Here is a 56,269-nt window from a genome sequence, read left to right as displayed (position 1 = left end):
CACAGCGCGCCGCGGAAGATCGTGGGCAACGGGATCGTGTCGCCGACCACGCCCTTGACCACATACACGTTCAGGCCCACGGGCGGCGTGATCATGCCGATTTCGAGGTATTTGACCACGATCACTCCGGCCCAGATCGGATCGATCCCGGCCGACTTGAAGATCGGATAGATGACGGGAAGCGTCAGCAGCATCAGGCCCAGCGGCTCGAGGAAACACCCGAGCACCAGGTAGATGACCGACAGGCCCACGATCAGCATCAGCGGGTCGACGCCCAGACCCGAGATCTGCTGGGCGATGAAGGCGGGCACGCCCGCGAACGCGAGGAAGCGGGTCAGCAGCAGGGCGCCGATGGCCACGAAGAAGATCGAGGACGTGGAGACAAGCGTCTCGAGGAAACTGTCGCGCAGCGCGGTCCAGCCCAGGCTCCGTCGTGCCAGCGCCACCACGATCGCGAAGGCCGCGCCGAGCGCCGCCGCCTCGGTCGCGGTGGCGAGCCCGGAATAGATCGAGCCGACGACGCCCAGGACCAGCAGTGGAACGGGCCAGACGTCGGCCAGCGCGCGCAGCTTCTCGGCCATCGTCGCCTCGAATGCGATCGGCGGCGCCAGCGAGGGGCGGGCTCGGCAGCGCAGGAGGATCAGGCCAGCATAGATCAGCGCCGTCAGAATGCCCGGCACGATCCCGGCGAGCAGGAGCGCGGCGATCGAGGTCTCGGTGAACCAGCCGTAGAGAACGAACAGGATCGACGGCGGGATCAGCGCCCCCAGCGTGCCGGCCGCTGCGACCGAGCCCGACGCGAGCGCGGGATCGTAGCCCGCCTTCAGCATCTGGGGGATCGCGATCCGCCCCATTGCCGCGCAGGTGGCGAGCGAGGAGCCGGAGGCCGCGGCGAAACCTGCCGACGCGAAGTTGGAGGCGACCGCCAGCCCGCCCGGCAGCTTCGCGAGCCACAGCCGCGCCGCTTCGAAGATGCCGCGGGTCAGGCCGGTATGGAAAGCCACGGCGCCCATCAGGATGAACATCGGCACCGCCGACAGCGTCCAGGAGGCGCCGAACTCCATCGGCAGCGAGCCGAAGATCGCGAGCGTCGCCCGCGGTCCGCGCACCAGCAGCAGGCCGACCAGCGACACGCCGCCCAGCGCCAGCCCGATGGGAGCGCGCAGCGCGAGAAGGATCAGAAGCGCGGGCAGGGCCGCAAGCCCGATTTCGAGATTCGACATGGGGAACCGGAAACTCCGTTCGTGCGGGGCGTCGAAAGGCTCAGAGCGCCCGGTCGGCCGCGTCGGCATGCGAGCCGTCGCGCGCGGCTTCGGGGGCTGCGGCGCCGGGCGGCGTCGGCGGCGGCCGGCCCGTGACGGCATGGATCAGGTCGAGCACGCACTGGATCGCCAGCACCGCGGTCATCAGGCCGAAGGCCGCCGGCAGGATCCAGCGGGAGGGCCAGACCGGCAGATCCATCACGGTGATGTCCTGGAATTCGCCCCGCCGGGTGGCGACGAGCGCCTCCTCCCAGACCAGCCAGGTCAGCAGGCCCATGTAGAGAGCTCCCGCCGCCGCGACCGCGACGTCCATCCCCGCCTTCGCACGCGGCGACAGGCGCATGGTGAAGAGTTCGACCATCAGGTGTTCGCGCCGCGCCTGGACATAGGCGACCGGCATGAAGGCGACCGAGACCATCCAGTACCAGGACACGATCGCGATCGTGCCCGGAACCGGCTGGTTCAGCAGGTATTTGCCCAGGATGTCGGCGACGGTGTTGACCATCATCAGCCCGAGCGCCACGCCCGCCGCGGCCAGCATAACGCGGTTGCACAGGTCGACGGCCCGGGGGACCCAGGCGAGGATGGCGCGGCTCATCGCGACGCGGTCCCGGACCGGAGGAAGCGGACGCGTCGGCTCATCCCGCCGCCCCCGCCTCGTCGGCGATCCGCTCGGCGATCATCCGGCGCAGGATGTGCTTCTGCACCTTGCCGGACGGCGTCTTCGGCAGGGCCTCGACGTAATCCACCCGCTCGGGCCACTTCTGCGGCGCGAGCCCTCGCGCCTTGAGCCAGGCGGCGAACTCGGCCTTGTCAGGCCGTTCCGCGCCCGCGGGCACGATCCACGCGCAGACGCCTTCGCCCAGCCGGGCGTGGGGCATCGAGAAGACCGCCGCCTCGTTCACCGCCGGATGGGCGTGGAGCGCGTCCTCGATCTCCTTGGCCGACAAGTTCTCGCCGCCGCGGATGATCAGGTCCTTCTTGCGGCCGGTGACGACGATCACGCCGTCCGCGGTCATCCGCACCAGGTCGCCGGTACGGAAGAAACCGTCCCGGTCGAAGGCCTCCTCGGTCGCCTTCGGGTCGGTGTAGCCCACGAACATCGCGGGGCCGCGGGCCAGCGCCTCGCCCTCCTCTCCCGGAGGCAGGACGCGTCCGGCCTCGTCGACGACCTTCACCTCATAGTCGTCGACCCGCCCGTCGGTGGAGGCGCAGAGGTCCGGGTCGCCGCGCACGCCCTGCGTGATCAGCGGGCATTCGGTGGAGCCGAAAGCGCGGAAGGTCACGCAGCCGGGGAACGCCTCGTAGGCCTTGGCCACCAGGTCGGAGGGCACAGCGGCGCCGCCGCAGAGGAAGAAGACGAGACTGGGCAGCGTGGTCTTCGCCGCCGCGGCCGCCTGCATCAGCTCGACCAGGAAAGGCGTCGCGCCGAGCATCGCGCTGATGCCGAGCCCGTCGATCAGTTCGACCGCGCGCGTGGCGTCCCAAGCCTCCATCAGCTGGGTGCGCGACCCGAAGTGGTATGCGATGTCGATGCCGAAGCTGAAGCCGGTGACGTGTCCGACGGGGGTGCCGATCAGCACCGACATGTCCGCCGGCAGGTCCCAGGCGCGGAAGGTGTTGGCGAGCGTCCGGCGCGCCTGGTTGTGGGTGTAGATCACGCCCTTGGCCGCCCCCGTCGTGCCGGAGGTGTAGACGAGCGACTTGACGTCGTCCGGGTCGACCGCGGGCAGCGCGCGCTGCGAGGCGCGGCCGCGCGCGATCAGGTCCTCGTAGGCCGAACCCTCGCGCACCGGGATGACGTGGGAAAGCAGCGGCAGGTCGGCCCGGAGGCTCTCGATCATCGCGACGTGGTCGGTGTTGCGATAGCGGCCCGGGGCGAAGACCAGGCGCGTGCGCGCGTCGGCGAGGATCTGCCGAAGCTCCGCCTCCCGGTAGATCGGGACGATGGGATTGACCACGAAGCCGCCCATCGCGCAGGCGAGGTCGATCTCGGCCACCTCGATCCAGTTGGGCATCTGCAGACTGACGGTCTGGCCGGGCTCGATCCCCAGGTCCAGCAGCCCGCGGGCCAGCGCCTCGGCCCGCTCGACCAGCCGGCCGACGGCGAAGTCGCCCTGCTCGGTGCCGAAGAGGATGCGCCCGGGCTCGCGCGCCGCGAGGTCGCGGGCGGAGTCGGCGATCGTGCGGCCGGTCCAGACGCCATCCGCGACGCGGCGCGCGGCGATCTTGGGGTCGATGCGGCTTGGCCAGCCGGACGGAGTGACATGCATGTTCGTCTCCCTTGGCTCAGCGGCCCTGGAACGTCGGCGCGTGGCCGGCCAGAAAGGCGTCGACGGCGGCGCGATGGTCGTCGGTTTCCATCGAAGCGGCCTCATAGGCGAAAGCGAGTTCCAGCACCGGGGCCGCCTGCGCGCGAAGGCCCGCGTTGACCGCGCGTTTCGTCCAGCGGATGGCGGCCAGCGCGCCGCCCGCGAGGCGGTCGGCGAAGGCGTCGACGGCGGCGTCGAGCTCGGCATCCGGCAGGCAGTGGTTGACGAGACCGAGTTCCATCGCTTTCCGCCCGGTCACCACGTCGCCGGTCATCAGATATTCCTTGGCCCGCGCCGGACCGAGCAGGGCGGGCCAGATCACCGCGCCTCCGTCGCCCGCGACCAGGCCCACGCGCACGTGCGGATCGGCGAATTTCGCGGTCTCGGAGGCGAAGATCACGTCGCAGAACAGCGCCAGCGTGGCGCCCAGCCCGATGGCGGGGCCGCGCACCTTGCCGATGATCGGCTTGTCGAGCTCGAGGATCGTGTAGAGGATCCGCCGACCTTCGCTGATCGCCGCCTTCCGCTCGGCCGGCTTCTCGCGCATCGCCTTCATCCACGCGATGTCGCCGCCGCCGCAGAAGGCGTCGCCCTCGCCCGTCAGGACGAGAACGTCGCTGTCTTCGTCGAGATCGGCTTCCTCCAGCGCGCGGATCAGCTCCTGATGCATCAGGCGGCTGACGGCGTTGCGCGCCTGCGGGGCGCTGAGGGCGATAGCCAGCACCCGGCCGCGCCGCGCGAACTTCAGGGTCTCGTAGGTCTCGAAATCCATTCGGGTCTCCCTCGCGTCGTCCGCCCCGCCGGTTCCGGCGCGCGGCTTCAGTCCATCATCTCGGCGTAGCGGGCGACATGCAGGTCCGCGTCGCCCAGCAGGCCGGCGTTCGCCATGATCCGGCGGTAGAGATGGCCGACCTTCAGCTCCTCGGTCATGCCCATGCCGCCGTGGAGCTGGATCGCCTGGCGGCCGACGAAGAGACCCGAGCGGGCGACATGCGCCTTGGTCGCGGCGATGCCCTTCGCGCGCGCGTCGGGCGGGCGACCGAGGGCGGCGAGGCCCTGGAAGATCATCGAGCGGGTCAGCTCCGTCTCCACCAGCATCTCGGCCATGCGGTGCTGGAGTGCCTGGAAATCGCCGATCGGCCGGCCGAACTGCTCCCGCGTCCTGAGGTAGTCGCGGGTCATCCACAGGGCCGCGTCCATCGCGCCCAGGATCTCGGCGCAGAGCGCCAGGCGGGCGTGGTCGCAGCCCAGCTCGATGGCCTCCAGCGCCCCGCCCGCCGGACCGATCAGCGCCTCGGCCGGCAGCCGGACGTCGGCGAGATCCAGGTCGGCGACGGCGCGACGGTCGACCAGCCGGTAGGGATGCAAAGACAGACCCTCGGTCTGCGCCGGCGTCTCGAACAGCGCCACGCCGGCGCGGTCGCCGGGCGCGCCCTCCAGGCGGGCGGCGACGAGGAAGGCGTCGGCGAGCGGGGCGCCGAGGACCAGGCTCTTGGTTCCGGTGAGCCGCCAGCCGTCCCCGTCGCGCTCGGCCCGGGTCTCAACCCAGTCGGGAGCGCCGCGCCCGGCGGTCTCGGTCACCGCGGGAACCAGGCGGCGCTCGCCGGAGACCAGCGCCTCGATGCGCGGCCGCGCGGCCTCGCCCGCCAGCGCCAGCAGGGTCCGCGGCGTCTGGACGGCGAGCGGGATCCAGGGCTCGACGACAAGCGCGCGGCCCACCGCCTCGCCCACGATCGCGGCTTCCGGAGCGCCGCCGCCGAAGCCGCCCTCCGCCTCCGACAGGGCGGCGCCCAGCCAGCCCAGCTCGGCGAAGACGGGCAACATCCCGGGGTCGGCGGACGAATGGGCGCGGACGACCGCGGTCTCGAAACCGTGCTCCGCGTCCATCCAGCGGTGCAGGCTGTCGGCGAGCGCGGTCTGATCGTCGGTCTGCTCGAAGTTCATGCTTCCCCCTTCGCTCACAGGCCCAGGATGGCCTTGGCAACGATGCCGCGCTGGATCTCGTTCGAGCCGCCGTAGATCGAGGCGGCCCTGCGGAAGATCGACCGGGCGGAAGCGCCGGCCGCCTCCTGCGGCGCCAGCGGCGGCCACAGACGGTCGTCCGCGCGCACCTGCGGCTGGTCGGGGTCGAGATGCATGGCGACGCCCATGTCGCCCAGCGCGTCGACGCAGAGATCCGCAACCCGCTGCGTCAGATCGTTGCCCCGCATCTTCAGGACCGAGGCGACCGAGCCGAGCCTCGGGTCCCGCTCTTCCATGTGCAGCACCCGCAGCACGGACCATTCGAGCGCGGTCAGATCGATCTCGAGCTGCGCGATCTTGGCGCGGAACACCGGATCCTCGATCAACGGCCGGCCGCGGGCGACGGCGGTGCGCGCGATGCGCTTCAACTGTTCCAGGTCGCGCCTGGTGTGCGGAGCCTCGGCCGAGGTGGTCCGCTCGTTGGTCAGCAGGAACTTGGCGTAGTCCCAGCCGCGGCCCTCTTCGCCCACGAGATTGGCGACGGGGACCCGCACCCCGTCGAAGAAGAACTGGTTCAGGGTCCAGCCGCCGTCGATGGATTCGATCGGCCGCTGGCTCACCCCCTCGCGCGACGTCTCGATCAGGATCATCGAGATGCCGCGCTGGGGCTTCACATTCGGATCGGTGCGAACCAGCACGATCAGCCAATCCGCATACTGGCCGTCGGTCGTCCAGATCTTGGAGCCGTCGACGACATACTCGTCCCCCTCCCGCCGGGCGCGGGTGCGCAGGCTGGCGAGGTCGGAGCCCGACCCGGGTTCGGAGAAGCCCTGCCCCCACCAGTCTTCGCCCCGGCGGATCCGAGGCAGAAGCTCCGCCTTCTGCGCCTGCGAGCCGAAGGTCCACAGAACCGGCGCCACCATCTCGGTCGCGATGCGGTCGACGGCGGGCGCGCGGGCGTGCTGAAGCTCCTGCGCGAAGATGAACTTGCGCAGGGGCGACCAGGGCCTGCCGCCATGCTCCACCGGCCAGGCGGGAACCGCCAGTCCCGCGTCGTCCAGGATCCTGATCCAGGCCCGGGCGTCGGCCTCGGCGGTGTCGAAGTCGGCGAGACGACGGGCCTTCATCTCCGCCGGCAGCAGGCGATCGATCGTCGCCCGGATCTCGGCGCGGAAGGCGTCGTCGTCGGGCGAGGGCGCGAAGTCCATGGGAAGGCGGCTCCTTGGGTCGTGAACGGGGCGGGCGCGGGCGGGCTCAGTCGAGCGGGACCTTGTCGTAGATCTCGGCCTTGGCGCGGGCGGCGTATTCGGCCCACTGGGCGTCGGTCCACTCGCCGTCGCCGCCGATCTCCTCGTAGATCGCGGTCCACTTCTCGACATTGGCGAACCAGGCGTCGGCGATCGCCTGCGGGTCCTTCACGCCGCGCTCGGCGGCGGAGGCCATCGCCGCCTGAACCTGCGCGCTGAAGGCGGCGTCGAGCGCCGCACGCAGTTCTGCGTCCGCCGGGACTGCCTCCATCCCCTTGTCGGCGAGCGCGATCCGCATCGCCTCGGACGAATCCGACAGCGTCTGACGGGCGCCGCGCGCGAGGTACTCTGCGCCCAGGTCCAGCCAGAGGCGCTTGTCCTCGGCCGAAAGGTCCGCCCACAGCTCGCCGTTGATCGTCAGGAGGCCATATCCGTGCACGGTGCCCATCGGAAAATCGGTCGTCACGGTGTCGGTCACGTCCCAGAACTGCATGCCGCGAAGGCTCGCGGCCCCGGAGGCGGTGCAGTCGACCTGGCCTCGCTGCAGACCCTCGTAGACCTCGGCGAAGGTGATGTTGACCGGCGTGCCGCCCAGGTTCTGGACCATGCGGGCGAGCGCGCCGGTGGCGCGGACCTTCAGACCGCGGAAATCGTCCAGGCTCGCGACGCTGCGGCCGTGGCAGATCAGGCTGAACGGCTCGGTCGACTGGTTCAGCACCACCTGGAAACCGACGCGCTCCATCTCCTCGCGGCATTCGGCGCAGTCGACCAGCAGCGTTTCGGCGGCGGCCGCGGCGGCCACCTGCTGGATCTTGCCGGGCATGTCCCCGACCAGGGCCACGGCCGGAGCGAGCGAGGGCGAGTAGTTGTAGACGATCCCGCCCGCGTCGACCGAGCCCTTCACGATCGCGTCCAGGGTCGAGGCGGCGGAGGCCAGCGCCCCGCCCGCGGTGATCGAGATGCTCTGGGCGCCCCCGCTGCGTTCCGAGAGATCGCGGGCGAACCCGCCCATCACCACCTCGACGTCGGGATGGGTGGACGGCAGGAAGGACGAATACACGACCTCTCCCGCCAGCGCCGGCGCCGCGGTCAGCGCCAGGCAGGCCGCCGCAGCCGATTTTGCGAATAGCTTGGTCACTTCGTCGTCTCCCTGCGTACGCATGACCGCGGCGCGTGCAGCGACCGGCCAGGCCAAGGCTTGTGCGGGCGTCATGCGCGCCGCGTCTCGAATTGCAGGAGCATCCAGTCGCCGTCAGGCCGGTCATCACGACCCGCGCGGCGTCCTCAGCCTCCTCCCTCGGCGCGTGGATTGAACCTTTGTGCGCCTGTTTGCTTGACCCGCACCCTATGAAGGCTTCCGCCCCGACGCCAGAGAAAAATTCGGTATCCCGTCGAATTTCCGGATTTAGGAAAAACTCGTACTGGCCGCTCACGGCTGGGGAGCAATTTTCACCAGCGATGCGGTCCTTGTTCACGCGTCAGTCGCAACGATCGCAGGGCCGACCCAGAACCATGCGGAACGCCGGGCCGCGGAGGAGGCGCGGAGCGACCAAGGCCAGGAGCAGACCTCCAACGCCGCCGAGACGCCGGTCTGCGAAAGGGTCCCGGGCCTCACGCCGTGAAACGAGCGGGACTCGTCGCGCGGGCCCTCCTCTGGGGCGTCGCCGCGACCCAGACGCCAGCCTTGCGGCTGGCGAGGACGTTGCCGCGACGGAGGCCGGGACAGGGCGATCTCGGCGCGGGCTGGAGCCGCATCGCGGGGTCAGACATCCGTTGCGTCCCGACCGCCGAGTTCGTGGAGGCGGCCGACCATGTACGCGTCGATGCGAGCGGCTGTGGGCGTTGCACGGCGGGTCGGACCGCGGTCAGTGCGGCACGGGCGGAACCCGCTCGGGATCGATCTTCAGGTCGATCAGCAGTGGACCGCGTCGGCGGCGAATCGCCTCCGACGCCATCGCGAGATCTTCCGGGCCTCGCACGGTGACGCCCTCGCCGCCGAGCGCGGCGGCGACGGGGGCGAAGTCGGGCCAGTCGAAGAGCGACGCGCCCGGGTCCATGTCCCGGTCACGGAACTGCACGTGCTCGGCGCCATAGCCGCCGTCGTTGCACAGGATCGTCACAAGATCGCAGCCATGACGCACCGCCGAGGCGAACTCTCCCAGGCCGCCCAGCATGAAGCCGCCGTCGCCGATGACCAGGACCGTGGTCCGCCCTTCGGCCGCGACCGCCGCCCCGATCGCCTCCGGCAGGCCCAGGCCGATGGCGCCGAAACCGCAGGCGTATACGAAATCGCGCGGATGGCGGACGTCGAACCAGCGCCAGGCCTCGCCCACGAATCGGCCGGCATCGGTGACCACGACCCGGTCCTCAGGCAAGGCTGCATCCAGCGCGCGCAGCGCCGCACGAAGGTCCACTGCGCCCGCGCGCGGGGGCGGCCCGCCCAGAGGTTCCGGACGCCATGCCGAAAGCGACGCGCCCAGTTCGTCGCTGCGGAACCCCGAGGCGGGGATCTCAGCCGCGTCCAGCCAATGGATGAGAAGGCGCGCGACCTCGGCGGGATCGCCGAGCAGAGCCGCTTCCGGCGCGCGGCGGGCGCCGATCTCGGGCCCGTGCGCGTCGACTTGCACCAGCCGCTTGCCTCTCAGAAGCGCCCCCTGCCCCGTCGTGAACTGATTGAGGCTGGCGCCGAACGCGATCACGCAGTCGGCCCGCCCGATCGCATCCATGGCAGGCGGTGTGGACAGCGTTCCGAAGATGCCGAGGTCGAAGGGCTCGCCACGGAACAGGTTTCGCCCGCGGAGGGTGGTTGCAAGCGGCGCGCCGATTCGTTCCGCAAGCGCGAGCATGGCCTGGCGATGCGCGGCCCCGGTCGCGCCGCGGCCGGCCAGCAGGATCGGCGCGCGAGCGGCGGCGAGGATGCCGACGGCCTTGTCCAGCTCGTCCCCCTCGGCGGGAACGAAGGCTGCGGGAGCGAGATAGTCCGACGCCGGGGCCTGCGGACCCGCATCCTGCCACATGAACTCCGCCGGCATGTTGAGCACGACCGGGCGCCAGTCGCGGCGCGCCACGCGGAACGCCTCCGCCAGATCGGCCTCGACGGTTCCGGGGGTTCGCAGCTGCACGAAGCCTGCGCCGGTCGCCAGCGCCAGCGCACGCTGGTCGATGCCCTGCAGGTGATCGCGCGCCGCGACCGGCGTGTCGCCGGCCAGCAGCACCATCGGGACCCGCGCCTTCACGCCCTCGGCGAGAGCCGTCAGCGCATTGGTCAGGGCCGGGCCGTGGGTCACGGTCGCCATGCCGACCCCGCCCGCGACCTGGGCCCAGCCCAAGGCCATCAGCGTCGCCGCGGCCTCGGAGGCGGCCGACACGTAGCGCCCGTCGAAGCGGCGGACATACGCGTCCACCATGAAAAGGTTCGCATCCCCGATCAAGCCGAACAGCGGCGCGCCGCGCACGGCCAGCGCCTTGGCGATCGCCTCGTGGACTTTCATCTGCCGTTCCTTTCCTCGAGAGCGTCGATGCCGCTAAAATTTCCTATATCCGTAATCACTCCGTCATTATGAATCAATGAGCCTGCATCGCGATTGACAGCCGCGGCAAGGCAGGTCCAGATGGCGCTTCCCCGACCCCAAAGCGGATCCGCGCCCTTGGACGTCTTAGTCGAACCCGATCCTGTCCAGCGGATCGCCCGGGCCACGACGCCGCTGGCGGAGCTTGCGATCGAAGGGCGGACGATTCCGGCCATCGTGACCGCCGCGCTGGTGATCGAGCATTTCTGCGAAACCCGCCCGCGCGCGCGGATGACCGAGATCGCGCGGCGTCTGGAGCTTCCGCCGAGCTCCTGCTTTTCGATCCTCAAGACCCTGGTCGAAGAGCGTATCCTTTCCTTCGACGCGGCGACGAAGACCTATGCGCTCGACTACGGACTGGCTGCGATCGGCCGGAAATACCTGACGCCCGGGGGCGCGTTGCGGGCGGTCGATCCGATCCTCGACGAACTGGCGCGACGGCACGCCGCGACGCTCGTGATCTGGCGCCGTGCCGCGCGCCACATGGTGGTGGTCGACCGTTGGGAGAACAGTTCGCCTTCGCAACTGCACGTCGACGTCGGCGCGCGGCTGCCGCTTCTGGCCGGCGCCATGGGCCGAGCGATGGCTGCGTTCGGCGGCTTGAAGCCTCACGAGATCTCGCGCCACTTCGCCCGCGTCCGGTGGGAAACGCCGATCGCCTTCGACGCATGGCTCGCGGAAGTGGACCTTGTGCGCGAGCGCGGATGGGCAGAAGACAACGGCCGTCTGTCAGCCGGGATCTCGACCGTCTCGGTGGGCGTTCGGGCGCTGGATGGACGGGTCGACGCCGTGCTGAGCGCCACCGCCTTCCATGGCCAGCACGATGCCGAAAGACGCAGCGCCATCGCGGTCGAACTTCTGAAGATCGGCGCATTGCTGGGCGATCTCCGGATCGGGGGCGGGTTCTGAGAGACGGCATGAGGAACACGAGCACGGACGCGATGGATGCGGCTTCCGCGGCGGAGCCGCCGAGAGACAGACGCGAGGGCGGGGTGGCGTCGCTGCGAAAGGCGGCCGCGGTGCTTCGGCTGCTGGGTGGATCGCGCCTGCCACGCCAGATCTCGGATATCGCGCGGGAAACGGGGATGACCCCGAGTTCGTGCCACGATGTCGTTTCGACGCTGGCGCGCATCGGGCTTGTCCAGCCGAGCGCGTCAGGTCGGACCTGGGAGATCGGCGCCCGCTTCACGAAGCTCGCCACGCAGGCTTTGGGCGACCCCGAGCGGCTCGGCCCGGCGCGGCCCGCGCTTATCGCGATCGCGGACCGCTGGAATGCCAACCTGGGGGTCATGCGCGGTTTCGGCCCGACGCGCGCAATCTCGACCTGCATCATCGAAAGCACCGCGGCGATCCGCCTGCGGATGCCGGTCGGCTACGAGCTGCCGCTGTTCGGCGGCGTGGTGGGGCGGATCTTCGCCGCCTGGGGCGACGTCGCAGACCCTGCGGAGCGCCGACTGCGGATCGCGGAGGCTGGGTTCTCCGACAAGGAGGCCCTCATCTCGTTCGAGCGGCGCTGCGCCGAGGACCGGGCGCAGGGCTGGGTTCATGGCGAAGCGCAATGGGTGGCGGGCGTCGGCGTGGTCGCGGCCCCCATGCTGGACCCGCAGGGCGGACTGATCGGCGCAATGTCGCTCGCCATGTTCGGACGCAGCTTCCGCGAGGCGCCTTTGCAAGCCCTGGCGGAGGACGTTCAGGAGGCCGCCGCGCTGGGGGCTCTCCGCCTCGGCCCTGCCGACTGACCGACAGACGCCGACCGCGGGCGCCGCTCCCCGCTCCGCTGCGCATAGGCGGCGCCGAACTGGAGCTTCCAGCGACGCACCGCCTCTTAGGAGACGTCGATGCTCCGCTCGGCAAGCAGGTCCTCGACATCGCGGCAGCTCACGGCGAAACGGAGGTAAAGCCAAACCGCGTGCTGGATGATGGCCGGCGGAGGGCGATGTCGGGCGTAGGAGATGCGGCGCATGCCCGAGCCTAAAGAATCGCGATTCGGGCCGCCATCCAGTTTGCGTGTCAAAGCCGTCTGGACTGCATGCGCCAGCGCCAGCCCCAGCAGCCGGCCGCTGAGGTCATGTCCCTGTACGTGGTGTAGCTGGCGTCCGGCCTGACGGCCTCGGCAGCGCCGAGCTGGTCAGTCACCCTGCGCGGCAGGGAGTGTGACGAGGGGGTCATCGCCGACGGGGGCGAGGATTTCCAGCGTCATGTAGCGGGATCGCTGCACGGCCCATTGCTCGGTCTGCTCCATGAGGATCGCACCGACGAGGCGGCGGATCGCGGCCTCGTTGGGGAAGATCTCGACGACGTCGGTGCGCCGCTTGATCTCGCCGTTCAGGCGCTCGATCGGGTTCGTCGAGTGCAGCTTCGCGCGGTGCTGCGCCGGGAAGGTCATGTAGGCCAGCACGTCCTCCCCCGCGGCGTCCATGAGCGTGGCGAGCTTCGGCAGCTTGGGCCGCATCTGGTAGGCGACGCGCCTCCACTGGACGCTGGCGGCGGCATGGTCGGGCTGGGCGAAGGCGGTGGCGATGAAAGCCGAGACCACGCGCCGGCTGCTCTTGCCGGCGTGGGCGAGGGCGTTCCTCTGGAAATGCACCCCGCATCGCCGCCAGGTCGTGGACAGCCCCCGGGCCGTGGCGGCCGTGATGCCCTCGTGCGCGTCGCTGATCACCAGCTTCACGCCGCTCAGGCCCCGGCGCACGAGGTCGCGCAGGACCTCCGTCCAGACCGGCTCCGCCTCGGACGCGCCGATGTCCATGCCGAGACCCTCGCGCCGGCCGTCCATGTCGACGCCGAGCGCGAGCGTGACCGCGACGGAGACGATGCGCCCGCCCTGGCGCACCTTCAGTCAGGTCGCGTCGATCCAGAGACAGGGCCATTCGCCCTCGATCGGCCGGGTCAGGAAGGCGTCGACGCGCTCGTCGATCTCTTCGCACAGCCGGCTGACCTGGCTCTTCGAGATCCCGGTCCCGCCCATGGCCTGCACGAGGTCGTCCATGGCCCGCGTGGAGACGCCGCTCACGGAGGCCTCCTGGATGACGGCCGTCAGCGCCTTCTCCACGGCCCTGCACGGCTCCAGGAATGATGGAAGCAGGAGCCGGCGCGGAGCTTCGGGATGCGCAGCTCCGCATTCCCGGCGCGGGTCTGCCAGTCTCGATCTCGGTAGCTATTGCGCTGCGCCAGCCGGTCGGCGGACTTCTCGCCGTAGTCGGCGCCCGTCTTCGCGCCGACCTCGAGCTCCATCAGCCGCTCGGTCGCGAAGCCGATCATCTCACGCAGCACGTCCGCGTCCGCGCTCTTCTCCACCAACGCGCGCAGGTCCATCATGGGTTTGGTCATCGGGGTCGTTCCGCGGTTCAGGTTGGCTTAGCAACCCGACCTTGCCGAGGTCCTCGATGACCGCCCCGAGCTACACCACGTCCAGGGACACGACCACGCTGACCGAGGCGGGCGCCGGCGCGCGCGTCCTCTCCTCCAATTTCCGACGAAGGACGGCGGCGTCCCGCTCGTCCAGCCGCTCCAGCTCCGCGGCCTGGCCCGAGGCGGCCGAGCCACCGCCTCGCCGCCTCGCCTCATCGTCCGCTCGGGCCTCGGCCTCCGCCCGCCTGAGCTGGTCGACGGTCTTTCCGTCGGCGCCCTTGTAGCTCTCGACCGCCAGCCCCTTCTTCCACAGCCTGTTCGGCGCCGCGTGGGTGGTGTGGACCTGCCAGCCGAGCGTCTACGAGAGCGCCTCGACGCACGCGCTCCCGGCGCCGAGATCCTCTCCACCAGCCGCGCCTGCTTCGTGCCCGGTCGGAAGAGCGCCAGCGGCGCGGGTTCAGATCTCCGAGTTTGGCTCAGCGCTTCCTCTCGCCTCACGCCGCCGCCTACAACCATTTCAACATCAAGCGTCACCTGGTCGCCCGCCGAGCGATGAAGAAGCTCCGAGCAGACGCCTTCGCAGCTCAGCGCGAGGTCGCCGCAGCTTGAGGCGCCGAAGCGTTGGCGTACCGGGGCATCGTTCGACACCGTGAGAGCGCCCTCGAGGCGCCCTAGGTCAGCACAATGCGGCCGGTCACCTGGCCTTCCTCGAGCCTCCGCATCGCCTCGTTGGCCTCGTCCTTGGCCATCCGCTCGACCGGCACCGGGGCCAGCTTTCCCTCGTTGGCGAGCTTGATCACCGCTTCGAGGTCCTTCATGCCGCCGGTCATCGAGCCGACGATGGTGCGCGCGCGGAAGATCATCATCGCGGTCGAGAGCATGAAGTCCCCCCCGCCGACGCCCACCAGGATCAGCTTGCCGCCGCGGCCGAGCATCTCGAGCCCCGCCTCGGCGGTCCGGCCGGTGTTCACGAAGTCGATCACCACCCGGGGCGGGCCGCCGGCGGCCTCGTGCACCTGCGCGAGCTGGTCGGGGCCCGCGGCGATGAAGGCCGTCGCGCCGGCGTCGAGCGCGGCCTGGCGCTTCGCCTCGTTCACGTCGGTCATCAGGACGTTGGTCCAGCCCAGCGCGTGCAGCATCAACAGCGCCGCGAAGCCGAGGCCGCCTGCGCCGAGCAGCAGGATCGGGGCGTCCTTCTCGACCTCGGCCATCTTCGAGATCGCGCCGTAGACTGTGATCGCCGAGCAGGGGAAGGTCGCGGCCACCGCCGGATCGACGGTCCCGTAGTCGAACAGGTAGCGCGGGTGGGGCAGCAGGACGTGGCTGCCGAAGCCGCCGTGATGGATCACGCCGATGGCGTGGGGCTTGTCGCAGAGGTTCTCGTCCCCCGCGAGGCAGGTCGGGCATTCGCCGCAGCCCATCCAGGGATAGATCACGCGGCTGTCGCCGACCTGGACCCCTTCCGCGTCGGGGCCGACGGCGACGACCTCGCCCAGCACCTCGTGGCCCGGCGCGCGCGGCAGGGTCACGCCGCGGTCCATGATGTTCAGCCGCCTGCCCCCGCCCAGGTCGTAGCCGCCGTGCCAGAGATGCAGGTCCGAATGGCACACGCCCGCATGGGTGACCTTGACCAGGACCTCGCTTCCCTTGGGGGCGGGGTCGGGCTCCTCGATCTTCTGAAGGGGCTTGCCCGGTTCTACGATGGCCCACAGTTGCATGACTTTCCTCCGGTTTCTTTCAGCCCGCGCCGCGGTCACTTCGACAGCGAGGGCAGGAACAAGACGATGGCCGGGAAGACCATCAGCAGGATCACCACCACGACATCGGCGATCAGGAACCGCGAGACGCCCTGGAAGATGCGCCCCAGCCCGATGCGGTCGCCGACCACGTTCTTGATGACGAAGACGTTCAGCCCGATGGGCGGCGTGATCATCCCGATCTCCAGCAGCTTGGCGAGGATCACGCCGAACCACAGCAGGTCCATCCCGGTCGCCCGCGCCACCGGCAGCAGGATCGGCAGGGTCAGAAGCATCGCCCCCAGCGGGTCGAGGAACATGCCCAGCACCAGATAGAGCAGCACGATCCCCGTCAGCAGCAGCGCCCGGTCGCCGGCCACCTGCGCGATGCCCTCGGCGATGTAGTCGTCGGCCCCGCTCAGGGTCACGAACCGTCCCAGCAGGTTGGCGCCGATGGCGATCACGAAGATCGCGGCCGAGGTCGTGAAGCTCTCGACCAGGGATCGGCGGAACCGGGGCCAGGTCAGTTGCCGGGAGCCCGCCGCGATCAGCGTGCACAGGACCGCGCCGACCGCCCCGGCCTCGGTCGGAGTGAAGATGCCGGCGAAGAGCCCGCCGAAGACCAGGATCGCCAGCAGCAGCGTCGGCGTGACGCGAACCAGCACCCGCAGCCGCTCGCCCAGCGAATGACGCTCGGCCACGGCCGGGGCCACCTCGGGGCGCAGGCTCGCCCAGATCACCACCACCGCGCAGTAGCCGACCGCCGTCAGCACGCCGGCGCCGACGCCGCCGAGGAACAGGTGGCTGATCGGCGCCTGCGCGATGATCCCGTAGAGGATCAGCAGGATCGAGGGCGGGATCAGCGCGCCGATGGTGCCGGCCGCGGCGACCGCGCCGGTCGCAAGCCGGTCGTCGTAGCCCGCGCGCATCATCTCGGGGACCGCGATCCGCCCCATCGCCGCCGCGCAGGCCACCGACGAGCCGGTGACCGAGGCGAACCCCGCCGCGCCGAAGATGCTCGCCACCGCCAGCCCGCCGGGCAACCGCGCGAGCCAGACCCGCGCCGCCTGGAACAGGCCGCGGGTGATGCCGGTGTGATAGGCTAGAAAGCCCATCATCAGGAACATCGGCACCGAGCTGAGCTGCCAGTTGGCCGCGAAGCTGAAGGGGATCGCCTTCAGCGCGCCCACCGCGGGCCGCCAGCCGAACAGCCACCAGATGCCGATGAAGGGCACGGCGACCAGCGCCGCCCCGATCGGCAGGCGCAGGGCGATCAGGACCAGCAGGACGCCGATCAGCAGGACGCCGACCTGGGGATCAGTCATGGGCCGCCCCTCCCGTCGTCGCGTCGGGCCAGTCGTCCTCGGCGTCGACGGCGAGCGGGGGCAGCGGCTCGCCCGCGACATAGGCCGCGAACTTCAGCAGCAGCATGACCGACAGCAGCCCGTAGCCGATCGGCAGCGCGAAGTAGCCGAACCAGATCGGGATGGTCAGCCCGCCCTCGATGATGAAGGCGCCCAGCCGCCATTTCGAGACCGCCTCCAGCCAGGTGGCGTAGGCGGTCACCGCGAAGATCACGGCGGTCACGGGATAGGTGCAGCCGTAGAGATGCCGGCGCAGGCCCGCGGGGAAGGTCTCGGTCAGGACCTCGACCGAGATATGTCCGTCCAGCCGCTCCACGAAGGCCAGCGGCAGGCAGACCAGGAACACCATGTACCAGTTGGCCACGAAGATGATCGTGCCGCTCAGCGGCAGGTCGAGAAAGGCGCGGCACACGACTTCGAGCGTCACGTGGATCATCATCGCCACGATGCAGAGCGAGGCGACGACGGCGGTCAGGCGGGCGGCTCCGTCGAGGAGCATGCGGATCAGGGTCATGTCGGGGCTGCGAAGCGGGGCCGACCGGCGCCCGTCGTCCTTGTCGGAACGGACGGGCGCCGGCCGCGCGCCTCAGTCCATCGCGTAGGTCTTGGGATCGACCTTCGACAGGACCTCGGTCCAGTAGAGTTCGGCGAGCGCCTCGGCGTCGCCCTCCCCGATCTCCGCGGTCAGGCCCTTCCACTTCTCCATCAGGGCGGAGAAGGTCTCGATCTTGGCGTCGACGTCGGCGAGCTTGAACTTGTCGCGGAACTGCTCGGCGATGGTCGCGAGGTCGTCTTCGACGAAGCCCTCGGTCGCGGCCTTCAGGCTGTCGTCGCCGTCGAGGATCTCGATCCCCTTCGCCTTCGCCGCGACCAGCCCCTCGGCGTCGTCCTCGGCATAGGCGAAGACGGCCGAGGCCGCGAGCGTGGCGCCGGCCTCGAGAACCGCGGCGCGCTGCGCCTCGTCGAGGTCCAGCCAGACGTCGCGGTTGAAGTTGGCCGCGCCCAGCCCCGGGAAGGTGCCCCCGGGCGCGTTCAGGGTGACATGGGTCGAGACGTCGACATACTGGCCGCCGATCAGGTCGCCGAGCGGGCTCATCGTGCAGTCCACCACGCCCTGGCTCATCGCGTCGTAGGTCTCGTTGCCCGGCGCCGAGACCGACGAGCCGCCCAGCGCCTCGGCCCAGCGGGCGTAGTTGGCGGCGCCGGCGCGGAACTTGCCGCCCTTCACGTCCCCGGCCGAGGCGATCGGCTTGGTGCACAGCAGCCGGTAGGGCGTGGTCGAGGCCCCGGCGATGTAGACCTGGTTGTTGGCCTTCATCTGCTCCAGACAGTCGGGGCAGTTGAGGAGCGTGTATTCCATCGAGGCGCCGGCCGCGGCCGCGCCGGGCATCGGGACCTGCGTTCCGGTCGTCGCCAGCATCGACAGGTTCGCCGCGAGGTTCACCTCCGAGAACTCGACCGGGTGGTAGGGGAAGACGACGAAGCCCACGTCTGCCAGCCCGTCGCGCACGCCGCCCGCCGTCTCGGCCAGCGTCAGCAGCGACATGGGGTAGACCTTGCCGTCCAGCCCCGCGGTGGAGCCGAGCGTCTCGGCGAACGCCACGAGCGGCTCGTAGGCGGCGTAGACCTCCGGCAGCCCGAGCGCGATGCGCAGGTCCGCGGCCTGGGCTGAGGTCGCGCCCAGCAGGGCGACGGCGAGCGCCGCGGCCGCGGGGGTCCGGGCGGCCCGCCCGATGATGGTGTGGGTCATCTCATCCTCCCTGTCCGCGAGGCGGGTCCCGGGCCTCTACGCGCCCGGTTCGTCCTGCCTCGCCACGTCCCGACCGCCACGGCGGGCGGAACCTGACGGCGATATTGCATCTGTTTTAATTGTCAGTCCATTAAATAATTTCAGTGGCCGGGCCAAGCGTTTCGCCGTCGGCCGTCATGCCGCAGAGCGCGGGGGCGACGACCAGCACGCTCTTGCCGACGTGGCGGCGGGCGAGGATGTCGGCATAGCCCTCCCGCGCCGCCTCGAACGGGTAGACCTGCCCCACATGCGGCTCCAGCCGCCCCTCGGCGACCGCCGCAAACATGCGCTCGAACGAGGCGAGGCCCCGCCCGCCGGTGGTCTCGATGGCCAGCCGCGCCTCGACCCCGATCACCGAGATCATCTTCATCAGCAGCACGTTGGTGCGCGCCACCGCCCATTCGCCGGAGGTGAAGCCGACCGTCAGCACCCGGCCCCCCGGCGCGATGCAGCGCAGCGACTGCTCGAAGACCGCTCCGCCGACGGGATCGACGAAGACGTCCGCGCCGCGCCCGTCGGTCAGCGCCTTGACCGTGGCGCGCAGGTCCTGGTCGCGCAGGTTGATCACATGGTCCGCGCCCAGCGCCGCGACCTGCGCCAGCCGCGCGTCGTCGCCGCCGGTCGCGATCACCCGCGCGCCGAGCGCCTTGCCGACCGAGACGGCGGCGACCCCGATTCCCCCGGTCGCGCCGTGCACCACGAGCGTCTCGCCCGCGCGCAGCGCGCCGCGGTCGACCAGCGCGTTCCACGCGGTCCAGAAGTTCATCGGAAACGCCGCCGCCTCGATCAGGCCCATGCCGACCGGAGCGGGGAAGACATACGTCTCGGGCAGCGTCGCCACCTGGCCCAGCCCGCCGCCGGCGAGCTCGAACGAGAAGGCCGAGACCCGGTCCCCGACGCGGACGCGGCCCACGCCCTCGCCCACGGCCGCGACCACGCCCGACATCTCGCTGACCGGGATGTAGGGCAGCGGCGGGGTCTTCTGGTAGGTTCCCTTCAGCACCAGCGTCTCGCCGAAGGCGAGGCCGGCGGCGGCGACCCGGATCTGGACCTCGCCCGGCCCCGGCTGCGGCTCGGGCATCTCCTCGATCGCCATGACGTAGGGATCGCGGAATTCCCGGCAGACCCAGGCCTTCATGCGCCCGCTCCCTTTCCGGACGCGCCCGCGGCCCGGTCGATCTCCGAGAGCACCTCGTCGGTATGCTCGCCCAGCGCGGGCGCGTGACGGCGATGGCTGGCGGGGCTGGCCGAGAACGCGACCGGGTGGCGCGGCGCCCGGTAGGGGCCGCACAGCGGGTGATCGTGATCGACCAGCGCGCCGGTCGCGCGGATCACGGGATCCTCGGCGATGGTCTCGGCGGTGTTGATCGGGGCGAAGACGGCGTCCTCCGCCTCCAGCCGCGCGAGCCATTCGGCGGTCGGGCGGGCGGCCAGCGCCTCGGCGAAGATCGCGTTCAGCTCGGCCGCGTTGCGGAACCGCCCGCCGATCTGGTCGAAGCGCGGATCCTCGATGCACCAGGGTATGTCGAGCGCGCGGCAGCAGCCGGCGAACTCCGGGTTCGAGACGTGACCCACCAGGATATGGCCGTCGAGCGTGGCATAGACGTACTGCACCCCCGCCAGCGTGCCGCCCGCGGTGACGCCCGGGCCGCGCAGGGTGGCGGCGGGCATCGACTCCGGCCACAGGAACGACAGGGCCGAGGACAGCATGTCCACCTTCAGGTGCTGCCCCTCGCCCCCGCGGCGCAGCCGGTGCAGCAGCGCCGCGGTCACCCCCTGCCAGACCACCATCGAGGCGATCTTGTCGGTGACCGCGTTCTGCACCGTGCGCGGCTCTCCGGTCACCCGGTCGGCCTGGATCGCGCAGAACCCGGCGAGCCCCTGGCTGACGATGTCGTAGACCCGCCGGCCGCGGACCGAAGGATCCTCGCCCAGGCCGCTGATCGAGACGTAGACCAGCCCCGGGTTGGCCTCGCGCAGCGCCGCGTAGCCCAGGCCCAGCCGCTCCATCACCCCGGGACGGTAGTTCTGCACCACCACGTCCGCGCGCTCGGCCAGCGCCCGGGCGCGGGCCTGCCCCTCGGGGCTGCGAAGGTCCAGCACGACCGAGCGCTTGTTGCGGTTGATGTTGAGGAACATCGTCGCCATGCCGGCGACCCCGTCGCGGTTGGCGCCGATCTGGCGCGACTGGTCGCCGCCCGGGGCCTCGATCTTCACCACGTCCGCGCCCTGGTCGGCGAGCAGCATGGTCGCGAAGGGACCCGAGAGGGTCGAGCAGAATTCCAGCACCCGAAAGCCCGCGAGCGGGCCGTCCTGCGGAGCGTCCATGGCATCCTCCCTTGGAAAGGGCGCGCCGCGGGTCTTCCCGCCCGCGCTGCGCGCCGAGGCTTCAGACAGGTCCGGTGGAGGCGATCTCCCCCGGGCCGCCATCCAGGCCGACGAAGCGGCGGCCCCACGCGGCGAGCCCGCGGATCGGGCGCCCTGGCATTATTACATTCAATGGTATTACTAATAAATCGCCCGCGCAACACGCCTCGCCCTCGGGCGGCGGCATTGGCACGCTGCCGTGGGCGGGGTATCGACAGGGGCGGTCCGAGGCGCCGACGCGCCATGGCGACGACCGCGGAAGGCGTCCCGGCGCCGTCGTTCCAGGAGGGCTGTTTGGTCAAGCTGAACCCGATCGCCGTGTCCCGCCCGGCGGAGCAGCTGGCGAACTCGCTCAAGGAGCGGATCGTCGAGGGGGCGATTCCGCAGGGCCACAGCTTCAAGGAACAGGAGCTGGTGGACCTGTCGGGCCTCAGCCGCAGCTCGGTGCGCGAGGCGATGCGGCTGCTGGAAAGCTGGGGGCTGGTGGAGAGCCGGCGGGGCCGCAACGGCGGCTACGTCGCCACCCGCGGCGGGATCGAACCGCTGGCCGCCTCGCTCGACATCTACATGCGCAGCGGCGAGGCCGAGGTCGCCGAGCTGATGGAGATCCTGGAGATCATCGAGCCGGGCCTCGCGGCGCTGGCCGCGCGGCGACGCACGGAGGCGGATCTCGCGGCGATGCGCGCGGCGCTGGCGGAGCTGGCAAGCGAGACCGACTCCGACCGCTTCGTGCGCAAGAACCACGCCTGGCACATGGCCCTGGCCCGCGCCAGCCGCAACGCCGTGCTGGGCGCGGTGCACGAGGCGCTCGGCCCCGCCCTGATCGACCCGCGGCTGGAGGGCTTCGCCGACGCCGGCATCCGCAGCCAGGTGCTGCACATCGCGCGACGGATCATCGAGGCGATCGAGGCCGGGGACGCGGAGGCGGCCCGCCGCCGCATGGCCCGCCACGTCACCGCCTATCGCGAGACGGTCGAGGCGCGGCTGCGCGGCTGAGCGCCTCAGGCCACGCCCGCGACCACGCCGTCGCGGAAGAACGCCGCGCGCTCGGCCGCGTCGAAGCCCAGCCCCTCGAGGATCTCCGCCCCGTCGCGTCCGAGCGCGGGCGCGCTCTGCGCGGGCGCGGCGCCGGGAGGCAGGCGAAGCAGCGGGCCGGGGACCCGGACGCGGCCGAGATCGGGCGTCTCGACCTCCCGCAGCCAGCCGCCCCGCGCCAGGTCGGGGTCGGCGGCGACCTCGTCGAGCGGACGGATCGCGGCGGCGGGGATGCCGGTCTCGCGGCCGATGCGGATCCAGGTCTCGGTGTCCCGGGACAACAGGATCTCCGCCAGCGCGGCGTAGAGCTCGGCGACCTCCGCGTTGCGGCGCACGGGATCGACGACCCGGGGATGCTCGGCCAGCTCCGGCGCCCCGGCGGCGCGCAGGAAGGCCTGCCAGTCGCGTTTCGTGTAGGGGGTCAGCGCGACGTATCCGTCCCGGGTGCGGAACGGACGGCGGTGTGGGGTCAGCAGGCGGCCATAGCCGGCGGGCCCGGCCGGGGCGCGGTCGGGGAAGGCCGCGGCGCCCATGTGTTCGAGCAGCACGAAGGCCGACATCGTCTCGGCCATCGGGATCTCGACGGCCATGCCCTGCCCCGTCGTCTCGCGCTGGTAGAGGCCGGCGAGGATCGCCTGGCCCATCACCAGCCCGCAGACCTTGTCGGCCATCACGCTGGGCACGTAGCGGGGCGCGTCTCCGGCGCGCCCGAACAGGTCCGCGAGGCCCGAGGCCGCCTGGATCACGTCGTCAACCGCCGGGTCGTCCGCCCGCGGCCCGTCCTGCGCGAAGCCGGAGGCGGAGCAGTGGATCAGCCGCGGGTTGGCCGCCGTCATCGTCGCCGCGTCCAGCCCCAGCGCCCGCGCCGAGGCGGGGCGCATGTTGTGCACCGCGACGTCCGCCCAGGCCGTCAGGCGACGCAGGATCTCCTGCGCGCCCGGGGCCTTCAGGTCGAGCGCGATCGACTTCTTGCCCCCGTTCAGCGCCATGTAGATCGAGCCCATGCCCGGCGCGGGCACCGCGGCGGAATGGCGGATGCCGTCGCCCGCCGGCCCCTCGACCTTCACCACCTCGGCCCCGAGATCGGCGAGGCAGCGCGTGGCCAGCGGCCCCAGCACGATGGCGGTGAAGTCCAGCACCCGCACCCCCGCGAGCGGACGCGCCGGCGAGGGGCGGGGCGACGCCTCCGCCTCCCCCACGCCCGCAACCGCCGCGCTCATGCCGGCACGAACCCGTCGGGGCCGAGGGGGGGCGAGTAGATCACCAGCACCTTCGCCGGCACGTCGCCGGTGACGTCGAACAGGTGCGGCGTGCCCGGGGGGATCCGCACCATGTCGCCGGCGGCCAGCGGACGGCGCGGCTCGTCCCCGATCTCCAGCTCGGCGGTTCCGTCGAGCATGTAGATCACCTGCCACTCGCTCCGGTGCAGGTGGCGCGAGGCGGAGCCGCCCGGCGCCAGCGTGCCATGCGCCATCTCGAACCCCGCGCCGAGATCGGCGGGCAGCAGGCGCCGGTTCACGGTGCCCTCGTGCAGGGGCGGGGAGTAGGGCTCGAGGTCCTCGAGGGAGACCACGTATCGGGAGTCGGTCATCGGGTCAGTTTCCAGCTTGCGAGAGGCTCGGCAGCCAGGTCGCGATCGCGGGGAATGCGACGAGCAGGACCAGCAGGACCAGCTCCGCCGCGACGAAGGGAACCACGCCGCGCGCCACGGTCGCGACCGGCACGCGGGAAGAGCCGCTGACGATGAAGAGGTTCAGGCCGACCGGCGGCGTCAGCAGACCGATCTCGGCGGTCTTGACCACCAGCACGCCCAGCCAGATCTCGTCGTAGCCCAGGCCCGTCAGCAGCGGATGCACCAGCGGCAGGGTGATGATCAGGATCGCGATCTGGTCGAGGAAGATCCCCAGCACCAGCAGCACCGCGATCACCAGCAGCAGCACCGGCAGCGGGCCGAGGCCCGACTCCTGCACCGCCTGCAGCAGCGCCTGCGGCGTGCCCGACAGCGACAGGAACACCGCGAAGACCGAGCTGAAGGCGATGATCGCGAGGATCATGGCCGAGCTGCGGGTCGCCCGTCCCAGCGCCCCGACGATCGCCGCGCGGTCCATGCGCATCATCGCGAAGCCGATGGCGAAGGCGAAGAGCGCGCCCAGCGCCCCGACCTCGGTCGGGGTGGCGATGCCCGAGTAGATCATCACCAGCATCGCCGCGAGCAGCACGATCATCGGCAGCGCCGGCAGGCTGGCGCGCACCCGGCGGCCCATCGGCTGGCGCGGCTGCACCCCCACGTCCGACTTGCGCAGCACCCGCCAGATCACCAGCCCGTAGGCCAGCGCCGTCATCAGCCCCGGCACGACGCCCGCGATCAGCAGTTTGCCGACCGAGACCTCGGTGAGGATGCCGTAGAAGATCAGCGCGATGGAGGGCGGGATCATGATGGACAAGGTCCCCACCGCCGCCAGCGCGCCGGTCGAGAACGCCTCCCCGTAGCCGTATTTGCGCAGCTCGGGATAGATCGCCGAGCTGAGCGTCGCCGCCGCGGCCGAGGACGAGCCGCAGGCCGCCGCCAGCATGGTGCCCCCGAAGACGGCGGCATAGGCGAGCCCGCCGCGCAGGTGCCCCAGCCAGCCGTTGGCGGCGCGGAACAGGTCGCCGGTGATCCGGGTCGCGCCCATCACCTCGGCCATCAGCACGAACATCGGGAAGGTGGTCAGGGTGTAGCTGGCCGCCGCCTGGTAGGGCGAGGTCTTCAGCACGCCCAGCGCGACATGCCAGCCGCCCTCCCACCACAGCCCCACGATGCCCGCCACGAACATCGCGAAACTGACCGGCATGGCCAGGAAGATCAGCCCGAACAGAAGGGCGATGACGAGGGCGGCGGTCATATCGCCTCCGTCCCGTGCGGATCCCCGGCCCCCGGCGGCGCCTCCGCCGGCGACGGCGCGACCACCTCGTAGGCGAGCCGCACGCACAGCAGCGCGATGCCGACCGGCGCCCAGACGTAGCTGAGGTAGAGCGGCCACTGCACCAGCCCGAAGCTGGTCTCGCGGGCCGCGAACTTCTCCGCCGCCTCGGGCACGCAGACCCACAGCAGCATCCCGAAGGCCCCCAGCGCCAGCGCCATGGTCAGGCGATGCACCGCCCGGCCGGGGATCCGCTCCAGCACCGGCGCCAACAGCTCCATGCGCACCTGCCCGCCGGTGGCGAGACTGCGCGCCAGCGGCAGGAAGGCGATCAGCACCATCAGGTAGAGCTCGGAGAACTCGTAGGCGCCCTGCAGCGGGGCGCCCATGAAGCGGCCGATCGCGTCGACCGAGATCGTGATCATCATCACGATCAGGCACAGGGCCGCCACGCCGTCGCCGGCGCGCTCGACCCTGTCCAGGATGCGGCCGAAGCTCATCAGGCGCCGCACTCTTTCGCGGCGGCCTCGATGGAGCCGTCCGCGCGCATCTTCTCCTGCGTGGCCTGGAACACGTCGAGCATCCGCGAGCCGGGGATGCCGCGCTCGTCCATGGTCGCGCGCCAGTCGGCCGACACGCTCTCGAGCGCCGAGGCGAACTGGGCCTGGGTGGCCTCGTCCAGCTCGTAGACGGTCTTGCCCATGCCCTCGAGCTCCGCGATCGTGGCCTGCTCGTTCTTCGCGAGCGCGCAGGCGGTGGCGAAGCCCGCGGCGTCCCCGGCTTCCTCGAGCAGGGCCTGCTGCTCGGGCGTCAGGCTCTGCCAGACGTCCTCGTTGATGAAGCCCATGAAGGCGACGCCGCCCAGCGCGGCGTTGGAGGTGTAGGAGTTGGTCACCTCCTCCAGCTTGTAGGACTTGAGCACCGACAGCGAGTAGATCGCCGCGTCCAGCGTCCCGCGCTCGAGCGCCACGTAGAGGTCCGGGGCGGGCATCCGCACCGGGGTCATGCCCAGCGCCGAGGCGACCAGCTCGGCCGTCGCGCCGGCGACCCGGGCCTTGACGCCCGAAAGGTCCTCGATCCCCGCGATCGGCTCGTCGCGGGTCAGCAGCAGCTGATACTGCGGCGTGACGATGACCCACAGCGGCCGGATGCCGGCCTTCCTGAACTCCGCCTCGTTCAGCTCGGTCTTCATCATGTGCTGGATCGGCACGTAGCCGTCGAAGCTGTCGCCATAGAGCTGCGGCAGCTCCATCATCGTGGACAGCGGCAGACGCTCGGGCACGTAGGAGATGCCCACGACCGCGATCTCGGCGATCCGGTCCTTCACCACGTCGAGCTGGGCGGTCGGCTTGCCGAGCTGGCCGGCGGGAAAGTGCCTGATGGTCAGGTCCGCGTCCGGGTTCGCGGCGATCGTGTCGAAGAAGGCCTGGGTGCCCTGCGTCGTGATCGTGTGCTGCACCGGAAACTGGTCCGAGAGCTTCAGCTCGGTGGCCTGCGCGGCGCCGGCCCCGGCGATCAGGACCGCGGCGGCCGCGATGGTCTTGGTGGTGGTCATGGTGTCTCCTCCCTTTGTCGCCCGCCTTGCGCGGGCCGCTTCAGCCGTTCTCCGACGGCAGCCAAAGTCCCAGTCCGTCCAGGATCTCGTCGATCGGCTGGTCGATGACCTGCCGGAACACTCCGCCCGGATAGCGGTGCCGCCCGCCCCCCAGGACCCGCCCCTCGGCGTCGGTGAACAGCCGCGCCACCGACACGATCGGCGAGGCCGGCGGGGTTTCGAGCAGGCCCGCGTCCTCGTGCGACGCGGCGCCCACGGTGACGATCTGCCGCCCGCGCGCGCAGCGCGGCTCGGCCTTGGTCATCAGCAGCAGGCCGACCTTGAACTGCCCGTCGATGCCCTCGGGCAGCGACCGGTAGGCTTCGGTCGCGAAATAGAAGTCGACCAGGCAGACCGGCCGCCCCCCGCCGAGGTGCAGGCGGCGCAGGAACACGTAGTCGGGAAAGCAGGGCCGCCCCTCGGCGATGTCGGGGGGGAAGGCCGCGCCCTCGGTCTTCTCCAGGACCCGCACCTCCTGCGAGGGCCCCACGATCCAGGCGTCGAAGTAGCCCTGGTCGAGCCCGGGCGGCTCCCCCGGCGCGCCCGCCTCGGCCGCGACGAAGGTGCCGCGCCCCTGGCGGGCGTGGATCAGCCCCTGCTTCGACAGCACCCCCAGCGCGGAGCGCACGGTGGCGGGCGAGACGTCGAAGCTCTCGGCCATCTGCACCACCGTCGGCAGCCTCTGGCCCGGCGTCCACTCGCCGCTGGCGATGCGTCGCCAGAGCTCGTTCGCAAGCCGCCCGTAGGCCGTCAGTCCGTCCTGCACCACGCCGTCGCTCCGCCCTCTCAATTGATACGTTAGTTGGGATCATTATCTCAATCAAGTCAAGCGGCGAGGGGAATAACCGGGGCGGGGCCTCAGAAGCCGACGTTCTTCGGCCCCTTGGTCTGCAGCATCGCGCGCGCCTCGTCCGGCGTGGCGATCGGCAGGCTGAGCTCCTCGAGGATGCGGCGGATCTTGGCGACCTGCTGGGCGTTGCTCTCGGCCATCTGGCCCTTGCCGATGAACAAGCTGTCTTCGAGCCCCACCCGGCAGTTGCCGCCCAGGATCGCGCCCATCGTGACGAACGGCATCTGGTGGCGCCCGGCGGCGAGGATCGAGAGGTAATAGTCCTCGCCGAACAGGCGGTCGGCGGTGGACTTCATGTGCATCAGGTTCTCGGGCTCCGGCCCGATGCCGCCGAGGATGCCGAAGATCGACTGCACGAAGAACGGCGGCTCGACCAGGCCGCGGTCGGCGAAATGGGCGAGGTTGTAGAGGTGCCCGACGTCGTAGCACTCGTATTCGAAGCGGGTGCCGAAGTCCTTCAGCCGCCGGATCGCGGCGTCCATCTGGGTGAAGGTGTTGGACAGGATGAAGTCCTTGGTCATCCCCAGATATTCGGGCTCCCAGTCGTGCTTGAACTCGGCGATCCGGCCGGCGGCGCCGGAGATGTTGAAGTTCAGGCTGCCCATGTTCATCGAGGCGATCTCGGGCTGGGCCCAGGTCGCGGCGGCGAGCCGCTCGTCCATGGTCATGCCCAGGCCGCCGCCGGTGGTGATGTTGATGATCGCGTCGCAACGCTCGCGGATCTGGGGCAGGAACTTCTTGAACAGCTCCGGGTCCTGGCTGGGCCTGCCCGTCTCGGGCTCGCGGGCGTGCAGGTGGACGATGGCGGCCCCCGCCTCGGCCGCGCCGATGGCGGCCTCGGCGATCTGGTCGGCGGTGATCGGCAGGGCCTCCGACATCGAGGGCGTGTGGATCGAGCCGGTGATGGCGCAGCTGACGATCACCTTTTCGGCGCGTTTCATGGTTCAGGCTCCCTGAGCGTGGGGGGTCTTGGCCGCGGCGCGGGCCGCGAGGGCGTCGTGCAGGCCCAGCACATGGCGGGCCTGGCGCAGGTGGGGGATGTCGATCATCTTGCCGTCGAGCCCCACGGTCCCTGCCCCGGGATTGGCCTCGAACGCCTCGATCACCCGGCGGGCGTGGGCGAGCGCGGCCTCGGACGGGGCGAAGGCGGCGTTGATGCCGGCGACCTGGGCGGGGTGAATCGCGATGCGCCCCTCGAACCCCTCGTCCGCCGCGGCGGAGGAGGCGGCGCGCAGGCCCGCGTCGTCGCGGAAGTCGACGTAAAGCGTGTCGATCGCCGCCACCCCCGCCGCCTTCGCCGCCAGCAGGCAGTTCGAGCGCGCGATGCGGTAGGTCAGCGCCCATTCGCCGTCCGGCCCGAGGTTGGTCGAGGCGCCCAGCGCGGCCGACAGGTCCTCCGCCCCCCAGGTCAGGCCGACGAGGCGAGGCAGCGGGACCTCGGCGAAGGTCGCCAGCCGCAACGCGCCCTTCGCCGTCTCGGTCGCCACCGGCAGGATCCGGGTGCGGCCCGGCTCGATCCCATGCGCGGCCTCGAAGGCGTCGAGCCAGTTCGACAGCCTCGCCACGTCCTCCGCTCCGTCGGTCTTGGGGATCATGATCCCGTCCGGCGCGCCCGGCATCACCGCAGCCAGGTCCTCCAGCGCGGAGACGTCGAGCGGGTTGACGCGGACATAAAGCAGCGGGTCGCGGGCGCCGGGCCGGGCTGCGAGATGCGCGCGCACCAGCCGCCGCGCCTCCGCCTTGCGTTCGGGCGCGACCGAGTCCTCGAGGTCCAGGATCAGCGCGTCGGCGCCCGAGGCGTCGGCCTTGCCCAGCTTCTTCTCGCTGTCGCCGGGGATGAACAGCCAGCTTCGCGGGGTCAGCGGCGGGGTCATGCCGCCGCTCCCGCCGGGCGCTTCAGCTGCAGGCCGGAGCGCTTGCAGACCGCCACCAGCTCGCCCTTCTGGTTGAAGGCGCGGTGTTCGAAGGTGACGATGCCCTGGGTGGGGCGGGACTTGCTCTCGCGCAGCTCCAGCACCTCGGTCTGCACCCGGATCGTGTCGCCGTGGAACAGGGGTTTCGGGAACCGCACCTCGTCCCAGCCGAGGTTGGCGACGGCCGTCCCCAGCGTCGTGTCGTTGACCGAAATGCCCACCATCAGCGCCAGCGTGAAGCAGGAGTTCACCAGCCGCTGTCCGAACTCCGTCTCGGTCCGGCAATACTCCTCGTCGAGGTGCAGCAGCGCCGGGTTGTGGGTCATGGTGGTGAACAGGACGTTGTCCGTCTCGGTCACCGTGCGGCGGATGGCGTGATCGAACACCTGGCCCACCGTCAGCTCGTCGAAATACACTCCGGGCATGCGCCCTCCCTCGCGCGGATCGGCCGGTCGCCGCCGCGTCGTTCTGGCTTGCGGAAATCGGGGGCGAGGCGCCCCCGGGGGATCAGGCCCGCGCGGCCGCGCGAGCGTCTGCGGACGCCGCCGCGCGGTCGGCGAAGCGGAAGCCGCGCCAGCCGTCGGCGACGGCCGCCTCGCAGGCTTCGCGGTAGGTCGAGACGCCGAGATAGGGCATGAACACCCGCGGCTTGCCGGGGATGTTGGCGCCCATGTACCAGCTCGCCGCCTTGGGCAGCAGCGTGGCGGCGGCGACCTCGTTGACGTGGGCGACCCAGGCGTCCTCGGCCGCGCGGTCCGCCTCGACCGCCGCCGCGCCGCGGGCGCGCGCCTCTTCGACGATGCGGGAGATCAGGTCGACGTGCTGCTCGATCGAGACGACCATGTTCGACAGGACCGAGGGGCTGCCGGGCCCGGTGACGGCGAAGAGGTTCGGGAACCCCTCCAGCATCAGGCCCAGATAGGCGCGCGGCCCGTCCTTCCACTTCTCGGGGATGGTGCGCCCGCCCTTGCCGCGGATGTCGATCGAGGTGATCGCGCCGGTCATCGCGTCGAAACCGGTGGCGTAGACGATGGCGTCGACCTCGTGCAGGCCGGCAGAGGTGCGCACGCCGCCCGGCTCGATCGCATCCAGCGGGGTTTCCCGCAGGTTCACCAGCGTGACGTTCGGGCGGTTGTAGGTGGCGTAGTAGTTGTCGTCGACGCAGATCCGCTTGGTGAAGATCGGGTAGGAGGACGGACACAGCGCCGCGGCCGTCGCGGGGTCCTTCACGATCTCGCGGATGCGGTCGCGCACGAAGGCGGCGGCGGTGGCGTTGGCCTCCTCGGAGATCACCAGGTCGTTGAAGGCGTGCATGAAGTTCGCGCCGCCCTTCTCCCAGCGCCAGCGATATTCGCGCTCGCGTTCCTCCGCGCTCGCCTCGAGGGCGCCGCGCTCGGGGAAGTCGTAGATCGTGCCCGAGCGCGTCTCCTCCCGCGCCTGGCGGCGCAGTTCGGGATAGCGCGACTTCCAGCCGTGCACGTAGTTGTCGTCCAGCGGCTGGTTGCGCGCGGGGACCGAGAAGTTGGGTGTGCGCTGGAACACGGTCAGGTGGGCGGCCTGCCGGGCGATCTCGGGGATCGCCTGGATGCCGGAGGAGCCGGCGCCGATCACCGCCACCGTCTTGCCGGCGAAGTCCACGCCCTCATGCGGCCAGTCGCCGGTGTGGTAGGTCGCGCCCCGGAAGGAGTCGCGCCCCGGCAGGTCGGGCACACGCGCGGCCGACAGGCAGCCGGTGGCGAGCACCAGGTTGCGCGCGCCGACCTGCTCGCCGCTCGAAAGAGTCACGCTCCAGCGGGCCGCGTCCTCGTCCCACTCGGCCGCGTCGACGCGGGTCTCGAAGGTGATGTCGCGCCTGAGGTCGTGGCGCTCGGCCACATGGCGGATGTAGCTGAGGATCTCGGGCTGGGTGGCGAACCGCTCGGTCCAGGTCCACTCCTGCTGGAGATCCTCGTCCCAGGAGTAGGAATACTGCAGGCTTTCGATGTCGCAGCGCGCGCCGGGGTAGCGGTTCCACCACCAGGTGCCGCCCACGTCGGAGGCGACCTCGATCACCCGCGCCGACAGACCCATGCCGCGGGCGCGGTGGAGCATGTAGAGGCCGGCGAAGCCAGCCCCGACGATCAGCATGTCGAAGCCGGACGAACCGGGCGCACGTCTTCCGTGCGCCGCCGAAGCGGTCGCTGTCATCGTTCTTCTCCTCCTGTGGTCGCCGGTCTTGCCGCGCCGGGCGCGGGACCGGTTCTTGACGTCGGTGGTCAGTCCTCGGGGGCGCCGATCTCCAGCTCGGAATCCTCGAGATCGCTGGCATAGGCGCGGGTGGCGCGCACATGCCGTTCCATCCGCCGGCGCGCGGCGTCGCCGTCGCGCGCCGCGATGGCCTCGATCACCCGCGCGTGGGCGGCGTGGACCGCGGCCCGGACCTCGGCGTTGTCGTAGACGTCCTCGCTGGTGGCGGCCACGACGCCATGGTTCATGGCGTAGAGCAGCGCGGTCAGCAGGTCGTTGCGGCTGGCCTCGGCCACGGCGTTGTGCCAGCGGATGTTCATCTCGGCGAAGGCCCGGCGGTCGAGCGCGGGGTGAGCCAGCGCCTCGTTCAGCTCGATGATGGCGGCGAGCTCCTCGTCGGTTCGGTGCATGGCGGCGTAGCGGGCGAGCGCCGGCTCGATCGTCTCGCGCGCCTCCTGGATCACGCGCAGCGGCATCCGGTGAGAGCGCACGAACTGCCCCACCATCCGCGCCATAGAGCTGTTGTCGGGCTGGGTGACCGTGATCCCGCCGTAGCGCCCGGGGCGGGAGCGGATCAGCCCCTCGACCTCGAGGATCCTGAGCGCCTCGCGCACCGACCCGCGCGACAGGCCGGTCTGCTCGACCAGCTCGCGCTCCGAGGGCAGGCGGTCGCCGACGTCGATGTCGCCGGCGAGGATCGTGTCGCGCAACTGGTCCGCCAGCAGATCGTAGGACTTCTGGACCGCGATCCGTTCGATCAAAGGCGGGGACTTCTGGGTTTCCTGCACAGGCGGCGACCTCCATTCACGGTCGCCAGACTGCCGCCCCGCGAGCGGCATGTCAATGGTATAACATTTAAAGCGACCCGTCCCGCAGCCGCACGAGCTGCTTGCCCAGGTTCCGCCCCGCCATCATCCGAACGTAGGCCTCGGGCACGCGCTCGAAGCCCTCGAGCACGTCCTCGCGGAACTGCAGCCGGCCCTCGCGGTGCAGGGCGGCGAGCTTTGCCATCGCCTCCTCGCGCCGGTGCCACCAGTCGAAGACCACCAGGCCGTGGATGCTGGCGCGGGTGACGATCAGGCGGGCCGAGGCGCGCAGGCCGATGTCCGCCTCCGGCGCCTTGTCGATCACGGCGATGCGCCCGCAGATCACCACGCGGGCGTGGGTCGCCAGGTTGGCGATCGCCGCGTCGTGGATCGGGCCGCCGGTGTTGTCGAAGAACACGTCGACGCCGTTCGGGCAGGCCTCGGCGATGGCGGCGGCCATGTCGGTCGTGGCGCGGTGGTCGATGCCGGCCGCGCAGCCGAGCGCGCGGCAATGGGCGAGCTTCTCAGGAGAGCCGGCGATGGCCACCACCCGCGCGCCCATCGCGGCCGCGATCTGGCAGACCAGCTGCCCGACCGCGCCCGAGGCGGCGGAGACCAGCACCGTGTCGCCGGGCCGCGGCCGGCCCATCTCGGTCAGGCCGATCCAGGCGGTCAGGCCGGGCATGCCCAGCCACGACAGCATCGCCTGCGGCGGCGCGAGGCCGGGGTCGACCCGGTTCGCACGCGAGGCGCCCGGCAGGTCCGGGGTCAGAACGGCATGCTCGCGCCAGCCCAGCGTCATCGCCTCGATCAGGTCGCCGGGCTTCCAGTCGGGGTGCCGGCTCTCGATCACCTCGCCCACGCCGCCGCCGTGCATCGCCTCGCCGGGCTTCACGCCGGCGGTGTAGTTGGCGGCGGGGCTGATGCGCCCGCGCATGTAGGGATCGAGCGACAGCCATCGTATGCGCACCAGCACCTGGCGGGGGCCCGGTTCGGGCATCGGCGCCTCCTCCAGGCGCCAGGTCTCCTCGGTGGCGGGGCCGTCGGGATAGGCGTCGAGCACCCATTGGCGGTTGGTCATGCGTCTTCTCCAGTCGTCGGGGAGGCGTCGCCGTCGCCGGCGGCGACGACCTCCTCCCGTCGCAGGGCGATGTCGCGGTAGGCGCCGACATGGCGCTCCATCCGCTTGAAGGCGGCCTCGCCGTCGCGGGCGGCGATGGCCTCGAGGATCACGGAATGGGCGCGCACCGCGCCCCGGCGCAGGTCCGGGGTGGTGACGTGCCGGTATTCCTGGGCGTCGCGGATCGGGGCGGTCACCGCCTCCATCAGCGCCATCAGCGGCTCGTTTCCGCTGGCCCGCGCCACCGCCAGGTGCCAGTCGAGGTTGATGCGCTTGTAGGCGGGGACCTCGTCGACCGAGGCCACGAAGCGCTCATGGATCGCGCTGATCTCCGCAAGCTGCGCCTCCGTCCGGTTGCGGGCGGCCAGCCGCGCCAGCATCGGCTCCACCGCCAGACGGCAGTCGAGCAACGCCCCCAGCCCCATGCCGTGCGCGCGCACGAAGAGCTCGACCGAGCGGGCGATGGACCCGCGCCCCGGCCGCGTCACCACCGAGCCGCCCGCCCTCCCGGCCCGGGTGGTCAGCAGCCCCTCCGTCTCCAGCAGGCGCAGCGCCTCGCGCACGGAACTGCGCGACAGGCCGGAGTCCGCGGCCAGCTCCCGCTCCGGCGGCAGCGCCTCGCCGGGGGAGAAGCGGCCGGAGACGATCAGGTCGCGCAGCCGGTCGGCCAGCACGTCCGAGGCCTTGGGCACCACGACAGGCGAGATCCGGACGCGGTCGGCGTCGCTCATGGCCCCCTCCTGCTCGGCTGCGGTCGGTCCATCACAACCCCATGTAGGCTTCGCGCACCTGCGGGTCGCCCTTCAGCGCGGCCGCGGCCCCGCTCAGCGAGATGCGGCCGTGGTCGAGCACATGCGCCTCGTCGGCGATCTCCAGCACCTCGGTCACGCGCTGTTCGACGATCAGCACCGTCAGCCCCTCGTCGCGCGCGAGCTGGGAGACCGTCTCCAGCACCGTCTCGGCCATCAGCGGCGACAGCCCGACCGAGGGCTCGTCCAGCAGCAGCAGCCGCGGCCGGCACATCAGCGCGCGGGCGATGGCGCACATCTGCCGCTCCCCGCCCGAGAGCCGTCCGGCGAGCTGCCGGCGGCGGTCGCGCAGCACCGGAAACCGGGTCATCGCGGCCTCGAGCATCGCCGCCGCCCCGCCCCGCGCGCCGGCGGAATAGGCGCCCAGCTCCAGGTTCTCCTGCACCGACATGAATGGGAACAGGCGCCCGCCCTCGGGCACCAGCGTCATGCCGCGGGCGGCGCGGCGGTCGGCGGGCAGGCGCGTGACATCCTCGCCCAACAGCCGCACGGTTCCCGCGCGCGGCGGGACCAGGCCGATCAGGGCCGAGAGCAGCGTGGTCTTGCCCGCGCCGTTGGCCCCGACCACCGCGGCGACCCGGCCCTCGGCCACGGCGAGGGACACGTCGAACAGCACCTCGGCGTCGCCGTAGCCGGCGCGCAGGCCCTCGACCTCCAGCATCATCTTCGCGCTCATGCCGCCTTTCCCTTCCCGACATAGGCCGCGACCACCTCCGGATCGGAGAGCACCTGCTCCGCCCCGCCTCAGCCAGCAGGGCCCCGTGATCGAGCACCAGCACCCGGCGGGAAAAGGCCCGAACGACCTTGAGATTGTGCTCGATGACCAGGAAGGCGAGCCCGCCTTCGTTGAGCCGGCGCACCAGGTCGATGATCTCCTGCACCTCGGTGGCGTTCAGGCCGGCCATCACCTCGTCCAGCAGCACGAGGCGAGGGCGCAGGGCGAGCGCCCGGGCCACCTCCAGCCGCCGCCGTTCGCCCAGCGTGAGCTCCGCGGACGGGTCGCCGGCGCGACGGGCGAGGCCCACCATCTCCAGCGCCTGCATCGCCGCCTCGGCCGCCTCGGGCAGGCGCGGGTGTCCGAGGAAGGCGCCGACCATGGCGTTCTCGAGCACCGACATCGAGGTCAGGGTCTGGCTGATCTGGAAGGTGCGCCCGAAGCCCAGCCGCGCCCGGCGGTCGGGCTTCAGGCGGCCGATGTCGCGCCCCTCGAACAGCACCCGCCCGGCCGAGGGGGCGAGCTGTCCCGTCAGCAGGTTGAAGAGCGTGGTCTTGCCGGCGCCGTTGGGGCCGATCAGGCAGACCAGCTCCCCCTGCGCGAGGTCGAAGGAGACGTCGTCCACCGCGGTCAGGCCGCCGAAGCGGCGGGTGGCGTTCTCGACGCTCAGGAAGCTCATCGCGCGCCCTCCCCGGCCGGCCGCATCCGGCGCGGCCCCAGGCCCGGCAGCCGCAGGTCGCGCGCGGCGCCCACGATGCCGCGCCGCAGGAACAGCGCCGTCAGGATCAGCACCAGGCCCAGGACCGCCAGGTTCATGCCCGGCAGCGCGCCGCCCAGCTCCGCCCGCAGCCAGCTTTCCAGCGGGATCACCAGCAGCGCGCCCAGCAGCGGCCCGTAGGTCGTGCCGATGCCGCCGATCAGGGCCAGCAACGCCACCTTCACGCCGACGTCGAACAGCGAATAGAGCGCCGGCGGGTCCACCACCCGCACCTGCATCAGGAACAGCGCGCCCCCGACCCCGGTCAGCGCCGCCGACACCGCCATGCCCACGAGCTTCACCCGCAGCACGTCGATGCCCGCCGCCCGGGCCGCGTCCTCGTTGTCGCGCACCGCCCGCAGGCGATAGCCCAGCCGGCTGCGCGCCACGACGATCATCGCCAGCAGGCAGACCGCGAGGAAGCCCAGCATCAGCAGCGCATAGCTCATCCGGTCCACGAAGATCATGTTCCAGAAGCCGCGGCGGAACGGGATCGACAGCCCCTGCGAGCCGCCGGTGATCCCGTCGAAGTAGATCGAGAGCGACAGCATCACCTCGGTCACCGCCAGCGTGGCGATGGCGAAGAACGGCCCCTTCAGGCGGAACACCGGCCAGGAGACCAGCGCCGCGGCCCCTGCCGCCAGCGCCGCCGCCGGCGCCAGCGCCAGCCAGGGCGAGACGCCCGCATGCAGCACCAGGTTGGCGGTCAGATAGGCCCCCAGCGCGAAGAACACCGAATGGCCGAGCGAGAACTGCCCCCCGAGCCCGCCGATGATGTTCCAGGCGGTGGCGACGCCGCCCAGCAGGAAGGCGGTCGCCAGGATGTTCAGCGCAAAGCTGTCGCCGGCGAAGGCCCAGGTCAGCGCCAGCAGCGCCGCCAGAACGCCCGCCAGCAGCGGCGCCTCCTGCCTCAGCCCGCGCGAGGCGGAGGCGATGGCCGCGGCGCGGACGTCGGGAGCAAGCGGCGTCGCCGGCACGCCCGGCGCGCTGGAAGGCGCCCGCGGGTCCGCGGCGCGGGGATCGGGGTCACGAGGTTTCACGAAGTCCCACCTCCTCTGCGCCGGCGTGGCCGAAGAGGCCCTGCGGGCGGATGACGAGCACCACGATGAACACGACGAACAGCACCGCATGCTTCAACGCCGGGTCGAGGTAGTAGCCCGAGAACGCCTCGGTCAGCCCCACCACGAAGCCGCCGAGGTAGGCGCCGGCGACGCTGCCCAGGCCCCCCAGCACCACCACCGCGAAGGCCGGCAGGATGAAGTTGATCCCGATCTGCGGCGTCATCGAATAGAGCGGCGCGAGCAGGCAGCCTGCGAGCCCCGCCAGCGCCGCGCCGATGCCGAAGCTGATCGTGTAGATGCGCTGCACGTTCACGCCCATCAGCTTCGCCGCGGCCCGGTCCTGGGCCACCGCCCGGATCGCCTTGCCGTGCCAGGTCGCGCGCAGGTACCAGGCGAGCCCGCCGGTCACCACGCTGGCCGCGATCAGCACGATCAGCCGCCCCGTCCCCACCTGCACCGGCCCCAGCGAGACCGAACCGACCGCAAGCGAGGAGTTCGCGCTGAACGCCACGCCCCCCGTCGCCGCCAGCACCGCGTTCTGGATCAGCATCAGCAGGCCGAAGGTGGCGAAGATCTGCATCATCGGCTCGCCCTGCAGGGGACGCAGGATCAGCCAGTAGACCGCGCAGCCCAGCGCGAACAGCGCGGGCAGGATCAGGACCGCCCCCAGATAGGGGTCGAGGCCCAGCGCCAGCTGCGCGGCCAGCGCCCCGTACATGCCCAGCATCACGAACTCGCCCTGGGCGAAGTTCACCACGCGGATCACGCCGAAGATCAGGTTCAGCCCGACGCTGACCAGCGCGTAGATGCCGCCCAGAAGCAGCCCCACCGCCAGGATGTTGAGGATCTCGGTCATCGCTCGCCCTTCCTTGCAGGGCCGCGCCGCCGGCGCGGGGCCGGCGGCGCGGCGGACGCGGGCCTCAGGCCCGCGGCAGGTTCACGACGTCGGAGGAGGCGGCCTCGGGCGGGTAGACCGCCTTCACCTCGCCGCCCTGCCACTGGGCGATGATCGGAACGGCGCGGGTGTTCTGCAGGGTGTCGTCGAACCTGGCGCCGTAGCCCGTCTCGTAGCTGCCAAAGGGCTTGTCCATCGCTTTGGCGGCCTCGGCGACCGCGTCGAACTCGACCGAGCCCGCGGCCTCCACCGCCTCGAACAGGATCTTGGCGCCGACGAAGGCGGCCATGCCCTGGGGCGCGACCGGATCGCGGCCGAACTCGGCGCGGTAGAGCTCCAGGAACGCGTCCGAGCCGGGCCCGTAGTCCTCGGAGATGTCGGCGCGCGGGAAGGAGACCAGAAGGACGCCCTCGAGATACTCCGCCCCCAGCGCGTCCAGCGTCTCGGCCGTGTCGCCCACGCCCACCGACATGATCGCAGGCGGCGCGAAGCCCTGGTCGCGGGCGGCGCGCAGCAGCAGGTTGGTGTCGCCCACGTAGCCGGTCGAGATCCACAAGTCCGGCGCCGCCGACTTCGCGCGCAGGATCGAGTCGGTGACGTCGATCGACTTGAAGCTGTGCGCACCCACGCCCACGGTGACGCCCGCCTCTTCCAGCAGCCGCTTCTGCGCCTCGGCGATGGAGGTCCCGTAGGCCGAGTCCTCATGCTCCAGCCACACGCTCATCTCGGAGGGGGCCTTGTCGAGCCTCTTGGCCACCAGTTCCAGCGCCCCCTCGACCGAGCGCCGGCCGAAGTCGTCGGCGGCGAGGCCGGCGCGGATGAAGTTGGGCAGCCCCCGCTCGGTCAGGTTGGAGGCGACGGCGTTGGTCTCCCAGTAGAGCTTGCCGTAGTTCAGCGCGGCCTCCGAGGCGGCGTTGGAGATCGAGGAGGCGTAGGTCCCCATCAGGATCTCCACCCCGTCGCGGCCGATCAGCTGTTCGACCGCCGCGATCCCCTCCTGCGCGGAGGTGGCGTTGCCGCGCACGATCTCCACCGGGCGGCCCAGCAGACCGCCCTTCGCGGCGTTGATCTGCTTGGCGGCGAGCTCATAGCAGCGGGTGACCTCGTCGCCGTAGAGCGCCATGCCCCCGGAATAGGGGTTCACGGCCCCGATCTTCAACGGCTCGGCCGCTCGGGCGCGGCCGAAGGTCCCGACGGCGGTCATCGCCGTCGCGCTCGCGGCCATCGCCGCGAAAGTGCGTCTGGTCAGCATCTTTCTCTCCTCCCCTGTCAGGTGTCGGGCGCCGTTCGCCGGCGCTCCTGCTCGTTGATGTCGTTCGCGGCGCCGGCGGCCCGCGCCGCGCGCAGGCGGGCGGTGGCCTCGGCGTCGATCGCGTGCACCGGGCGGTCCAGGATCCGGCGGGCGACGCGGGCGACGACGCCGTGGGCGCGCTCGGCCGTCTCGCGGTCGATCAGGCCGGCGTCGAGGTCCTCTCGCACCGCCTCGGGGTCGCGCTCCAGCGGATCGCCGAAGCCGCCGCCGCCGGGGGAGCCGAGATGCAGCGCGTCGCCGGCGCGGAACCGCAGCTTCTCGGCCTTGGAGCGCATCGGCGGCGTCCACTCCCGCCCGTCGAGCGTCAGGCGCACATGGTTGGGGGCCGCAGCCGCACCGCCGGCCACGCCGAAGGGGGGCGCGTCGACCCGGTCGCCGAGGATCGAGACCACGCTGTCGCCCAGCGTCTCGATCCCGTAGCGCGAGCCGTGGCCGCCGCGATGGCGCCCCGGCCCGCCGGAGCCCTCGCGGATCCCGAAATAGGCGAAGCGCACGGGATATCGGTGCTCGGACATCTCCACCGACATGAAGCGGGCCATCGAGCCCGGCGGCGTGCCGTGGACCAGCCCGTCGGAGATCGCCGACCCCCCGTAGCCGCCCGGATAGGGATAGACGGCGACGTAGTAGCGCCCGGTCTCGGGATGCGTGCCGGAGACGGTGGCGACGCCGGTGGTGCCGAACATCGCCGCCGGCGTCCGCTGCGGGATCGCCTGGGCGAGCGCGCCGAACACCACGTCGGTCAGACGCGGGGCCACGTCGGTCGTGCCCCCCACCGCGACCGGGTATTCGGCCGCGAGGATCGAGCCCTTCGGGATCGTGAACCGGCAGGGCCGGAAGGCGCCGCCCGAGACCGGCACGTCGGGGAAGATGTGCTTCAGCGCCACGAAGCACAGCGACTTCGCCGTGCAGTCGGCGATGTTCATCGGCCCGGCCGCGGCCGGCGAGGTGCCGGTGAAGTCGAAATGCAGGTCCGAGCCGTCGACGGTCAGCGCCAGCTTCACCGGCAGCGGCGCATCCACCACGCCGTCGTTGTCGAAGCTGTCCTCGACCCGGTAAGTCCCGTCGGGGATGTCGGATATCCAGGCCCGCATCTCCGCCTCGGCCCGCGCGGTCATCTCGGCGATGCAGGCGCGCAGCGTGTCGGCGCCGTAGCGCCCGACCAGCGCGTCGAGCCCGCGGCGACCGACCCCGAAGACGTTGACCATCGCCTCGAGGTCGCCCAGCAGCTGCTGGGGGAGGCGCGAGTTGGCCGCGATCATCGCGATCAGGGCCGCGTTGCGCACGCCCTCCGCCTCCAGCCGCACGGGCGGGATGATCACGCCCTCCTGGTGGATCTCGCGGGCCGAGGGCGACCAGCCGCCGGGCGAGCCGCCGCCCATGTCCATCCAGTGCCCGGTGTTGGCGAGCAGCGCGAACAGCTCCCCGTCCACGAAATGCGGCGCGACCATCACCACGTCGTTGAGGTGGGTGCCGGATCGGTAGGGATCGTTGAGGATCCACACGTCGCCGGGCCGGAAACCGCCCTGCCCCTTGGCCACCTCCAGCACATGCTGGACCGAGAACTGCATGTTCGCCAGGAACTGCGGCAGGCCGAGCTGGCCCTGGGCGATGGTCTCTCCGGTGCGCGGATCGTAGATGCCGTGGGCGACGTCGTTGGTCTCGGAGATGATCGGCGACAGGGCGGCGCGGATCAGGTGCAGGTCCATCTCGTCGCCGATCTGCTCCAGCGCCCCGCGCACGACGGCGAGCGTGACGGGATCGACGGCCGGATCACGGGTCTGGGCGGGGGCGGCGTCCATCACATGGCCTCCACGATGATGTTGCCGCGGGCGTCGACGCGGGCGGCGCAGCCCGGCTCCACCACGCAGGTGGTGTCGGGCTGCTCCAGGATCGCCGGCCCCTCGAAGCGCTGCCCGGGCGAGAGCGCGCCTCGGTCGTGGATCGGCACGTCCAGCCAGCGGCCGAAATGCACGCGGCGGTGGGCGATGGGCGCAGGCGTCGCGTCGGAGCTTTCGCGCAGGGGCGCGGCCTCGGGCGCCGCGCGGCGGCCCTCGACGGCGGTCTTCAGGCCGACGAGGACCGTGGGCATCCCGAGCGTGGCGCCGAACTCGGCGCGGTAGGCGTGCTCGAAGGCGGCGACGATGCGCTGCGTCGGCCAGTCGGCTTCGATGGGCACGCGCAGGGAGTGGATCTGGCCGAGGTAGGACATCTCCGCGGCATGGCGCGTCTCGATCGAGGTGAGCGCGGCGCCGGAGGCCGCGAGCTGCGCCTCCCCGTCCGCCCTGTGGGCTGCCAGCACCCCGCGCAGCATCGCGGGATCGACCTCGGCGGCAGGGGTCTCGACGGTCTGGGCGAAGTCGCAGCGCAGGTCGGCGACGGCGCAGCCCAGCGCGCACAGCACGCCCGGATGCGGGGGCAGCAGCATCGAGCGGATGCCGACCTCGCGCATGATGGCGCAGCCGTGCAGGGGGCCGGCGCCGCCGAAGGCGACCAGGCAGAAATCGCGCGGGTCGTGGCCCTGCTCGACCGACATCAGCCGGGTCCGGCGGGCCATGATGTGGTTGACCACGGTCAGGATCGCTTCGGCCGTCTCCTCGACGCCCAGGCCCAGCCGGTCGCCCAGCGCGCCGATGGCCTCGCGCGCGGCCTCGATGTCGAGGCGGTCGACATGGGTCAGGCCGATGGGGTTCTCGGGCTTGATGCGGCCCAGCACGGCGTTGGCGTCGGTGACCGTGGGCCGGGTCCCGCCGCGGCCGAAGCAGATCGGACCGGGCACGGCGCCCGCGCTCTCGGGTCCGACCTGGAGCACGCCGCCCCGGTCGATCCAGGCGATGGAGCCGCCGCCGGCCCCGATCGTGTGCACGTCGATCATCGGCAGGCGCAGGGGGATGCGGAAGTCGAGCTCGGTGGTCTCGGCGATCTTCGGCGCGCCCTTCACCACCACCGCGACGTCGTAGGAGGTGCCGCCCATGTCGCCGGTGATGACGTTGTCGAACCCCGCCTCGGCCGCGATCCGCGCCGCGGCGGTGACCCCGGCCGAGGGGCCGGAGCGCACGATGTTCGCGGCCTTGGTCGGCAGCTGCGACAGCGGCGCGAGCCCGCCGTTCGACTGCATCACCAGGGTCTGGCGGTCGAAGCCGATCTGCTCCAGCCGCTGCGTCAGGCTGCGGGCGTAGCGGGAGACCAGCGGCTGCAGGTAGCCCTGCACGGCGGCGGTCGAGGTCCGCTCGAACTCACAGTACTCGCGCACCACGTCGGTGGCGAGCACCACCTCCCAGTCGGGGTCGGCCTCGCGCAGGATCTCGCGGGCGCGATGCTCGTGGGCGGGGTTGGCGTAGGCGTGGAGGAAGGCGACGACGACCGCCTCGACCCCCTCCTCGGCCAGCGCGCGGGCGAGCTCGCCCAGCGCCGCCTCGTCCAGCGGGACCAGAACCTGGCCGCGATGGTCGAGCCGCTCGGCGATCTCCCAGCGCATCAGGCGGGGTATCAGGGGGACATGGGCGCCGGTCAGGCCGTACATGCGCTGGCGGTCGCGGCGGCCCAGCTCCAGCACGTCGCGGAAGCCCTGGGTGGTGATCAGGGCGCAGCGGGCGCCCTTGCGCTCGATCACCGCGTTGGTGGCGATGGTGGTGCCGTGCAGGATCAGCTCCAGCGCGGCGGGATCGACCTCGGCCGCGCGCAGGGCGTCGACCAGACCCCGGCTTGGGTCGTCCGGGGTGGACGGAACCTTCAGGACCCGCGCCGGCGCGCCGGGCGCGCCGGCGTGGAACAGGTCGGTGAAGGTGCCGCCGACATCGATGCCGACGATTCCGCTCATGGCGTCTCTCCCCTACGGCGTCCTGTCGCGCCGCCTCGCGGGCGGTCGCCGGCGCGCCTGTCCTGGTTGCGGCCGGCGGCGCGCGGGCGCCGCGGCCGGATCTCAGGCCGTCCGCTCCGCGCGGTCGGCGATCTCGGCCAGCACCGCCTCGGTGTCGGCGCCGAGCGTGCGGCTCGGGGCCAGCGGGCGCGCCTCGACGCCCGCGAAGCGCAGGGGCGAGGCCATCAGCACCACGCGCCCGAACTCCGGATGCTCCTCCCAGCGGAGCGAGCCGCGGGCGTGCATGTTGGGGTCGTCCATGACCTCCTCGAGGTCGCGCACCGGGGCGCAGGGGACGCGGGCGGCCATCAGGGCCTGGAACGCCTCTTCCTTGGGGCGCTTGCCGGTCCAGTCGGCGACCAGCGCGTCGATCTCGTCGATCCGCTCGACCCGGTCCTTGAGCGAGGCGTAGCGCGGATCGTCGACCAGGTCCGGCCGGCCCATCACCTTCGCCAGGTTCTGCCAGTGCGCGTCGCGCACGCAGATGATCGCGAGCCACCCGTCCGAGGTCGGGTAGACGTTGTAGGGCGCCTCGGCGAGCCCGCCGTGGCGGTTGCCGGTGCGCGGGGGGGGCGCGTCCTCGCGCCGCTGCATCCCCCAGGCCATGCCCAGCGAGGAGGCGAGCGCGGGATAGACCGCGTCCTGCATGGTCACGTGGACCTGGCGCGCGACGCCGGTGCGCTCCCGCTCGAACAGCGCGGTGGCGATGGCGGAGAACAGATGCGTGCCGGCGAAGAAATCGCACAGCGCCGGCCCCGCCTTCACCGGCGGGCGGTCGGGAAAGCCGGTGGTCGCCATCACCCCGCACATCGCCTGCATGGTCAGGTCCATGGCCGGGTATTCGCGATAGGGCCCGTCCGTGCCGAAGCCGGAGGAGGAGGCGTAGATCAGCCGCGGGTTCATCTCCCGCAGCCGCTCGGCGCCGAGACCCAGGCGCTCCATCACGCCCGGCGCGAAGTTCTCCACCAGCACGTCGGCCTCGCGCGCCAGCGCCTCCAGCGCCGCCTTCCCCTCGGGGTCCTTGAGGTTCAGCACCACCGAGCGCTTGCCCCCGTTGAGCATCGCGAAGGGCAGCGCCGCGCCGCCCACGACGCCGCGGCGGCGCAGGGACTCGCCGCCCTCGGGCTCGACCTTGATCACCTCGGCGCCGGCCGAGGCCATCAGGAAGGTCGCGTAGGGGCCGTTGTAGATCTGGCTGAGGTCGACGACCTTCACGCCGGCCATCGGCCCCTGGGCGGGGGGGACGGGCGCGGTCATTCCCCGCCTCCCGCGCGCACGCGCCTGCGGAAGTCGCCCCAGACGTTCACCGGCCACATGTCCTGATCCTCGCCATGGCCCGGCTTGCCGTTGATAGACCAGGCGATCAGCCCGTTGGAGTCGATGAAGGAGTGGCGGTTGATGGTGATCGAGCTCAGCCGCTCCCCCTCCGCCAACATCTCGCGGCCGAGATGGTCCTTCGCCTCGATCACGATCTTCGCCACGTAGCCGTGCTCGGGGTCGCGCTCGACGATGCGGCGGCCCGCGACGATGTCGCCGAGCTCCCCGTCCAGGGTCTGGAAGCCGTAGGCGAGCTCCCCCGACGGATCGTTCCACTTCGTCGTGCACAGGAAGCAGTCGTTGGGCGAGGCGATCCCGGAGACATAGGCGCTCTTGCCCGGGCGATGCTCGGGGCGCGGGCCCCAGGAGCGGTCGCGCATCGAGTGGCAGTCGATCTCGATCCGCTCCCCGTCCAGCACGATATGGCCGCGGGCGCGCATGAACTGGTCGAAATGAGTCAGGTTCTTGAAGGCGGAGTTCGGCTTGCGCAGCGCGCGCGGCGCCATCACGGCCTCGTAGTCGAGGTCGACGGTCAGGCGGCCGTCCTCGTCCTCGAAGCCCAGGTGGTAGCGGGTCAGCGGCTCCAGCGTCCTGATCGTCACCCCGGTGCGCAGGGTGGTGTCGCTGAGGTCGCCCTTCGGCATCGGCATGACGGTGTAGTTGCGGTAGTAGCGCGTCTCCCACGGGATATGCGCGCTGTCGTCCCAGACCCAGACGCCGCCGGAGTTCACCCCGATGTTGGGGCGGAACATCGAATAGAGCCAGCCGCCCAGCTTCCGCTCCGGCGCGCAGAACGAGAACCAGGCGGTCTCGGTCATCCACCAGCGGTCGCCCATGACGTCGGTGTGGAAGCCGTCGTCCTTCGCGGTGAAATCCGGCTTGTCGGCGAGGGCTTGGTCGTGGGGCATGAGGGGCTCCGTCACAGGACGTTCGGCAGGTCGGGCGGCAGGTCGGGCGGCAGGTCGGGGAAGCCGCGGCGGGCCATCCCGCCGGAGGCGAGCGCGGCCAGCTGCGCGTCCCAGGCGGCGGCGGCGGCGAAATAGGGCAGCGCCTGCGCGAAGCGCACGCGGCCCGTGGCGTGGAGGGCGAGCAGCTCCGCCTCGCCGGCGGAGACGGCCTCGGGCGCGTCGCCCAGCAGGGCGGCGAGGGCGGCGCGCTTGCGCGCCTCAACGACCGGGCCGAGGCGGTCCACCTCGCGCAGGTACTTCAGCACCCGCGCTGCGTTCTTAGCGGCGGAGACGGCCTCCGCGTCCTCCACCCGCCCGGCGATGCGCGCGCGCAGATCGTCGATGACCCCGTCGTGGAAGGCGGTCTGCGGGGTGTCGGGCGCCTCGATCCACGGCGGAGGCGTCAGCTCCAGTCCGGACGCCTCCGCCAGCGCCCCCGCCAGCAGCCGGCGGTTCAGCGCCCGCGAGAGGATCGAGGCGCCGGGCTCTCCGGTCACGTTGCGATGTCGGATGATCACCACGCGCGTCGTGACGAAGACCCGGTGGTAGAGGATCCGCGAAAGATCCAGCGGCGCCCCGCCGGCGGCGGCGTAGTCGCGCAGCCGGCCCGCGAAATCCGGCGTCGGCTCCATCACCGAGCGCATCGAGTACCAGGCCAGGTCCTCCATCGGATCGCCGGCATGGGCCAGCTCCCAGTCCAGCAGCGCGGTCATGCGGCCGTCCTGGAACAGGAAGTTGCCGGGACCCGCGTCGCCGTGGACGAAGACCGGGGCGCCCGAGGTTTCGGGCAGGCGGTCTTCCAGCCAGCCCAGCGCCAGCTCGGCCAGCGGATCGCGCCGGTCCGTCTCGGCATACATGCCGCGCCAGATCTCGAGCTCCCGCGCCACGCAGGCGCGCATGTCCCCCGCCGGCGCCACGTCCGGCCCCGCGAGCCGGTCGCCCGGCAGGGCGTGCAGGCGGGCCAGCGCGGCGACGAAATCCTTCGCCACCGACGTCTTCTCCGCGTCCGGGCCGATGCGGCGGTAGTCGGCGCGGCCCGGCGCGCGCTCGGTCAGGATCGCCTCGTGGCGGTCGTGCTCGGCCAGCAGCCGCGGCGCCGGCACGTCGGTCCCGTCGAGCGCGCGGTAGACCTGAGCCTCGCGGCGCACGGTGTAGGGCTCCCCGCTCGGCGGGCGCGGCGGCGCGTAGCGCAGGTAGAGCGGCTGCCGCCCGTCCGCGGTCTCGACGTCCACCGCCCAGGAGCGGCAGCGGTTGCCGCCCGAGATCTGCGCGCAGTCCGCCAGGCGCCCGCCCGCCGCCTCGGCGGCCCAGGCGGTCAGCGCCTCGGTCGTCGCGGCCGGCGGCAGGGCGGCCGCCTCGGGCGCGGGCTCTGCGGCGGGGGTTCGGTTTGCGGCGGGAAACGTCACGGATCGGCGGCTCCTGTCTTCGCGATCACCATGGAGCGAGTCGGCGGCCGCGCGCAAGTCAATTGTTTGACCTTTAGCTTGGCCTGCCATTAAACCATTCGTAGACTGCCGTTCCTGCCCGCCGACTCAGGGCCTCGTCCGCCAGGGAGACCTCATGTCCACGCCCCCGCCTGCCCCCCGGAGCCCGGCGCTCCTGCGCGTCCGCCCCCAGTCCGCCGCGCGGTTCCCCGGGCTGCTGTCGGCAGGCGAGCGCCTGTTCCTGCCCGGATCGGCCGCCGAGGTTCCGGCCCTGCTCGAGGCGCTCCACGCGCAGGGCGGCCCGGCGCTGCGGATCACCTCCAGCTTCGTGCCGGGCATCAACCCGACGCCGCTGGGCCGGCTGCCGCCGGGCACGGAGTATTCCGCGCTCTTCGCGACGGCCGATGCGCCGGGCGACCAGGCGCGCGGGGCGTTGCGGCACCTGCCGATGTCCTACGGCGCGGCCGCGCGATGGCTCGGCCAGGTCGCGCGCTTCGACGCCTGTGTGATGACCGTGGCGCCGCCGGACGCCGCCGGGCGCTGCTCGCTGGGGCTGGCGGTGGAGTTCGCGCCGCTGGCGCGGCGGCGCTCCTCCCGGCTGATCCTGGTGGTGAACCCGGCGATGCCCTCGATCCCCGGCGCGGCCTCCGTCGCGCTCGACGAGGCGGACGCGGTGATCGAGGCGGAGGCGCCGCCCCGGGAATACGACGTCGGCGCCCCCTCCCCCGCCGCCACCGCCATCGCCGGGCGGATCGCCACGCTGGTGGACGACGGCGCCGCGATCCAGATCGGGCTCGGCAAGGCGCCCGACGCGCTGATGGACCTGCTGACCGACCGGCGGAACCTGCGGCTGCACTCCGGCATGCTCTCCGACGGCGCCCGGAGGCTGGTCGAGGCCGGCGCCCTCGCCCCCGGTCATCGCCCGGTCAGCTGCGTCCATGTCGGCACGCGGAGCTATTACGACTGGCTCGCGGGCCGGGACGGCTTTGACGTGGTTGACTGCGAGGCGACGCATACCCCCCAGGCGCTGGCCCGCGTGCGCGGCCTGGTCGCGGTGAACTCGGCGCTGGAGGTGGACCTGTTCGGCCAGGCCAACCTGGAGCTGCTGGGCGGCCGCGCCATCAGCGGCGTCGGCGGCGCCCCCGACTTCGCCCGCGCCGCGGCGCTCGATCCCGCGAGCGTCAGCGTCGTCGCCCTGCCCGCCGCCTCCGGTCGCGGCGCGGTCTCGCGCATCGTGCCGCGGCTCTCGGGCCTCGCCTCGCTGCCCCGCGGCGACGTGGAGGTGGTCATTACCGAGCACGGCCTGGCGGACCTGCGCGGCCTTTCGACCGTCGAGCGGGCCGAGCGGCTGATCGAGGTCGCCGCCCCGGACCACCGGCCGGCGCTGACCGAGGCCTGGCGGGCGATGGCGGCCGGGCTCTGAGCCCCCGTCCGACGCACGAAAAGCCCGGCGTCGCGCCTCGGGCGATCGACGCCGGGGAGGCGGCGCGGCAGGCGCCGCGCCGGCGACGCCGAGACGGTCGGGAGGGGCCGCTCGGCGTGGGGTTGGAGGCAGGCTCAGTAGGACTTGGGCAGCCCCAGAACGCGCTCGGCGAGGAAACACAGCACCAGCTGTTCGGAGACCGGGGCGAGGCGGGTGACCAGCACTTCGCGCAGCAGCCGCTCGACCACGTATTCCTTGGCGTAGCCCATGCCGCCGTGGGTTAAGACCGCCTGCTGGCAGGCGGCGTGGCCCGCCCGCGCGCCCAGCAGCTTGGCCGCGTTCGCCTCGGCGCCGCAGGGACGGCCTGCGTCGTAGAGCGCGGCGGCCTTCTCGGCCATCAGCATCGCCGCCTCCAGGTTCGCCCAGCACTCCGCCAGCGGATGCTGGATGCCCTGGTTTTTGCCGATCGGCCGGCCGAAGACGTGGCGGTCGCGCGCGTAGGCGGCGGCGCGGGCCAGCGCGTCCTGGCCGATGGCGATGGCCTCGACCGCGACCAGCACCCGCTCGGGGTTCAGGCTGTCGAGGAGGTAGTGGAACCCGCGCCCGACCTCGCCGATCAGGTGATGCTCGGGGATGAAATAGTCGTCGTAGTAGACGAGGTTCGAATCCACCGCCGCCCGGCCGTGCTTGGGGATCTTCTTCACCTCGGCCCGGGTGCGGTCGAGGTCGGTGTAGAACACGGTGATCCCGTCGGTGGGCTTGCGGCAATCCTCCTTCGGGGTGGTCCGGGTCAGCAGCAGCACCTTGTTGGCCACCTGCGCGGTGGAGGTCCAGATCTTGCGCCCGGTCACCGACCAGCCCCCGTCCACCTTCTTCGCGAAGGTCTTGATCGAGGTGGTGTCGAGGCCCGCGTCCGGCTCGGTCACGCCGAAGCAGACCTGATCCTCGCCCGAGACCAGGCGCGGCGTCCATTCCGCCTTCTGCTCGGGCGTGCCGTGAACCACCAGCGGGTGCGGGCCGAACATGTTGATGTGGATCGAGGAGGCGGCCGCCATGCCGCCGCCGTGGCGGGCGACCTCGTGCATCACCGCCGCCGCGGCCTGCACGCCGAGGCCCGCGCCGCCGTATTCCTCGGGCATGGTCACGCCCAGCCAGCCGCCCTCGGCCATGGCGCGGTGGAATTCGTGGGGAAACTCTCCGGCGTCGTCCTTGGCGTTCCAGTAGTCGTCGCCGAACCGCGCGCAGACCGCCGCGACGCCGTCGCGAAGCGCCTGGAGATCGTCCTGGGAGTCGAGCATGGGTCGGGTCCTTTCCGGCTTGGCCCTCCCCGACCTGCGCGGAGGGGCTTTGGGGGCGAGAGTGCCGCCCCGGCATGATTTTGTCAAATGGTTAGACCTTTAGGTCTTCCCCTTCCGCCGGGACCTCGATCTCCAGCGACAGCAGCAGGAAGCTGAACGACTTGCCGTGCGCGTCGAGGTTGAGCGAGGCGTTGACGCCCCCGGCCAGCGCGCGCTGGAAGACGAAGTTCAGCCCGTGCAGGTCCGGCAGCTCGTAGCGCCGCGCCTCGCCCCGGAAGACGTCCGGGAAGGCGGCGCGGACGCGCTCGGCGGTGAGTTGCTCGCGGATCGCGGGATACCACCGCGGCGACAGCGCCCAGACCGAGACGTTGAGCGCGTCGCCCTTGTCGCCGGCCCGGGCGGAAGCGATGGCGCGCAGGGGGAGCGTGCGCGTCGCGGCGGTCATGGCGCGATCCAGTTCACGCGGGTGGGGACCAGCGCGCGGTCGATGTGGATCGCGCGGGTGAAGACGCTTTCGGTGATGCGTCCGCGGAAGCCGCCGCCGCCGGCGGGGCCCGCCATCCACAGGCCCTCGATCTCCTCGAGCAAGCGTTCGGCCCAGGCGCGGTCGTGGCTGCGCAGGGCGCCGCGCAGGCGCACGTCCTGCGAGCCCTGCTCGGCCCGCCCGCCGTCGAGATGCAGCGAGGCGACGCCGATCAGCTCCAGCCGCAGCGGGCCGTCGAAGCCGAAGCGCTCGACCATGCGCCGGCGCACGATCTCGCGCGCCAGCTCGCCGCGCGCCTGCGCGCCGGGGCCCGCCCAGGAGATCTCGCCCTCCGCCAGGTATCCGCCGTCGAAGGCGACCAGCGCCTTGAGCGTCTGCGGCCGCGCCCGCCCGCCGGCGCCCGAGACGCGGACCCGGTCGGGGCCGACGGCCTCGATCCGGGTGGTCGAGAAATCCGCGGTCACGTCGGGGGTCAGGTAGGCGGCGGGGTCGTGCACCTCGTAGAGCATCTGCTCCTTCACCGTCAGCGGCGCGACCAGCCCGCCGGTCCCGGGCAGCTTGGTGATCACCGCCGAGCCGTCGGGCGACATCTCGGCGATGGGATAGCCCAGGTCCTCGATGCCCGGCACGTCCTTGACGCCGGGATCGGCGAAATAGCCGCCCGTCACCTGCGTCGAGCATTCCAGCAGGTGCCCCGCCAGCGTGCCCGCGCCCAGCCGCGCCCAGTCGTCGGGCGCGACGCCGTTGGCGTGCACGAAGGGGGCGAGGAACAGCGACGGGTCGGCCGCCCGCCCGGCGATCACGACGTCGGCGCCGCCATCCAGCGCCTCGACCAGCGGCTCGTGGCCGATATAGGCGTTGGCCGCGACCGGGGGGCCGAAGTCGCCCACCCGCTCCCCGGTCTCGGGCAGCCGCGTTTCGGGGCCGACCAGCGGCAGGACGTCGTCGCCCTCGATCACCGCCACCCGCAGCCTCAGGCCCAGCTCGCGGGCGATGCGGGCCGTGGTCTCTCCGGCCGCGCGCGGATCGGCGCCGCCCATGTTGGTCACGATCCGCACGCCCTGCGCGGCGCAGGCCGGCAGCACGGCGCGCATCCGCGCCTCCAGCTTCGGGCAGTGCCCCGGCGCCCGGCCGGAGCGCTTCGCGACATGGCCCATCGCCAGCGTGCGCTCGGCCAGCGACTCGAAGCACAGGAAGTCGAGCTCGCCCCGCTCGGCCAGCGCCAGCGCGGGCGCCACCCGGTCGGGCGCCCCGCCCGAGCCGCAGCCGATCCGCAGCGTCATCGCGGCGCCCTGCCCAGCCAGGCGGGCAAGGTGTAGTCGGGATCCGGCCGCACGTAGTCGGCGGGGCGGCGCACCACCTCGATCGCCATCTTCAGCGGGCCTTCGCCGTCGAGATAGGCGAACTGCGCGCCGGCCCAGGTCCCCTCCATCATCGGGGGGAGGCCGCGGGCCTCGGCCTGCGCGATCAGGGCGTCGTAGCCGCCCTCGCCCGCGTCGACGAGAACGTGGTGCAGGCCCTCGCGCCGGCGGTCGAGGAACTCGCGGTAGATGCTGGGACCGGTCAGCGGCTGGATCACCTCCCACATCACGCCGTCGGGCGTCCAGGCGAGCGCGAGCTTCATGGAATAGGGGATCTCCTGCCCCCGGATGCGCATGCCGGTCAGCTTCGGCACCCAGACGTACCAGGGGCCGATGCCGGCGCGCTCCCAGTACTCGGCGATGGTCGCGTCCAGGTCCTCGACCACCACGCAGGTCTGCAGGACGGAGCGGATCCAGGGGGCGGGGTCGGTCATCGCGTCCTCCTCAGCGCTGCATCAGGGCGGGCAGCCACAGGATGATGTCGGGGAAGACCACCAGCAGCGTCACCACGATCAGGTCGGCCAGCAGGAACCACAGGATCCCGCGGAAGATGCCGCCGACGGAGACGAGGTCGCCCACCACCGACTTGATGACGAAGACGTTCAGCCCGATGGGCGGGGTGATCATCCCGATCTCGAGGAACTTGGCCAGCACGATGCCGAACCACAGCAGGTCGTAGCCCGCCCCGGTCAGCACCGGCAGCAGCACCGGCAGGGTCAGCAGCATCGCCCCGATCGGCTCGAGGAACATGCCCAGCAGCAGGTAGACGAGCGCGATGCCCACCAGCAGCAGCGTCGGGTCCGCGCCCAGCGCGTCGATCAGCGCGGCCAGGTCCCGCCCGGCGCCGCTGATCGCCATGAACCGGGTCAGCATGTTGGCGCCGATGGCGATCACGAACAGCGAGGCGGTGGTCTGCAGCGTCTCCATCAGGCTGTCGTGGAAGCCGCGCCAGCTGAGCGAGCGCTTGATCAGCGCGATGATGACGGCCATGCCGGCGCCGGCGCCGCCGGCCTCGGTCGGGGTGAAGACGCCGAAGAACAGGCCGCCCAGAACGCCGGCCATCAGCACCATCACGGGCCAGGTCTCGGCCAGCGCGCCCCAGCGCTCGGCGGCGCCGGGATGCTCGTGCACCGGCGGGGCGAGCGAGGGGTCCAGTTTGGCGCGGATCACCACCGTCAGCACGTAGCCGAGCGCCGTCAGCAAGCCGGCGCCGACGCCGCCCATGAACAGCGCCCCTACCGGAACCTGCGCGATGATGCCGTAGAGGATCAGCAGGATCGAGGGCGGGATCAGCGCGCCGATGGTGCCGGCCGCCGCGACCGTGCCGGTGGCGAACTCGGGGTTGTAGCCGTTGCGCGTCATCTCCGGCACGGCGATCCGCCCCATCGCCGCCGCGCAGGCGACGGACGAGCCGGTGACCGCCGCGAAGCCCGAGGCGCCGAAGATCGAGGCCACCGCGATCCCGCCCGGCAGGCGCGACAGCCACAGGCGCGCCGCCTCGAACAGGCCCTTGGTCAGGCCGGCGTGGTAGCACAGGAAGCCCATCAGCAGGAACATCGGCACCGAGCTGAGCTGCCAGGTCGCCGTGAAGCTCCAGGGCACGATGCCCATCGCGCCCCAGGCGGCCCGCGGGCCGACCATCGCCCAGATGCCGCAGAAGCTGACCCCGATCAGGGCCGCGCCGATGGGAATGCGCAGCGCGATCAGGGTCAGAAGGATGGCGACTCCGGCATAGCCGATCTCGACGTTGCTCACGGTCGGGGCTCCGTTCCGGTTCGGGGGCGCATCAGAAGAACGGCGCCTCGGGGTCCTGCGCCGGCCCGCGCAGCAGCGCCAGCGCCGCCTTGGCCAGCAGCGCGGCGGTCATCAGGCCCGCGCCCAGCGGCAGCAGGTAGCGGGCGGGCCAGGTCAGCAGCTTGACGTCGAATTCGATCTCGAAGGCGCCGATCTGCAGGGCGCGGCCGGCCTCGATCCACGACTGCCAGGTCAGCGCGCCGAACACCGCGGCGCAGAACAGCAGCGAGACGATGTTCAGCGCCCGCTGCGCGTGCGGCGGGAACCGCGTGGTCAGCACCTCGACCCCGATGTGGCCGTTGCGCCGCTCGGCGAAGGCCAGCGGCAGGAAGGCGACCAGCACCATGTAGTAGTTCGAGACGATGGCGATCGTGCCCGGAAGCGGCGTGCGGAACACGTATTTCGAGATCACGTCGACCGAGATGTGGACCATCATCAGCACCGCCGCCGCGGCCGCCAGCCAGGTCGCGCCCTGCACGATCCAGCCCAGCAGCCGCACCGGGGCCGGAGCGGGCGGCGGGCCGGCCGTCGGTTCACAGACCTCGGGAGGCAGGCTCATCGGCGAGGATCCTTCGCGGGGGGAGACACGTGGGAGCGAGAACGGGCGGGCGCGCCGCCGGGGAGCGGTCAGGCCGCCCCCGGCCCTGCGCCCGGCCGACCGGGCGCGCCGCTCAGTTGATGCCGTAGGCGGCGCGGTCGAGCTTGTCGTAGATCTCGGCCTTCAGCAGGTCGCGGAAGCCCTCGAGATCGCTGGGGTCGACCTCGGCGACCTTTGCCTTCCACTTCTCGATCAGGCCGCGGACCGTCTCCATCTTCCCGGCGACGTTCTCGACGCCGTAGAGGTCGCTGAACTGCGCCTCGATGGTCTTCATGTCCTCGGCCAGGAAGGCCTGCGTCGCCTCGGTGAAGCCGGTCTCGTCGGCGGTGACGATGCTCACCCCGGCGTCGGTCAGGGTCTTCTCGGCCTTCACGCCCTGGCGGTAGTATTCCACCGCCGTCGCCGCGGTCATCAGCGCGCCCGCGTCGATCAGGACCGAGCGCTGCGCGTCGTCGAGCTCGCGCCACAGGTCGAGGTTGACGTTCAGCGAGGCCGCGCCCGCGAAGACGCCGCCGGGGGCGTTCTTGACGACGTGGCGGGTGACGTCGGTGAGCTGGAAGTTGATCGCGTCCGGCAGGCCGACCATGGTGCACTGGACCACGTTCTGCGCCAGCGCCTCGTACATCTCCGAGCCGGGGATCGCGACCTTGACGGCGCCGAAATGCTCCGCCCAGCGCCCAAAGACCGAGGCGCCCGAGCGCAGGGACAGGCCCTTGAGATCGGCCGGCGACTCGATCGCCCGGTTGCAGACGAGGGAGTATTCGGTGCTGGCCCCGCCGCCGAGGAACACCTGGTTCTGCGCGAGGTACTCGTCCTGGCAGTCGGGGCAGTCCAGCATCACGTATTCGGTCATCGCCGCGACCATCGCCAGCCCCGGCGCGTCGACGCCCTTCTGGACCAGCAGGGTCATGTCGGCGGCCATGTTGGTCTCGGAATACTCGGCCGCGAAATAAGGCGTCAGCACATAGCCCATGTCGGCGATGCCGTCGCGGATGCCCGGCGACATCTCGGCCAGCGTCAGCAGGCCCAGGCTCTGCACGTCGGCGCGCAGGTCGCTGTTGGCCTCGAGGAACTCCGCGACCGCGTGGTGGCCGTAGGGCGGCACGGCGGAGTCGGGAAAGCCGGAGGCCACGGTCAGCGTCCGCTCGGCGCCGTGCGCGCCGGCGGAAGCGGCGAGCAGGACAGCCAGCGCCGCGGGCATGCCGCGCCGGTGCTTCTTCGCAAGGGTCATCTTCATCTCTCCCTGTGGCGGGACCCATCGGTCCATTCGTACGTTTATTTATTGGTCTATCCATTAACGCATGGCAAGCTGGCTGTAAAGCGCTCCGCACGCGCGCTCAGGCGCGAATTGCGCCCTGGAGCCATCTGGAGCCATCGCGGGGCGTGCCCCAGGGGCGCGAAGCGAGCCTGTCGCGCCCCCAGCGCCGGCGGCCATGCCCGCCCCGGAATAAAATGCGCTAGATTACTTTTCGCACGTGTATATAATTTGACCCAGACAAAGGGAGTCGCGGCCGGGCGCCGGGCGCGGCGCAAGACCACGACGACCCGGGAGGAGACATGGACTTCGGCATCACGGCCGTGGGCGCCTACGCGCCGCGGCTACGCCTGTCGCGCGCCGCCATCGCCGCGGCGCACCGCTGGATGGCGCCGGCGCTGGCGTCGAGCGCCAAGGGCGAACGGGCCTTCTGCAGCTGGGACGAGGACGCGATAACCATGGCGGTCGAGGCCGCGCGCGACTGCGTGCCGCCCGAAGGGCGCGCGGGGGTGAGTTCCCTGATCCTCGCGTCGACCACGCTGCCCTACGCGGACATGTCGAACGCCTCCGTCGTCGCCGGCGCGCTCGACCTGCGCGAGGGCGCGCGCACGGCCGAGGCGACGGGATCCCAGCGGGCGGCGACCTCGGCACTGGCGCAGGCGATCGAGGCGCGCGCCGAGGGCGCGCTTCTGGTGGCGAGCGAGCGGCCGACCGCCAGGCCCGCCAGCGCCCAGGAGATGCAGCAGGGCGCGGGCGCCGCGGCCCTGCGGCTGGGCACGGGCGAGCTGATCGCGAAGGCGCTCGGCGCCGCCTCGGTCAACGCGGCCTTCGCCGACCACGTGCGCGCGGCCGGGGCGACCGCCGACTACGCCTGGGAGGAGCGGTGGATCCGCGACGAGGGCTACGCGAAGATCGTCCCGCGCGCCATTTCAGCGGCGCTGGCCGAAGCCGGGATCCCGGCGGGCGAGCTGGCGCATTTCGTGATGCCCTCGCCGATCCGCGGCGCGGCGGCCTCCGTCGCGCGGACGGTCGGCTTTCGGGGCGAGGTGGCCGACGATCTCGTCGCCGGCTGCGGGCTGACCGGCGCGGCGCACCCCTTCCTGATGCTCGCGAAGGTGCTGGAGACGGCGGAGGCCGGGGAGAAGATCCTGCTGGTCGGCTTCGGCCAGGGCGCGGACGCCATCGTGCTGGAGGCGACGGGCAGACGTCCGGCGGGCCGCGGCGTGACGGGCGCGCTCGCCGACCGGGTTCCGACCGAGGACTACCTGCGGATGCTGTCCTTCTACGGGCGCATCGAGCTCGAGTGGGGGATGCGGGCCGAGGCGGCGGACAAGGCCGCCCTGACCGCCGCCTGGCGCGAGGCCGGGCAGCTGTCGGCCTTCAAGGCCGGGCGCTGCCCCGACTGCGGGACGATCCAGTTCCCCCAGCTCGCCTACTGCGTGACGCCCGGCTGCGGCGCCCATGCCGAGCGGTTCGAGCAGGTCTCGCTCGCCGACGCGCCCGCGAAGGTGCTGACCTATACCGCGGACTGGCTCAGCTACCACCCCGCCCCGCCGC

49 protein-coding genes and 3 pseudogenes (2 of these 52 running past the window's edge) are annotated in these 56,269 nt (G+C 71.8%); 6 read left to right on the top strand and 46 right to left on the bottom strand.

Annotated elements, in window-relative coordinates:
- The 8 genes from AAC134_RS05755 to AAC134_RS05720 all read right to left on the bottom strand — a co-directional run.
- Nucleotides 1-1,223 carry the 5' portion of a TRAP transporter large permease subunit gene (locus AAC134_RS05755; RefSeq protein ID WP_339948109.1) on the bottom strand. It extends 91 nt beyond the left edge of the window, so the window shows 1,223 of its 1,314 coding nt (coding positions 1-1,223); its start codon is at nt 1,221-1,223; the stop codon falls past the left edge of the window.
- Nucleotides 1,224-1,263: 40 nt separating this feature from the next.
- Nucleotides 1,264-1,860: a TRAP transporter small permease gene (locus AAC134_RS05750; RefSeq protein WP_339948108.1), complete on the bottom strand. Its 597-nt coding sequence runs from the start codon at nt 1,858-1,860 to the stop codon at nt 1,264-1,266.
- A 40-nt stretch (nt 1,861-1,900) separates the two neighbouring features.
- The gene (locus AAC134_RS05745; RefSeq protein ID WP_339948107.1) at nt 1,901-3,535 is read right to left on the bottom strand and encodes an AMP-binding protein; all 1,635 of its coding nucleotides are present in this window, start codon (nt 3,533-3,535) and stop codon (nt 1,901-1,903) included.
- A gap of 16 nt (nt 3,536-3,551) precedes the next feature.
- Nucleotides 3,552-4,346 (bottom strand): enoyl-CoA hydratase-related protein, encoded by a 795-nt coding sequence (locus tag AAC134_RS05740; RefSeq protein ID WP_339948106.1) that lies wholly within the window; start codon nt 4,344-4,346, stop codon nt 3,552-3,554.
- A gap of 47 nt (nt 4,347-4,393) precedes the next feature.
- Complete coding sequence (locus AAC134_RS05735) at nt 4,394-5,518, bottom strand: acyl-CoA dehydrogenase (RefSeq protein ID WP_339948105.1); 1,125 nt, start codon at nt 5,516-5,518, stop codon at nt 4,394-4,396.
- 14 nt (nt 5,519-5,532) lie between these two features.
- Nucleotides 5,533-6,744: an acyl-CoA dehydrogenase family protein gene (locus tag AAC134_RS05730; RefSeq protein ID WP_339948104.1), complete on the bottom strand. Its 1,212-nt coding sequence runs from the start codon at nt 6,742-6,744 to the stop codon at nt 5,533-5,535.
- A 46-nt stretch (nt 6,745-6,790) separates the two neighbouring features.
- Nucleotides 6,791-7,921, bottom strand: coding sequence for a TRAP transporter substrate-binding protein DctP (gene dctP, locus AAC134_RS05725; RefSeq protein ID WP_339948103.1), 1,131 nt, complete (start codon nt 7,919-7,921; stop codon nt 6,791-6,793).
- A 727-nt stretch (nt 7,922-8,648) separates the two neighbouring features.
- A complete protein-coding gene (locus AAC134_RS05720; protein ID WP_339948102.1) occupies nt 8,649-10,274 on the bottom strand; it encodes a thiamine pyrophosphate-binding protein in 1,626 nt (541 codons plus the stop codon).
- A gap of 156 nt (nt 10,275-10,430) precedes the next feature.
- Here AAC134_RS05720 and AAC134_RS05715 point away from each other — a divergent pair, with 156 nt between their 5' ends.
- Nucleotides 10,431-11,261 carry a helix-turn-helix domain-containing protein gene (locus AAC134_RS05715; RefSeq protein ID WP_339948101.1) on the top strand — a complete coding sequence of 277 codons (831 nt, stop codon included), beginning with the start codon at nt 10,431-10,433 and terminating at the stop codon, nt 11,259-11,261.
- Nucleotides 11,262-11,269: 8 nt separating this feature from the next.
- Complete coding sequence (locus AAC134_RS05710) at nt 11,270-12,091, top strand: helix-turn-helix domain-containing protein (RefSeq protein ID WP_339948100.1); 822 nt, start codon at nt 11,270-11,272, stop codon at nt 12,089-12,091.
- Nucleotides 12,092-12,180: 89 nt separating this feature from the next.
- Here AAC134_RS05710 and AAC134_RS05705 read toward each other — a convergent pair.
- Both AAC134_RS05705 and AAC134_RS05700 read right to left on the bottom strand, forming a co-directional pair.
- A pseudogene (locus tag AAC134_RS05705) lies at nt 12,181-12,315 on the bottom strand (IS6 family transposase); the annotation flags it as partial.
- Between the two features lie 165 nt (nt 12,316-12,480).
- A pseudogene (locus AAC134_RS05700) lies at nt 12,481-13,682 on the bottom strand (IS256 family transposase).
- 492 nt (nt 13,683-14,174) lie between these two features.
- Between AAC134_RS05700 and AAC134_RS05695 the strand changes: the two are divergent.
- Nucleotides 14,175-14,312: a hypothetical protein gene (locus AAC134_RS05695; RefSeq protein WP_339948099.1), complete on the top strand. Its 138-nt coding sequence runs from the start codon at nt 14,175-14,177 to the stop codon at nt 14,310-14,312.
- A 62-nt stretch (nt 14,313-14,374) separates the two neighbouring features.
- Here the strand turns inward: AAC134_RS05695 and AAC134_RS05690 are convergent, their stop codons facing one another.
- From AAC134_RS05690 to AAC134_RS05665, 6 genes are all read right to left on the bottom strand, one after another.
- Nucleotides 14,375-15,421: an alcohol dehydrogenase gene (locus tag AAC134_RS05690; protein WP_339948098.1), complete on the bottom strand. Its 1,047-nt coding sequence runs from the start codon at nt 15,419-15,421 to the stop codon at nt 14,375-14,377.
- Nucleotides 15,422-15,456: 35 nt separating this feature from the next.
- On the bottom strand, nt 15,457-16,764 hold the full coding sequence (locus AAC134_RS05685; RefSeq protein WP_339948097.1) for a TRAP transporter large permease: 1,308 nt from the start codon (nt 16,762-16,764) through the stop codon (nt 15,457-15,459).
- Nucleotides 16,757-17,317: a TRAP transporter small permease gene (locus AAC134_RS05680; RefSeq protein ID WP_339948096.1), complete on the bottom strand. Its 561-nt coding sequence runs from the start codon at nt 17,315-17,317 to the stop codon at nt 16,757-16,759. Before AAC134_RS05680 ends, AAC134_RS05685 begins: the two co-directional genes overlap by 8 nt.
- A gap of 72 nt (nt 17,318-17,389) precedes the next feature.
- Nucleotides 17,390-18,553 carry a C4-dicarboxylate TRAP transporter substrate-binding protein gene (locus tag AAC134_RS05675; protein ID WP_339948095.1) on the bottom strand — a complete coding sequence of 388 codons (1,164 nt, stop codon included), beginning with the start codon at nt 18,551-18,553 and terminating at the stop codon, nt 17,390-17,392.
- A 130-nt stretch (nt 18,554-18,683) separates the two neighbouring features.
- Nucleotides 18,684-19,730 carry an NADPH:quinone oxidoreductase family protein gene (locus AAC134_RS05670; RefSeq protein WP_339948094.1) on the bottom strand — a complete coding sequence of 349 codons (1,047 nt, stop codon included), beginning with the start codon at nt 19,728-19,730 and terminating at the stop codon, nt 18,684-18,686.
- Nucleotides 19,727-20,920: a CoA transferase gene (locus AAC134_RS05665; protein WP_339948093.1), complete on the bottom strand. Its 1,194-nt coding sequence runs from the start codon at nt 20,918-20,920 to the stop codon at nt 19,727-19,729. Before AAC134_RS05665 ends, AAC134_RS05670 begins: the two co-directional genes overlap by 4 nt.
- A gap of 282 nt (nt 20,921-21,202) precedes the next feature.
- Between AAC134_RS05665 and AAC134_RS05660 the strand changes: the two genes are divergently transcribed.
- Entirely contained in the window at nt 21,203-21,955 is a 753-nt protein-coding gene (locus AAC134_RS05660) for an FCD domain-containing protein (protein WP_339948092.1), read from the top strand.
- 5 nt (nt 21,956-21,960) lie between these two features.
- Here the strand turns inward: AAC134_RS05660 and AAC134_RS05655 are convergent, their stop codons facing one another.
- From AAC134_RS05655 to AAC134_RS05545, 23 genes and pseudogenes are all read right to left on the bottom strand, one after another.
- A complete protein-coding gene (locus AAC134_RS05655) occupies nt 21,961-23,214 on the bottom strand; it encodes a CoA transferase (protein WP_339948091.1) in 1,254 nt (417 codons plus the stop codon).
- The gene (locus tag AAC134_RS05650) at nt 23,211-23,585 is read right to left on the bottom strand and encodes a cupin domain-containing protein (protein WP_339948090.1); all 375 of its coding nucleotides are present in this window, start codon (nt 23,583-23,585) and stop codon (nt 23,211-23,213) included. Before AAC134_RS05650 ends, AAC134_RS05655 begins: the two co-directional genes overlap by 4 nt.
- Nucleotides 23,586-23,589: 4 nt before the next feature.
- On the bottom strand, nt 23,590-24,879 hold the full coding sequence (locus AAC134_RS05645; protein WP_339948089.1) for a TRAP transporter large permease: 1,290 nt from the start codon (nt 24,877-24,879) through the stop codon (nt 23,590-23,592).
- Complete coding sequence (locus AAC134_RS05640; protein ID WP_339948088.1) at nt 24,876-25,397, bottom strand: TRAP transporter small permease; 522 nt, start codon at nt 25,395-25,397, stop codon at nt 24,876-24,878. The genes AAC134_RS05645 and AAC134_RS05640 overlap by 4 nt, the downstream gene beginning before the upstream one ends.
- Complete coding sequence (gene dctP, locus AAC134_RS05635; RefSeq protein ID WP_339948087.1) at nt 25,397-26,452, bottom strand: TRAP transporter substrate-binding protein DctP; 1,056 nt, start codon at nt 26,450-26,452, stop codon at nt 25,397-25,399. Before dctP (AAC134_RS05635) ends, AAC134_RS05640 begins: the two co-directional genes overlap by 1 nt.
- 40 nt (nt 26,453-26,492) lie before the next feature.
- Nucleotides 26,493-27,257: a GntR family transcriptional regulator gene (locus AAC134_RS05630; protein WP_339948086.1), complete on the bottom strand. Its 765-nt coding sequence runs from the start codon at nt 27,255-27,257 to the stop codon at nt 26,493-26,495.
- A gap of 92 nt (nt 27,258-27,349) precedes the next feature.
- Nucleotides 27,350-28,282, bottom strand: a complete 933-nt coding sequence (locus AAC134_RS05625; protein WP_339948085.1) for a 3-keto-5-aminohexanoate cleavage protein — start codon at nt 28,280-28,282, stop codon at nt 27,350-27,352.
- 3 nt (nt 28,283-28,285) lie between these two features.
- Nucleotides 28,286-29,215 (bottom strand): CoA ester lyase, encoded by a 930-nt coding sequence (locus tag AAC134_RS05620; RefSeq protein WP_339948084.1) that lies wholly within the window; start codon nt 29,213-29,215, stop codon nt 28,286-28,288.
- A complete protein-coding gene (locus AAC134_RS05615) occupies nt 29,212-29,679 on the bottom strand; it encodes a MaoC family dehydratase (protein ID WP_339948083.1) in 468 nt (155 codons plus the stop codon). The genes AAC134_RS05620 and AAC134_RS05615 overlap by 4 nt, the downstream gene beginning before the upstream one ends.
- Nucleotides 29,680-29,761: 82 nt before the next feature.
- On the bottom strand, nt 29,762-31,441 hold the full coding sequence (locus AAC134_RS05610) for an NAD(P)/FAD-dependent oxidoreductase (RefSeq protein ID WP_339948082.1): 1,680 nt from the start codon (nt 31,439-31,441) through the stop codon (nt 29,762-29,764).
- 68 nt (nt 31,442-31,509) lie between these two features.
- Nucleotides 31,510-32,241, bottom strand: coding sequence for an FCD domain-containing protein (locus tag AAC134_RS05605; RefSeq protein WP_339948081.1), 732 nt, complete (start codon nt 32,239-32,241; stop codon nt 31,510-31,512).
- Between the two features lie 94 nt (nt 32,242-32,335).
- Complete coding sequence (locus tag AAC134_RS05600) at nt 32,336-33,367, bottom strand: NADP-dependent oxidoreductase (RefSeq protein WP_339948080.1); 1,032 nt, start codon at nt 33,365-33,367, stop codon at nt 32,336-32,338.
- Nucleotides 33,364-34,137, bottom strand: a complete 774-nt coding sequence (locus AAC134_RS05595) for a FadR/GntR family transcriptional regulator (RefSeq protein WP_339948079.1) — start codon at nt 34,135-34,137, stop codon at nt 33,364-33,366. The genes AAC134_RS05600 and AAC134_RS05595 overlap by 4 nt, the downstream gene beginning before the upstream one ends.
- Nucleotides 34,138-34,168: 31 nt before the next feature.
- Nucleotides 34,169-34,891: an ABC transporter ATP-binding protein gene (locus AAC134_RS05590; RefSeq protein ID WP_339948078.1), complete on the bottom strand. Its 723-nt coding sequence runs from the start codon at nt 34,889-34,891 to the stop codon at nt 34,169-34,171.
- A 289-nt stretch (nt 34,892-35,180) separates the two neighbouring features.
- Nucleotides 35,181-35,609 (bottom strand): annotated as a pseudogene (locus tag AAC134_RS05585) (ATP-binding cassette domain-containing protein); the annotation flags it as partial.
- Nucleotides 35,606-36,727 (bottom strand): branched-chain amino acid ABC transporter permease, encoded by a 1,122-nt coding sequence (locus AAC134_RS05580; protein WP_339948077.1) that lies wholly within the window; start codon nt 36,725-36,727, stop codon nt 35,606-35,608. The pseudogene AAC134_RS05585 and the gene AAC134_RS05580, both read right to left, overlap by 4 nt.
- A complete protein-coding gene (locus tag AAC134_RS05575) occupies nt 36,714-37,604 on the bottom strand; it encodes a branched-chain amino acid ABC transporter permease (protein WP_339948076.1) in 891 nt (296 codons plus the stop codon). Before AAC134_RS05575 ends, AAC134_RS05580 begins: the two co-directional genes overlap by 14 nt.
- A 64-nt stretch (nt 37,605-37,668) precedes the next feature.
- On the bottom strand, nt 37,669-38,895 hold the full coding sequence (locus AAC134_RS05570) for an ABC transporter substrate-binding protein (protein WP_339948075.1): 1,227 nt from the start codon (nt 38,893-38,895) through the stop codon (nt 37,669-37,671).
- Between the two features lie 17 nt (nt 38,896-38,912).
- Nucleotides 38,913-40,754, bottom strand: a complete 1,842-nt coding sequence (locus tag AAC134_RS05565) for a hydantoinase B/oxoprolinase family protein (protein WP_339948074.1) — start codon at nt 40,752-40,754, stop codon at nt 38,913-38,915.
- On the bottom strand, nt 40,754-42,772 hold the full coding sequence (locus AAC134_RS05560) for a hydantoinase/oxoprolinase family protein (RefSeq protein WP_339948073.1): 2,019 nt from the start codon (nt 42,770-42,772) through the stop codon (nt 40,754-40,756). The genes AAC134_RS05565 and AAC134_RS05560 overlap by 1 nt, the downstream gene beginning before the upstream one ends.
- A gap of 102 nt (nt 42,773-42,874) precedes the next feature.
- Nucleotides 42,875-44,068, bottom strand: a complete 1,194-nt coding sequence (locus AAC134_RS05555) for a CoA transferase (RefSeq protein ID WP_339948072.1) — start codon at nt 44,066-44,068, stop codon at nt 42,875-42,877.
- Nucleotides 44,065-45,036, bottom strand: a complete 972-nt coding sequence (locus tag AAC134_RS05550) for a hypothetical protein (protein WP_339948071.1) — start codon at nt 45,034-45,036, stop codon at nt 44,065-44,067. The genes AAC134_RS05555 and AAC134_RS05550 overlap by 4 nt, the downstream gene beginning before the upstream one ends.
- Nucleotides 45,037-45,047: 11 nt before the next feature.
- Nucleotides 45,048-46,481, bottom strand: coding sequence for a phosphotransferase family protein (locus AAC134_RS05545; RefSeq protein ID WP_339948070.1), 1,434 nt, complete (start codon nt 46,479-46,481; stop codon nt 45,048-45,050).
- A gap of 154 nt (nt 46,482-46,635) precedes the next feature.
- Here AAC134_RS05545 and AAC134_RS05540 point away from each other — a divergent pair, with 154 nt between their 5' ends.
- Nucleotides 46,636-47,922, top strand: a complete 1,287-nt coding sequence (locus tag AAC134_RS05540; RefSeq protein WP_339948069.1) for an acetyl-CoA hydrolase/transferase C-terminal domain-containing protein — start codon at nt 46,636-46,638, stop codon at nt 47,920-47,922.
- 134 nt (nt 47,923-48,056) lie between these two features.
- Here AAC134_RS05540 and AAC134_RS05535 read toward each other — a convergent pair whose 3' ends face one another.
- The 7 genes from AAC134_RS05535 to AAC134_RS05505 all read right to left on the bottom strand — a co-directional run bounded on the left by AAC134_RS05535 (nt 48,057) and on the right by AAC134_RS05505 (nt 54,688).
- A complete protein-coding gene (locus tag AAC134_RS05535; protein WP_339948068.1) occupies nt 48,057-49,220 on the bottom strand; it encodes an acyl-CoA dehydrogenase family protein in 1,164 nt (387 codons plus the stop codon).
- Nucleotides 49,221-49,311: 91 nt separating this feature from the next.
- A complete protein-coding gene (locus AAC134_RS05530) occupies nt 49,312-49,665 on the bottom strand; it encodes a hypothetical protein (RefSeq protein WP_339948067.1) in 354 nt (117 codons plus the stop codon).
- Entirely contained in the window at nt 49,662-50,987 is a 1,326-nt protein-coding gene (locus tag AAC134_RS05525) for an acyclic terpene utilization AtuA family protein (protein WP_339948066.1), read from the bottom strand. Before AAC134_RS05525 ends, AAC134_RS05530 begins: the two co-directional genes overlap by 4 nt.
- The gene (locus tag AAC134_RS05520) at nt 50,984-51,499 is read right to left on the bottom strand and encodes a VOC family protein (RefSeq protein WP_339948065.1); all 516 of its coding nucleotides are present in this window, start codon (nt 51,497-51,499) and stop codon (nt 50,984-50,986) included. Before AAC134_RS05520 ends, AAC134_RS05525 begins: the two co-directional genes overlap by 4 nt.
- 10 nt (nt 51,500-51,509) lie before the next feature.
- Nucleotides 51,510-52,820, bottom strand: coding sequence for a TRAP transporter large permease (locus AAC134_RS05515; RefSeq protein WP_339948064.1), 1,311 nt, complete (start codon nt 52,818-52,820; stop codon nt 51,510-51,512).
- A gap of 31 nt (nt 52,821-52,851) precedes the next feature.
- Nucleotides 52,852-53,418 (bottom strand): TRAP transporter small permease, encoded by a 567-nt coding sequence (locus tag AAC134_RS05510; protein WP_339948063.1) that lies wholly within the window; start codon nt 53,416-53,418, stop codon nt 52,852-52,854.
- Between the two features lie 112 nt (nt 53,419-53,530).
- Entirely contained in the window at nt 53,531-54,688 is a 1,158-nt protein-coding gene (locus tag AAC134_RS05505; RefSeq protein ID WP_339948062.1) for a C4-dicarboxylate TRAP transporter substrate-binding protein, read from the bottom strand.
- Between the two features lie 326 nt (nt 54,689-55,014).
- On the opposite strand from AAC134_RS05505, the gene AAC134_RS05500 reads away from it, so the two are divergent.
- Nucleotides 55,015-56,269 carry the 5' portion of an OB-fold domain-containing protein gene (locus AAC134_RS05500; RefSeq protein WP_339948061.1) on the top strand. It continues 191 nt past the right edge of the window, so only the first 1,255 of its 1,446 coding nucleotides appear in the window; the start codon lies at nt 55,015-55,017; its stop codon lies off the right edge, out of view.

Origin of the sequence: uncultured Albimonas sp. (assembly GCF_963977235.1) — a bacterium.
In the GTDB taxonomy this organism is placed as follows: domain Bacteria; phylum Pseudomonadota; class Alphaproteobacteria; order Rhodobacterales; family Rhodobacteraceae; genus Albimonas.
This window is presented reverse-complemented; position numbering and strand designations above follow the sequence as displayed.

Coding starts and splice junctions, on each gene's coding strand:
- AAC134_RS05595 (WP_339948079.1), bottom strand. CDS start 34,137: ATGAGCGACGCCGACCGCGTCCGGATCTCGCCTGTCGTGGTGCCCAAG.
- AAC134_RS05570 (WP_339948075.1), bottom strand. CDS start 38,895: ATGCTGACCAGACGCACTTTCGCGGCGATGGCCGCGAGCGCGACGGCG.
- AAC134_RS05560 (WP_339948073.1), bottom strand. CDS start 42,772: ATGAGCGGAATCGTCGGCATCGATGTCGGCGGCACCTTCACCGACCTG.
- AAC134_RS05555 (WP_339948072.1), bottom strand. CDS start 44,068: ATGACCGCGCCCGTCCCCCCCGCCCAGGGGCCGATGGCCGGCGTGAAG.
- AAC134_RS05740 (WP_339948106.1), bottom strand. CDS start 4,346: ATGGATTTCGAGACCTACGAGACCCTGAAGTTCGCGCGGCGCGGCCGG.
- AAC134_RS05610 (WP_339948082.1), bottom strand. CDS start 31,441: ATGACAGCGACCGCTTCGGCGGCGCACGGAAGACGTGCGCCCGGTTCG.
- AAC134_RS05720 (WP_339948102.1), bottom strand. CDS start 10,274: ATGAAAGTCCACGAGGCGATCGCCAAGGCGCTGGCCGTGCGCGGCGCG.
- AAC134_RS05530 (WP_339948067.1), bottom strand. CDS start 49,665: ATGACCGCCGCGACGCGCACGCTCCCCCTGCGCGCCATCGCTTCCGCC.
- dctP (WP_339948087.1), bottom strand. CDS start 26,452: ATGACCACCACCAAGACCATCGCGGCCGCCGCGGTCCTGATCGCCGGG.
- AAC134_RS05540 (WP_339948069.1), top strand. CDS start 46,636: ATGTCCACGCCCCCGCCTGCCCCCCGGAGCCCGGCGCTCCTGCGCGTC.
- AAC134_RS05575 (WP_339948076.1), bottom strand. CDS start 37,604: ATGACCGAGATCCTCAACATCCTGGCGGTGGGGCTGCTTCTGGGCGGC.
- AAC134_RS05650 (WP_339948090.1), bottom strand. CDS start 23,585: ATGACCGACTCCCGATACGTGGTCTCCCTCGAGGACCTCGAGCCCTAC.
- AAC134_RS05535 (WP_339948068.1), bottom strand. CDS start 49,220: ATGCTCGACTCCCAGGACGATCTCCAGGCGCTTCGCGACGGCGTCGCG.
- AAC134_RS05550 (WP_339948071.1), bottom strand. CDS start 45,036: ATGCCCCACGACCAAGCCCTCGCCGACAAGCCGGATTTCACCGCGAAG.
- AAC134_RS05590 (WP_339948078.1), bottom strand. CDS start 34,891: ATGAGCGCGAAGATGATGCTGGAGGTCGAGGGCCTGCGCGCCGGCTAC.
- AAC134_RS05690 (WP_339948098.1), bottom strand. CDS start 15,421: ATGCAACTGTGGGCCATCGTAGAACCGGGCAAGCCCCTTCAGAAGATC.
- AAC134_RS05505 (WP_339948062.1), bottom strand. CDS start 54,688: ATGACCCTTGCGAAGAAGCACCGGCGCGGCATGCCCGCGGCGCTGGCT.
- AAC134_RS05510 (WP_339948063.1), bottom strand. CDS start 53,418: ATGAGCCTGCCTCCCGAGGTCTGTGAACCGACGGCCGGCCCGCCGCCC.
- AAC134_RS05600 (WP_339948080.1), bottom strand. CDS start 33,367: ATGACCAACCGCCAATGGGTGCTCGACGCCTATCCCGACGGCCCCGCC.
- AAC134_RS05750 (WP_339948108.1), bottom strand. CDS start 1,860: ATGAGCCGCGCCATCCTCGCCTGGGTCCCCCGGGCCGTCGACCTGTGC.
- AAC134_RS05735 (WP_339948105.1), bottom strand. CDS start 5,518: ATGAACTTCGAGCAGACCGACGATCAGACCGCGCTCGCCGACAGCCTG.
- AAC134_RS05665 (WP_339948093.1), bottom strand. CDS start 20,920: ATGGACGCTCCGCAGGACGGCCCGCTCGCGGGCTTTCGGGTGCTGGAA.
- AAC134_RS05680 (WP_339948096.1), bottom strand. CDS start 17,317: ATGACCCTGATCCGCATGCTCCTCGACGGAGCCGCCCGCCTGACCGCC.
- AAC134_RS05675 (WP_339948095.1), bottom strand. CDS start 18,553: ATGACCCACACCATCATCGGGCGGGCCGCCCGGACCCCCGCGGCCGCG.
- AAC134_RS05655 (WP_339948091.1), bottom strand. CDS start 23,214: ATGAGCGCGGCGGTTGCGGGCGTGGGGGAGGCGGAGGCGTCGCCCCGC.
- AAC134_RS05615 (WP_339948083.1), bottom strand. CDS start 29,679: ATGCCCGGAGTGTATTTCGACGAGCTGACGGTGGGCCAGGTGTTCGAT.
- AAC134_RS05710 (WP_339948100.1), top strand. CDS start 11,270: ATGAGGAACACGAGCACGGACGCGATGGATGCGGCTTCCGCGGCGGAG.
- AAC134_RS05525 (WP_339948066.1), bottom strand. CDS start 50,987: ATGACGCTGCGGATCGGCTGCGGCTCGGGCGGGGCGCCCGACCGGGTG.
- AAC134_RS05625 (WP_339948085.1), bottom strand. CDS start 28,282: ATGAAACGCGCCGAAAAGGTGATCGTCAGCTGCGCCATCACCGGCTCG.
- AAC134_RS05640 (WP_339948088.1), bottom strand. CDS start 25,397: ATGAGCTTCGGCCGCATCCTGGACAGGGTCGAGCGCGCCGGCGACGGC.
- AAC134_RS05745 (WP_339948107.1), bottom strand. CDS start 3,535: ATGCATGTCACTCCGTCCGGCTGGCCAAGCCGCATCGACCCCAAGATC.
- AAC134_RS05685 (WP_339948097.1), bottom strand. CDS start 16,764: ATGACTGATCCCCAGGTCGGCGTCCTGCTGATCGGCGTCCTGCTGGTC.
- AAC134_RS05520 (WP_339948065.1), bottom strand. CDS start 51,499: ATGACCGACCCCGCCCCCTGGATCCGCTCCGTCCTGCAGACCTGCGTG.
- AAC134_RS05730 (WP_339948104.1), bottom strand. CDS start 6,744: ATGGACTTCGCGCCCTCGCCCGACGACGACGCCTTCCGCGCCGAGATC.
- AAC134_RS05565 (WP_339948074.1), bottom strand. CDS start 40,754: ATGGACGCCGCCCCCGCCCAGACCCGTGATCCGGCCGTCGATCCCGTC.
- AAC134_RS05660 (WP_339948092.1), top strand. CDS start 21,203: ATGGCGACGACCGCGGAAGGCGTCCCGGCGCCGTCGTTCCAGGAGGGC.
- AAC134_RS05645 (WP_339948089.1), bottom strand. CDS start 24,879: ATGACCGCCGCCCTCGTCATCGCCCTTCTGTTCGGGCTGATCTTCCTG.
- AAC134_RS05620 (WP_339948084.1), bottom strand. CDS start 29,215: ATGACCCCGCCGCTGACCCCGCGAAGCTGGCTGTTCATCCCCGGCGAC.
- AAC134_RS05670 (WP_339948094.1), bottom strand. CDS start 19,730: ATGAAGGCCTGGGTCTGCCGGGAATTCCGCGATCCCTACGTCATGGCG.